Source organism: Pelagimonas sp., assembly GCF_050633425.1.
In the GTDB taxonomy this organism is placed as follows: domain Bacteria; phylum Pseudomonadota; class Alphaproteobacteria; order Rhodobacterales; family Rhodobacteraceae; genus Pelagimonas.
The window spans coordinates 55,287-111,825 of the sequence record NZ_JBOEGM010000026.1 but is presented as its reverse complement, the minus strand read 5'-3'; the positions used below and the strand labels follow the sequence as shown (position 1 = coordinate 111,825).

Here is a 56,539-nt window from a genome sequence, read left to right as displayed (position 1 = left end):
ACGTGAAAACCGCCCAACCACAAACCATGTCAGCATGATCGGCACGGCAATGGCCGGAGCCTCGGCCAAGCTGCGAAACGGCACAAGGCAGATTGAGAACAACACGCCGGACAACATCGCCATAGTGATCGGCGCAGGGATTGCGGCGGCCAAACGGGCCAAGGGCCGCCAGAAGCCAGAGACAACCCCCAAGACGCCTGCAAAGACAAATGCCCCCACCGCCCCGGCAAACCCGGCGGCATCCGGTACAGAGACCGCCAAGAGCGCCGCCCCCGGCGTCGACCATGCGACACTGGCGGGCATTTTGTAGCGCAGGCTTAAGAAGATCGCTGCGATGCCCATGGCCACGGACCCGGCCATAACCGCCGATGAGGCCTGGGCGGGGCTGGCCCCCATGGCTTCGACACCTTGTAGGAAAATCGGGAAAGAGCTGAAAAATCCGACAATCGCGACGACAAGGCCGGTCCAAAAGGTTTGAGCGTTCAGTGGAAGCCCAAACATCAGCGTTTAACCCTTGTCACCGACGGCCGCGCGCCAATGGCGTCGGCATAGGCTAACATAGGTTTCATTGCCGCCGATTTGCACCTGTTCACCATCTACCAACGCCCTGCCCTGATCATCTTGTCGGATGACCATAGTCGCCTTGCGTCCACAATGGCAAATGGTGCGCACCTCGCGCATTTCATCGGCCACGGCCAGCAGAGCAGCCGACCCAGGAAACAGCTCACCGCGAAAATCGACGCGCAAGCCATAGGCCATGACCGGCACGCCCAGATCATCAACAGCACGGGCCAGTTGCCACACTTGATCTTTGGTCAAAAACTGAGCTTCGTCGACGAAAATGCAGGCAACAGGCCCTTTGTCCAGACGGGTTTTGATCTCGGCAAACAGATCGGCCTTGCTGTCAAACAGGTCCGCGTCCCGCGACAACCCGATCCGGGAGCCGATTTTACCAGCCCCGGCACGATCATCAAAGGAAGCGGTCAGCAGATAGGTCTGCATGCCGCGTTCATTGTAATTATGCGCGGCTTGCAACAGCAGGGTCGATTTGCCCGCGTTCATCGTTGAGTATTGGAAATGCAGTTTGGCCATGGCGCAACCATGTGCCGCAACAGTCCAAAATGAGCAAGATGGAACGCTGTAAAAAGCTCATTGGTTCAGGTCCAGATCCCTGGGAAAGCCCCGGGGGTCACGAGACCCGGAACCTGAACCAACAAGTTTTGACGAGAAGGGGCGGATAACCAAAGCACCCCCAGAGACCATTCAAAGCCTTCCCTTCTCTGCACCAAGTCCGGTCTGGGAACCGGAAACTCTTACCCCCCACCACGTGTAGGGCTGTTTTCTACATGACATTTCTGGCAGATAGCGGTAATGGGAATGGAGTTGGAAAGTTCCCCGGAACGTCCCGGGCACGAGGACAATAAATGGCATCTGTCGGTAGCTACCTGAAAAAGCACATCGAAGCATTGGTCAAGGATGTAGGCATCGAAGCCGCCTGCGAATTAACTGGCAAATCCAAAGCAACGCTTGGGCGCTATTATTCTGACTATCCTGAGCATCAAGACAGGTTCATGCCTGTTGACGCGGTTGCCGCGCTCGAAGAGGCCGCCTCATATCCGCATGTCACAGCGGCACTGGCAGAGCTTAAGGGCATTATGCTGCATTTTGATGACAGCCGCCGGAACTCCGAAAAAGAGGGTGGCGTGAATTCGGATGTGATCGCCCTGTCACAGCGCTTTGGCATGTTGATGGCCGAATACCACCAATCCATCGAAGATGGTGTGATTTCGGCCAACGAAGCCAAACGTTTGCTGAAAGAAACCCTGCAGATTCAAAAGGTGCTGATCGACATGAAAATGCACCTCGAAGACGAAACCGTTTGACGGCGGCCCAATTGCTTCTGATGGTTCCGCCCTTTTGTTCAGGTCAGAACTTGGGTTTTCACCACATGTAACAATGCCTCTTGTTGCGCAGGTGTCGCTTGCGCCACGCATAGTTTGGCGACTTGGAGAAATGCCGCGCGTTTGGCATCGCCGCCAGCGGCGTTGCAAGCCTGCTCCATCGCATCAATCCGGCGCATCGAATTGCGGTGCGAATTGAAGGCAGCACGCAGCTTTACATCCTTAAAGCGCTCGGGCGATCTAAAGCGGCTAAAGACCCACCAAAATATCGGGTTATTGATCTCGATCCCATAAGACTCCAAGCTCAGAGCCAACTCAAACCGGGCTTCAAGTTGATCCGGCCGCGACAGGAGGCCAATGCCAATCACCTTGATGATGTTGCTGTTACTATTGAACAAATAGGGGGTCATTTGACGCGGGTTCAAATGATCAAGTTCCGCAAAGGCGGCATCAGCCCAGTCGCCGGCATGTTTTCCGCCACGCAGCAAATCAATGTTCATCGCCACATTGATCCAGGAAAACACCAAATGCGTGCGATCCTTGCGCAGGCCGTATGCGATTGGCATTTTGCGCACATCAGCCCAATCCGCCCACATTTTATCTGCCCAACTGTTGGCAAGATCTACGCGGGTTTGCTCACATATTTTATGCGCGCCTGCGATGGTTGCATAATAGCGGTCAAACTGGGTCAACACGTCATCACGAGACAAATGTTCCAGCAAAACCAATTGCTCGCCCAAATCACTCGGGCGTTGCTTTTTCTTGTAGATCAATCGGCGGGCAGTTTTGCGTCGCTGTCCGTTTGGCAATTTGGCCAACTCGGCCAAAACGGATTGCCCATCCATATTGGTGAACAAAGATAGATCCTTTAGGTTAAACCAATTTACCCCACAGGTCGTATTCCCCGGCTTCATCTACCTCAACGGAAACAATTTGACCCGGCGAAAGATCGCTTGCGCCTTCGTCAATAAACAGGTTGCCGTCAATTTCCGGTGCGTCGGCTTTGGTGCGGCAGGTGGCGATGCCATCTTCGTCGACATCGTCAACAATCACATCCATGACTTTGCCAACTTTGGCTTCGAGCTTGGCTTCGGAAATCGCCTGTGCCTTTTCCATAAACCGATCCCAGCGCTCTTGCTTGACCTCATCGGGTACATGGTCGGGCAGGTCATTTGAACGCGCGCCGTCAACGTTTTCATATTGAAAGCACCCGACGCGGTCCAATTGCGCCTCGTCCATCCAATCCAATAGCGTTTGGAATTCGTCCTCGGTTTCACCCGGATAGCCTACGATGAAGGTACTGCGCAGGGTAATGTCGGGGCAAATGCCGCGCCATTCTGCGATCCGGTCCAAGGTGCGTTCCGCCGCCGCCGGACGCGCCATGCGTTTGAGCGTGTCAGGATGCGCATGTTGGAATGGCACGTCCAGATAGGGCAAGATCAAGCCATCCGCCATCAGCGGGATCAGCTCACGCACATGCGGGTAAGGATAGATATAATGCAGGCGCACCCACGCCCCGAGGCTGCCAAGGTCACGTGCAAGACGGGTAATGTGTTTTTCAGCCCCGCGTTCGCCATCTTTCCAATCAACGCCATAGGCGCTGGTGTCTTGGCTGATCACTAGAAGCTCCTGCACACCAGCCTCGACAAGCTTTTCGGCCTCACGCAGCACCGCCTTGTGGGGCCGCGATTGCAGCTTGCCGCGCATATCCGGGATGATGCAGAATTTGCACTTGTGATTGCAGCCTTCAGAAATCTTCAGATAGCTGAAATGGCGCGGGGTTAGGCTAATGCCACGGGCCGGCAACAGGTCAATAAACGGGTCGGGCGACGGTGGCACAACCCCATGCACCGCATCCAACACCTGTTCGTATTGGTGCGGGCCAGTGACCGCCATAACCTTGGGATGCACGCCGGTGATGTATTCCGGGTCCGCACCAAGACAGCCGGTCACGATGACCTTGCCGTTTTCCTGCAAAGCCTCACCAATCGCCTCAAGGCTTTCGGCCTTGGCGCTATCAAGGAACCCACAGGTGTTCACAATCACCGCATCGGCACCGGAATAGTCGGGCGAAATGCCATAGCCTTCGGCGCGCAGCCGGGTCAGGATGCGTTCGCTATCGACCAAAGCTTTGGGGCAGCCGAGCGAGACCATGCCAACAGTCGGCTGGCCATCGCGGCGCGTGTCACCAAATTGCGCACGTGGCGCAAGGTCGGGGCGGATATTGGGCGGATTCTGAACCATGCGGGCGTATAGCCTGCCCCCGGCGCTGTGGGAAGGGGGTCGTCAGGATTGCGCCCAGCGCCAAAGAAAGATACCCACTAGGAGGAGCAGAACACTGCCCATCACACGGCACATCATTGTCATGTAGGCGGGGTTGCGCAAAAGGCGCTGCATCTGCGCACCAAACACCGCCCAAACTCCAACCCCGATGAAACACAAAACGCTCCACACCGCGATCACCCAGACAAGGTCAAGTGATCCGGGCCGCAGATTGAACAATGAGAGCGCCGCAAGGATCGCGCCCCACGCTTTGGGGTTTAACCATTGCAACAACGCGCCCTGCGCAAAGGTTGGGATCGGTTGTTTCTGGGATGTGCCCAAGGCGTTTGGCCGAAAAAGCGGCATCGCAATATAAACGATCAACCCGGCCCCGGCCCAGGTCATCACATCTAAGATAACCCCACCAGTTTCCGGCATCTCCGCCATTCCGACACCAATGACCGCCAACAACCCTGCAAAACCAAACGTGGCCCCAGTCACAAAGCCTAGCGTCGGCCGGACACCATTTTGCAAGCCAGAGGCAAGGGTGATGATATTCACCGGGCCGGGTAAAAACGACATGGTAAACGCAAAGAGAGCGATGGGTAAAAGCGATGGCATGGAAGGTCCTCGGTTGACCCAACCAATCTATTGCGGTGACCACCTGCACCAAATAGGGTAACAATTGAATGCACTGATCAAAAAATCATATCAATGAGTATTGAACACCTCAAATCTCTCGGGGTCTTTGCTGAGGTCGCGCAACAAGGCTCCTTTCGCGGCGCGGCGCGCGCTTTGGGCATGACACCCTCGGCGGTTACCTACCATGTCCAATTGCTTGAACAGGCCGTTGGCGGGCCGTTGATGTATCGCTCCACCCGCAAACTGACCCTAACCGAAACCGGTGAACGTTTGCGCGACGCCGCAAGTAACATGCGTCACATGGCCGAAACTGGGCTAGAAGAGGCGATCAACGGCGATGGAACATTGCGGGGGCGATTACGCATTGCGCTTACTGTTTCGTTGTTGAGATCCCCGGTCTCAACCGCATTGGCGCAGTTCCAACGTGATCACCCAAACGTGGACTTGGATCTTTGCTACGCCGACACCGCACATGACTTGATTGCGGGCAAAATCGATCTGGCATTGCGGGCAGGGGTCTTGCAAGATTCGACATTGAAATGCACCCACGTCTGGGAAATGCCCCGCATAATAGTGGCCGCCCCGAGATTTCTGGCCGATCATGGCCAGATTGAGACCCTCGACGATCTCGCCCAAGCGCCATGGATCAAGCACAGCCATCTTGGCTCTCGTCGACGGCTCACGCATATCTCAGGCATTTTTCAAGACATTGAACAGGCAGGCAACCTCAGTGTCGACAACATAGAAGCCATGGTCGATTTGGCGACACATGGTATGGCTGTGGCCTCACCGCCCCGCCATTATGTGGCGACCCAGATTTCTGATGGCTCGCTTGTCGAAATCTTGCCCGACTGGTCCCTGCCTGCCATCCCCGTTCACGCTATTTGGCCTGGATCCAAAGTCGAAAAACCAATGACCAAGGCCTTTCTGGCGATACTGTCGCACCATACCAAGGCGCGAAAATGAAAACGCCCCGCCGAGATCGGCAGGGCGCTGTCTATTGAATGTCGACCGCGATTAGCGACGGCGGTCGCGGCGCGAGCTCATCGGCTGGAAGGCGACGCCGACATGGGCTTCGCAATAGGGCTTGCCCTGTTGAACCGGCAGACCGCAGAACCAGAAATCATCGGTCGCAGGGTCACCGACAGGCCATTTGCAGGTCCGTTCGGTCAATTCCATCAAGCTCAGCTTTTTGGCTTTCTTTTCGATCTCAGACACACGGGCCAAGGCCTCGGGTGAGATTTCATTGGCCGATGGCTGAGGCGGCAATGGCTGGCCGGCTGGGATGATTTGTTTGCGCGCTGGCAAAACAGCGGGCGTAGATGCGGCAGGCGCAGCTGCGGCAGGTTTTGGCGCGGCTGGCGCTGGCTTGGGCTTGGGCGCGGCTTCGGCGGCCTTGGGCTTGGGCGCGGCCTTGGGCTTAGGCTCGGCCTTGGCTTTGGGCTTGGTGTCCGCGGATCCGCCGGAACCGGCGCGGTTCGACAGGCCCAAACGGTGCACTTTGCCGATTACGGCGTTGCGGGTCACGCCGCCAAGTTCTTTGGCGATCTGGCTTGCGGATTGGCCTTCGCCCCACATCTTTTTGAGCGTCTCGACGCGTTCATCGGTCCAGGACATCGTGTATTCCCACTGAAAAAGCGGCCCGCAAGGGACCGCCTGTCGTTTCAAAGTTCGCCCTATTCTAATCATTGCGAAACAAGATACAAGGCGGGCAGCGAAACGAGGGGCATCAATGTCACAGACGAATCTAGAAAATCCGAGCTTTCACCCCGGTGATCGGCGTTTTGGCGCGGTCAATTGGCTGGGGCTCAAGACATTGGCCTTGCGAGAGACCTTGCGATTCTTAAACGTCTGGACCCAGACCTTGCTGGCACCATTGGTGACCGCCGGTCTGTTTATGTTGATTTTCACCATCGCCATCGGGGCCAGACGCGGTGACGTGATGGGGGTGGATTTTGCCACCTTTATCGCACCGGGCATTTTAATGATGACCGTGATCCAGAACGCTTTTGCCAACACCTCCAGTTCGTTGGTGATCTCCAAAGTGCAGGGCAACATCGTCGACACATTGATGCCGCCGCTATCGGCCTTTGAATTGGTGGTCGGGTATTTGGCCGGTGGCGTGGCGCGTGGTGTTTTGGTGGCGATTGCAATCGGGCTTGGGCAATGGCTTGTGCTTGGCATCGTTCCCGCGCACCCGTTTGTGGCGCTGGCTTTTGTGATCCTGGGGGCTGCGTTCCTATCTGCACTTGGCATTTTGGCCGGGGTTATTGCCAACAAGTTTGACCAGATGGCCGCGATCACCAATTTCATCGTCACACCTTTGGCGTTCTTATCCGGCACCTTTTATTCGGTCGAAGCCCTGCCGCCGGTTCTCTACCAAATCACCCACTTCAACCCGGTGTTCTACCTGATCGACGGCGCACGCTGGGGGATCATTGGCGTTTCAGACAGCGCCCCGCTCTTTGGGTTTACGGTGGCGCTTGGGGCGACTTTGGCGATTTGCAGTTTGGCTTGGTATTGGTTCAAAATCGGCTACCGGCTCAAGGCATAGGCACCCCAGCGCCTTACAGCCGATCTGCGCAGGCGACGCGCAACCAATCACGAAACGCTGCCAACGCCGGGTAATCCCCGGCGTTTTCCGGCCACACCAGATAATAGGCTCCGATGCTGACGGGGGCTGCCCCCGGCACGGCGACCAGGGATTCCCCATCAATATTCTGCGCAACGAGGTAGTCGGGCATCAAAGCCACCCCCAGACCAGCCTGAGCCGCACGAAGCATGGTCCCGAACTGATCCACCACCATCGCCGGACGCCCCGGTTCCGGCAGGCCCTGAGCTGTGAACCAATCGCCCCACGCCTGTGGGCGGGTTTCGAGTTGAAGCCGTGGAAGTGACGTTACATCCGCGCTTTGCAACAGCTCGGGCGCGGCGACGGCCAGCATCTGCTCGTCCCAAAGTTTCACGGCCTCAACATGCGGCCAGGCCCCCTGCCCGTGCTGGATGGCGGCATGCACATTTTCCTTGCTGAAATCGACGGGCAAAAAGCGAGTCGACATATTCAGCGTGATCCCCGGATGGCTGCGCAAAAAATCTGGCAGCCGCGGTGCCAGCCAATGGGTGCCAAAGCTTGGCAGGCTGGCAAGGTTCAGAACCCCGCCGTCCGGGTTGGTTTGCAACGCAATGGTCGCGTTTTGGATTTGCCGAAGGGCCACGCGGATTTCATGGGCATAGGTTTCCCCCTGCGCCGTCAAATGCAAACGCTTGCGGTCGCGCTCAAACAAGGGGCCACCGACTTGGTTTTCCAGTTTCTGGATTTGACGGCTTACGGCGCTTTGGGTCAGGTCCAACTCCCGCGCCGCATCCGTGACCGAGCCATGCCGGGCCACGGCCTCAAAGGCGGTGAGCGAGGAGAGTGGTGGTGTAAAGCGGCGCGAAGCAGTCACAACATTCCCTTTTGGAATGAACTCATGCCGGAAATTCGCTTTGCGGGCAAGGTTCTTGCGTTTACTTCATGACGAAACGCTCTTTCGAAAGGCAAAACCCCATGTCGTCGCATCTGTCACCCCAATCCCAACCCGGTCTGTCCAGTTTTTCCTGGGACGACCCTTTCTTGATGGAAAGTCAGCTGGCGGAAGACGAACGAATGATCCGTGACAGCGCCCGCGCCTATGCACAGGACAAGCTGATGCCGCGGGTAACGGATGCCTTTGCCAAGGAAGAAACCGACCCGGACATTTTTCGCGAAATGGGTGAAATGGGCCTGTTGGGCACCACGATCCCAGAAGAATACGGCGGGCTGGGTGCAGGATATGTCACCTATGGGTTGGTCGCGCGCGAAGTGGAGCGGGTCGATAGCGGGTATCGGTCTATGATGTCTGTGCAATCCTCTTTGGTGATGTATCCGATCTATGCCTATGGCACCGCTGAGCAGCGTCAGAAATATCTGCCCAAACTGTCCAGCGGCGAATATATCGGCTGTTTTGGTCTGACCGAACCAGATGCAGGCAGCGACCCCGGAAGCATGAAAACCACGGCCAAAAAGGTTGACGGTGGTTATGTTCTGAACGGGTCCAAAATGTGGATTTCTAACGCACCGATTGCGGATGTGTTTGTGGTATGGGCCAAGTCGGACGCCCATGACGGCAAGATCAAGGGCTTTGTTCTCGACAAGGGCACAAAAGGCTTAAGCGCGCCAAAGATTGAGGGCAAACAATCGCTGCGGGCCTCGATCACAGGTGAGATTGTCATGGACAATGTTGAGGTGTCTGAAGACGCGTTGCTGCCGAATGTATCGGGGCTCAAAGGGCCGTTTGGCTGTTTGAACCGGGCGCGCTATGGCATCAGCTGGGGGGCCATGGGCGCCGCTGAGGCCTGTTGGCACGCGGCCCTGCAATACGGGCTGGATCGCAAGCAATTTGGCAAACCCTTGGCCCAAACACAGCTGTTTCAGTTGAAACTGGCCAATATGCAGACCGAGATCACATTGGGCTTGCAAGCGTCGCTGCGGGTCGGACGGTTGATGGATGACGCCCAAGCTGCGCCAGAGATGATTTCAATGATCAAACGCAACAACTGTGGCAAAGCCCTTGAGATCGCGCGCCATGCCCGCGACATGCATGGCGGCAATGGCATCAGTCAGGATTTCCACGTGATCCGCCATATGGTGAACCTTGAGACTGTGAACACCTATGAAGGGACGCATGATGTACATGCGTTGATTTTGGGTCGTGCACAAACGGGATTGCAGGCGTTTTTCTGATCGGATGGCGGGGGGCTTATGCCCCCCAACGGCGCCACGGCAACGCGCCTCCCACGATGTTTTACCCAAAAGGGGCCGACGCCTAACCGGCGTCTGACTGGGCAATAAATTCGATGACCATAGCGGCGGTCCATGTGAAGCGGGTTCCGCCACATGGCTCACCGGTCATCGGGTCGTAATATTCGGCAAAGCCGCTCTTTTCGATCAGCTCAACGCTGCTGTTGGCGATCCGGCGGGCGACGTCGGTTTGGCCTGCGCGTTTGAGGCCATCGCTGATCAGATAGTTGACGATCAACCATGCCGGGCCGCGCCAGTACCGTTTGGCATCATAATCGGCGGCGTCCGGGTCATGGCTTGGCACCAGGTAGGACACTTTATTGGCCATGGCCGTCACACGATCTGCCAAGGCTTTGGCACGATGGGCAGGAATGGGGGCGAAGGCGGCGATCAAACCGCCAACAGACGGGCTGTCGATAAGTGCGTTTTGACGACGATCCTGGCACAGGTATTGGCCGTGTGTATCGCTCCAAAGGCTTTCCATTGCGGCAATCCCTCTGGTCGCCTGGGCGCGGGATTTCTCGGCGATCTCAATCTCGCCCAACGCATCGGCCAAGTCCGCCAGATCCATACAAGACCGCAGGAGAATGCCGTTAAAACCGGGGTCCACCACCTGAAATGGTGACGCATCGTGCAGTTTGGAATTGTCCCAGTTCAGGCTGCGGAACAGCTGAACCAACCAGATGTAACGCTCGTATTGCGCTTGGGTTGGGCGGTGGTCGGGATTGGCATGCTGCGTGTCTCGACGGGTGAAGGGCAGGACGCCGGTCGTGGGCACACGTTCAAACGCATCATCCCAATCAACGGAATTGTCGCGACCCGATTCCCACGGATGGAGGATGGCCACCAAGCCCGTGCCCTGGGGGTCGCGATTGGCGAAAAACCATTCATGCCATGCAAACACTTTGGGAAGCAGCGCGCGCGCCATGTCTGCGGCCAGCTCCTTGTCTTTGGCGCGATCAAACAAACGCTTGATGGCGAAACCGGCAACGGCGGGCTGGGTGATGCCAGAGGTCGGGACATCCCGCCCCGTGGCCCACACTTCGGGACCCGGAAAATAGCCATCATCCTCCTTGTGGAAAATGATGTGCGGAACCATGCCGTCTTCCCATTGGTGGGCCAGCAGGGTCTCAATCTCGCGCCACGCGCGAACTTCGTTGAAATGGGCCTGACCAAGCGCCGTCAGGCAACTGTCCCAATTCCATTGAAAAGGGTAAAGCCCGTGAGTGGGAACAGTGTAGGTTCCCAGATCATTTTCCTTCAGAATCTCTGAAGCGTTTTGCACAAGGGTTTGCATGTGGTGTGAATCCTTAAGCGTCATTGGACGGCATGTTCAGTTTCCGGGTCGAACCAACGGATGCGGTCCGGCGTCGGGGAAAGGGTCAGCGTATCACCGGGTGACACGCGCAGATCACTGTCGAGCACGGCGCGAAACAGCGTGCCATCAACCTCGGCCGTCACCAGCAAATGCGCACCAAGAGGTTCAACCACTTTGGCCTTTGCGGTGAGCCCCACCTCCGCCAACGTCATGTCTTCGGGACGGATGGCAAATTCCAGCGGTTTATCGGCGGTCGGGCCAGTCAGAGTTTGTCCAGCAACCGACCATTGACCACCGCCAAGCGGAGACGCGGGCAGGAAGTTCATCGGCGGGTTGCCAATAAAGCCCGCCACAAAGCGCTCGGCCGGATCGCGATAGACGTCGATGGGCGAAGCGGCCTGAACGATGCGGCCCTGATGCATGACGCTGATACGATCGGCCATGCTCATGGCTTCGACTTGGTCATGGGTCACATAGATTGCGGTGGTTTTGCTTTCGGCCAAAACACCTTTGAGCTCGGCCCGCATTTCCATCCGCAACAATGCATCAAGGTTGGACAATGGTTCGTCCATCAAGATCACATCGGGTTCCATCGCAAGGGCCCGCGCCACGGCAACCCGCTGACGCTGACCACCCGACAACTCACCCGAGTAACGTTTGAGCAATTGTTCGATATGCATCAAGCTTGCGGTCCGCTCAACGCGGCGTGTGACCTCATCATTGGGAAGCTTTTGCATCCGCAACCCAAAGCCAATGTTTTCAAACACCGTCAGGTGTGGAAACACCGCATAGTTCTGAAAGACCATCGCGATGCCGCGATCTTTGGGCGGCAGGTTGTCAATACGACGACCACCAATCCACACCTCGCCTTCTGTTTGTGTCTCAAGCCCGGCAATAATCCGCAGCAATGTGGACTTTCCGCAGCCCGACGCCCCAAGCAGAACCATAAATTCCTGGTCTGCAATGGTCAGGTTGATGTCGTTCAGCGCCTGGTAATCCCCAAACCGCTTGGCGACGTTTTTGATTTCGATAACAGCCATGTTTGTCTCCGAATTGGATGGGGTCAGCGGTTGGCAATGCCCCACATCGCAAAGAGGTATTTGCGAACGGCAAAGATAAAGATCAGCGCAGGCACCACGAGGATAAAGCCCCCCGCGAATTTCAGATGCAGCGGTGACGTGTCGAGATTCTGCAAGAGGAACGCGGTCAGGGTGCGGTTTTCAATCGTGAGAACCGCCGCCGCGAACACTTCGTTCCAAGAGATCACAAAGGCAAAGATCGCAGAGGCCGTGATGCCGGGCAGGATCAGCGGCAAGACGACCTTGTTAAAGGCGGTAAGCCGGGTACAGCCAAGCGTCCAAGCCGCCTCCTCCAGCTCAATCGGAATGCCCGAAAAGAGCGAGAACGTGATCAAAACCGAGAAGGGAATGGCCAATGTGGTATGCACAAGGGCAAGGCCAAACACCGTGTCATCCAGCCCGGTGCGAATGAACATCACAGCCAGCGGCAGAGCCAAGAGCGGCAATGGGAAGGCCCGCGTCAACAAGATCAACAGGCGAAACAGCCCTTTGCCGGGAAAGTCGAACCGCGACAGCGCATAACCCGCCGGGGCCCCGATTGCGATGGACATCACCATGGTCATGGCCGCCACAAGGATCGAGTTTTTCAGCGCCTTCAGCATCCCTTCGAAACCGGCAAAGAAGGACAGGCTTCCGAGGTCGAATTCAGGCAGAAACGGCTTGGGGAAACTGTTCACCGTTTCGGGCGACGACAGCGTGTTGATCAGCAGCAAGTAGAGCGGCACGATCACCCAAGCACATAGCAACACAACGGAGGCCGTATAAAGGAAACGTCCGCTGGAACGGGTTTCGGCGTTCATATCGTTGCTCCTTTCGGGACGCGCAGGGCGCGCATGATAACGAGGGTAAAGCCGATGGAGATGGCGAGAATGATCAAGGCCATCGCCGCCGCCGCTCCGCTGTTGAGCAAATCAAATTGATAGGCATATGTCTCGCCCATCAGGACGGGGAACAAGGTGCCGCCCAGCGCCGCAACCACCGCGAAAATCTCAAACGCGAGGATCACACGCAGCACCAATGCGGTTTGCAAGGACGGGCGCAACATCGGCAGAGTGATGCGGGTAAAGCGTTTCCACGGGCTGGCCCCAAAGACTTCGGCGGCTTCGTAATATTCCTTGGGGATCAGGCCGATGCCCGCCACCAAAATCACCAGCATAATCGCCGTTGCACGCCAGATTTCCGCCAAAGCAATGGCGAGGAAAACGATACCGGGGTGTTGATAGCTCAGGAAGTTCACCGGACGATCAACCACGCCAAGCCCCGTCATCATGGAATTCAGGAAACCGGACTGTTCAAAGATTGCCAGCCAGATAATCCCGGCGGCCAAATCGGAAATCCCCAATGGGATTGTCCAGATATAAAGGATCAGATCACGACCTTTTTGCATCCGTGACACCATGGTGGCCATCAACAGCGCCAGCGCCAATTGGACTGGAACAACCGCTGCCGCCAGCAACATTGTGTTCTTGAACGAGATCGGGAATTTCCAATGACTTGTTATGTCCTGGAAGTTCTTGAGGCTCCAACCGCCATCAACATAGAATGCCTGTTGTGCCACCAAAACAAAGGGATACAGGAAAAAGAGGCACAGAAACAGTGTGACCGGCAGGATCAATAGATAAGGGAGGTACCGCGCGTTCATGGCGCTGCTCCTGTGTCAGTTACATGGATTTTGTGGGGTATAGGGTGTCCGGGCCTGTACGTTAGCCCGGACAGTTTTGGTCTTAGAGTGTCGGTTTATTCAACCGGGCAGGCACCTTCGGAAGGTGCATCCGGGGCCCAGCAAGGCGCGCCGGTTTCATTCATGATCGCCGCCAAGGCACCTTTCTGGTCGTCCAGAACTGTACGGATGTCTTGGTTGGCCAGAACGATACGCTCAAATGTGTCGACAAAGACGCGATTGAACTCGCCGCCCTTGGAACCCAGACCGGCTGGAAGCAGACCAGGGTTGGCATCGGCGGACCCGCTCATCTTGGCAACAGCACCGCCAGCAGCCTGAACCGCCGGAGGCAGATCGCCCGGCAGTTCAACGTCGACCACAGGGAAGAAGTTGGTCGCACGCAAAGTTGCGAGCTGTGTTTCAGGCTTGAGCATGTGGGCAACCAAGGCTTTGGCGGCATCCATGTCAGGCGCGGTTTTCGGGATGCCGACACCGGCGATCACAGGCATAAAACCACGACCGGTTGGGCCAGCTGGCGCGGGGAAGGCAACAAAATCATCGGGACGTTCGTTAAACGCGGCGGCAAGGCGCGACGTGTGATCAAACGCGATCCAAACATCTTCGCTCAACAGCTGCTCCTGAAGGAAGCTGAAGTTGGTCGAAGCTGGGTTGGTGTGGGCCCAAAGCTTGCGGAAATCTTCCCACGCGGTCACCGCAGCGTCCGATGCAAAGCTACGCACAACACCGTTGGTGTAGGAAGGGTACAGGTAGCCTTGGAAGAAACGGTGCTTAAGACCCTTGGGGCCCGCTGGGAAGCCAAACTTGGCCTCGCCTGTTGCTTCATGGACGTTGGCCGCCCATGCAATCAATTGTTCATAGCTCAGGGCGTCGATGTCAGCACCTTCTGGCAAATGCTCAAGCGCCTTTTTGTTGGCCGCCATGATATAGCTGGCCTGCATCCAAGGGATGTATTGCGCGCTATCGGTGCCCAGTTTCGCCAGATCATTAAAGGTTTCCGAGGCGGACATTACGCCCAGATCGCCCAGATCAACCAGATCGTCAGCATTCATCGCCGAGAAATCGCCATGCAGCGCGCCCAAGACACCGATGGTGCCGGAACCGGCCTGCAATTCCGCTTGCAAACGTGTCAGCCATGGGCCGCCATCGTTTGGCTGGTAATCCACTTTGTCCTGGAAATCGCCCAGAACCTGTTCACGCATCGCCTGCGCTTCTTCCACTGGTTTCGCCTGCGTTGACCAGAACAGAACATCCGCCTGCGCGGCACCTGTCGTCAAAGCTACGGCCAAGGCAGTTGCCCCGGCAATCTTATATCCGAATGTCATGTCATCCTCCCGAGATGCATTTCTTCAATGCGGACCCTGTTTTCTGATGATCTGGGCATCAGACCTCCAAAACCGAGTCTCTGCGCCCATTTTGGTATATCGTTATACCACCTGTCAATTCCCTTTTTTCCACCCTCAGAGCCTCAGCGCTAACATTTGAGTTGAATTTCGGCGCAAAAATCGCCATGTCTAAGCGCTACTGATAGAACGCTGCACCGCCCCGAACCGCGCCCTTAACCGCTTGGAGATCCAGCACCGCATGTCGCAAAAACCCAAACTTTCAACCGTCGCCAAAGAGGCCGGGGTATCAACCGCCACGGCAAGTCAGGTGATGCGCGGAGCGGGGCGAATTTCGGATGCGACGCGAAAAAAGGTGCTCGATGCAGCGCATAAACTGCACTACGTCCCCGATGGGCGCGCCGCATCTATGCGCTCGGGGATCAACCGTGAAATCGGGCTGGTCATTCATCAAATCGCCAACCCTTTTAACGCCGAAGTCATCAGCGGCGTGAGCGATCTATTGGAAACCGAAGGTTTTTTGGTCTCTGTTCTCGACAGTCGCGACGATACGGAGCGGCAGCGCCGAAACATTCAGGCTTTTATCCGCAATGCACGTGGCGGCCTGTTGTGGGTGCCCGCGGATGACACCGATGACAGCACCTATGATTTGCTGCGCACCCACGGCATTCCAACCGTGACGTTTCTGCGCCACCTCCCCTCAGAACCCTTTGATCATGTTGGCATTCGCGACGCCGATGCCACAACAACCGCCACCACACATTTGGCGGATTTAGGTCATCGCCACATCGCGTTTTTGGGCGGTAAATCCCGATCTTTTGTTCGAACAGAGCGGATCGCCGGGTACACACGCGTAATGCAGGCTCGCGGTTTGGGCGCGCCAATTATTTGGGATACAGAGGATGACAAACTGGCCGGGATGGAAGCGCTGGTCGCCCTTCGCGCCCAGTATCCAGACGTAACCGCGCTGGTCTGTAACGGCGATATGGTGGCGATTGGAGCATCACTGGCCTTGCAACGTCTCGGGCTTCAGCCGGGCAAAGATATGTCTATTGTTGGCTTTGATGACGTTCAGGATGCAGCCGTAGCAACGCCTCCGCTCTCGACAATGGCCGTGTCGCCTTACCATCTGGGGCGCAAGCTCGCTCAGGTCATGCTGGACCGATTTCAGGCACCCGACACCCCGCCAACTGTGACCCAGGTCGCGGCAACTTTGGTGAAACGTGAAACCACAGGCCGGCCACCATCGGCATAGGATCAGGGCACTAGGGGCGCATTTCGGCCCTGTATTGGTTCGGCGTCAATCCCGTCCAGCCGCGAAAGGCGCGGTGAAAGCTGGCGGGGGACGCAAAGCCTGTATCTTGGGAAATGGCCTCAATGGTTTTCGCCGTGGTCAAATCCCGCAGCGCCATGTCGCGTCGCACCCCGTCTTTGATCGCTTGAAAAGATGTGCCTTCGGTTTTGAGACGCCGGATCAAGGTGCGCGGCGTCACATGCAATTGCCGTGCGGCCTGGCCCAGATCGCACTCAAGCCGCTCAGACATTAACAACAACTCACGGATGCGTAGCGGCAAAGCATGTTCACGCGAATTGGTGAAAATCCAATCCCGCGGGGCGCGTTGCAAAAAGCTTGGCATATCCGCTTCGCTGCGTGAAATCGGCAGATCTCCCAGGGACTTATCAAAACTGATCCAAGAGGTAAGTTGCCCGAAATGAATCGGGCCGGGGAATAAAATCGGGTAATCTTGGGCAAACTCCGGGCGCTCAAACCCAAAACCAACACCGCCTAGGGGAAGCTCTCGATGAGCAAGCCAAGACGCCACCCCATGCGCAAGTTTGAGCATCAACATATGCCCAAATCGGGACGTGTCGGCACCCGGTTCTGGGCGAATATGCAAAACCAGTTCGGTGTCGCTTTCCGATAGCTCCAGTTGATGATCATCCAGTAAAAGGTTCCAAAAGGTGCTAAAACGGTACAACGCAGCCCCAAGCGATGAAGCCCCCAGCACAGAAGAACACAGATGCTTTAATGCTCCTGTCCGAATGGTGCGGCTCCACAACCCCATCATTTCATCGCCTGTTTCCGCAGCAACAATTTGATACAATTGCACAATCTGATCATGAGTCACCCGACCACGACCATCCGCTTGATGGGGGCGCACTCCGCTTCTCTGGAGGAAATCCTCAACTTGATCTGGTTGACACAGCCGATGCAACGCCGCAACCCAGTCGTGAACAAACGCTTGGGAAACCGTTGGTAAAACCGTTGGGGAGGTGGCTGAGATCATGGCCCCAGCATGGCAAATTGTGTCACTTTTTGCAAATCATGTGTCCGCAAGAGAGATAGCGCCAACCGCCTCGCATCGCTAAACCCGCATCAACTTATACCGAATGAAGAGGCCTCTATGACATTCCGCGCGCCGGTTCAGGACATCACCTTTAACATTCAACATCTTAGCGGTTGGTCTGATCTAACCGCCCTGCCCGCCTATTCCGACTTTGAATTGGACGACGTGCAAGCAGTGCTTGAAGAGTTTGGCAAATTTTGCTCGGAGGAGATCGCGCCGCTCAACGCTTCTGGGGATGAAGTCGGGTCAAACTATGCCAATGGTAAAGTGGTGTTGCCCGATGGGTTTGCGGACGCCTATGGCAAATGTGTTGAGATGGGCTGGCCTGGCCTGCCCCACACCGCCGAGCATGGCGGCCAAGGCCTGCCCCGCGTTGTGGGCGCAGCCGCGACAGAAATTTTGAACGCTGCGAACATGAGCTTTGCCTTGTGCCAATTGTTGACGGACGGTGCCGTCGAGGCCCTGCTCACCGCTGGATCCGAGCAACAAAAAGCGGTCTATTTGGAAAAGCTCATCACCGGTGAATGGACCGGCACGATGAACCTGACTGAACCACAAGCCGGCAGTGATTTGGCATTGTTGCGCAGTCGTGCCGACCCAAACGCCGATGGCAGTTATACCATCACTGGCACCAAGATTTTTATCACCTACGGCGAACATGACATGGCCGAAAACACCATTCATCTGGTGCTTGCCCGCCTGCCTGACGCGCCCAAAGGTGTCAAAGGCATCAGCCTGTTTTTGGTGCCAAAATACATGGTCGGCGCAGACGGCGCACCCGAGGACCGCAACGCGGTACGCTGTGTCAGCGTCGAACACAAACTGGGCATCAAAGCCAGCCCCACAGCGGTTTTGGAATTCGAAGGGGCCACCGGGTTCTTGATCGGGCAAGAGCACGCCGGGCTGGAATACATGTTCACCATGATGAATGCCGCGCGTTTCGCCGTTGGCGTGCAGGGCATTGCCATTTCCGAACGCGCCTATCAACAGGCGCTGAGCTATGCCCAAGACCGGGTGCAAAGCCGCCCCGTTGACGGGACATCCCGCGACGCCGTTCCGATCATCAACCACCCAGATGTTCGCCGTTTGCTGATGCGGATGAAGGCGCTGACCGAGGGCAATCGCGCCATGGCCTGTGTCGCCGCGGCTTGGCAGGATCTGGGTCACCACAAGGGTGACAAACACGCCGCTGATTTATCGGAGTTCCTGACGCCATTGGTCAAAGGGTACAGCACCGAAATGGCGGTCGAAGTCGCGTCTTGTGGGGTCCAGGTGCATGGCGGCATGGGATTTATCGAAGAAACCGGCGCGGCCCAGCACTACCGCGACGCCCGTATTCTTCCCATTTACGAGGGCACAACCGCCATTCAGGCCAACGATCTGGTCGGGCGCAAAACTCTGCGGGATGGCGGCGTCACGGCGATGCGCCTTGCGGCGATGATTGCCGAAACGGAAACCAGCCTCGCGGCGGGATCAGAGGCGGCACGCGCCGTTGGCAAACGCCTGCTCGAAGCGCGAACCGATTTCGAAGATGTCGTCGCTTATATGCTCGACACGGCCAAGACCAATCCCAATGCGGCCTTTGGTGCCGGGGTCCCCTATCTGATGCTTGCCGGTAATCTGGTCGCAGCCTGGCAACTTGGCCGTGCTTTGCTGGCTGCTGAAACCGCCAAGGACCAAGGCGGCGATCCCGCCTTCCTCAACGCCAAAATCGCCACTGCCCGTTTTTATGCCGATCACATTCTGGTCGATACCGCCGCACAACGCGCCCGCATCGTAGAAGGGGCCGACGCCCTTCTCTCTGCTGTGTTTTGACCCGAAAGGACACTGAAATGACCCTAACAATCGACAAAGCCCGCTTCAAAAACCTTGACCTAGATGCCCATGATGATGGGGTCTGGGTGATTACAATGAACCGCGCCCACAAACGCAATGCGCTGGATCTTGATACCATTGATGAGCTGGTTGATTTCTTTTCTGTCGCCCCGCGTGCCGGGGTCAAAGCTGTGGTTCTCGCCGGGTCTGGTGATCACTTTTGCGCCGGTCTTGATCTGATCGAACACCATGACGCTGACCGTTCTCCGGCGGATTTCATGCATGTCTGCCTGCGCTGGCACGAGGCGTTTAACAAGATGGAATATGGTGGTGTACCAGTGATTGCCGCCTGTCAGGGGGCCGTGGTTGGCGGCGGGCTTGAGCTTGCCAGTTCGGCTCACATCCGCGTGATGAACGAAACCACCTATTTCGCGCTCCCCGAGGGGCAACGCGGGCTGTTCACAGGAGGTGGCGCAACGATCCGGGTCGCTGATCTGGTTGGCAAAGACCGGATGATCGACATGATGCTGACCGGGCGTGTTTACCACGGTCAAGAGGCGCTCGACCTTCATTTGGCCCAATACCTGGTCGAAGGCTCGGTGATGGACAAAGCGTTGGAGATCGCGCGGCGCACGGCTGAAAACCTGCCGTTGACCAATTTCGCAATTTGTTCGGCCATCAGCCACATGCAAAACATGTCGCCGCTGGATGCGGCCTATGCGGAATCGGTGGTCGCGGGTGTGGTGAACACACAGGCCCCAGCCCGTGAACGTCTCGCTGCGTTTGCCGATAAATCCGCCGCACGGGTGCGCAAGGACGGCTAAGTTCCAGCCCCCCGCAGCACCAATTGGTTTGCCCCCCAATTGGTGCTGCGGGGGGCAGGTCACTCTAGGCCGTCTCTAGCCCGGCAGCCACACGAAACCGATAGGTTTGCGCCACATCGTCTGGTGCCCGCTCTCTTAGAGCAATGAGATCTTGTGTCCGGCCCTGCTCAACATAAAGCGATGCAAGCGCAACCCAGCCATTGGCATCCGTCGGTTGAAGGCGGATTGCGGTCGCAAAATTCTCTTCAGCTTCCCCCAGCAGCCCCTGTTTGATGCACAGCTCACCAAGGATGATGTGCAACCGGTGATGTCGGTTTTCTATCGCCAAACCGGCTTCGGCCAGTGTCTTGGCTTGGGCAATCTCGCCCAGTTCAGCCAAGACACGGCAATGCGCTACGGTGGTGCGTGCGTTAAACGGCCCCTCGGCCAAGGCCGTTTCCAAGTGTGACCGCGCTTCTGTAAACGCGCCACGGTCGAGCAAAGTTTCGCCTAACAACGTCAACAAGAAAACCGAAGCATAGCCACGCTCAATGGCGTTACGAACAAGTTGTTCCGCCTCATCCTTTTGGTCCAGGCTTCGAAGCAGATCATAGAGCCGCTTGTAGGCATCTGTCCTTGTTGGCTCGACCTCGATCGCTTTCTCAAATGCCTTTTGAGCATCTGCATGCTTGTGCCCCCAAAGCATGACCACCCCGAGCGTGATCCAGTCAGAGGCACGTCTGTTATCAAGACGCCAACAAGACGTAACAAAGGCCTCGGTTTGGGCACGATCCCCGATCGCATTCAGACAATTCACCGCAACAACATGTTGAGGCAGGGCCGGTTGCTGAGTGGTCAAACACGGGCGCAATACCTCATGGGCACGGATCGGATCATTCATTTGATAGAGATAAGCGTTAGCAAGATTGATCCGCACCCAATCCGGGGCCTGCGGATTTTGCTCCAGCGCCTGCGTATACAAGGCGATTTCGGCCTCCCGGTCACCGACCTGAGCCATGCGAAACGCCTCAAAAGCTGGAGGCGGCACCGCATCGCAACGCGACGCCACAAACATCGGCTTTTTGCGCTTTGCGTAGAGAAAATGCCCGCCGCAATGCGCCAACTCTTGTCGCAGCAACGGGGCCCAGTCTTGCATCGCTGATGACGACGGGAAATCAAGATGTGCATAATCCAGATTGAAGACGTCGACGCCCCCATCGGCCAAAAACTCCCAATCCAGCGCGGGAGGAGGCGCGCGCCAACCGGACCAAATGCGCGCACGAAAGAGCGTCACTTTTCCATCGAAGTGCAACAACGGATTGGCAAAAATGGCCTGGCGCCCAGCCGCCAAAATTTCCTGCGCGTCCACCATGGCGTTTTTTATATTGAAAATCCGCCGATGCACGTCGGCGTCTTCGTCCAAGATTCCGACAAACGCCACCTTTTGCCCTGCTTGTTGCAACGCGACTGCGGTGGAAAAGGCGACTTGTCCACCAAAAGAATAGCCAAGCAAATGATATGGCCCCGTCGGTTGGAGCGCCATAATCTCCTTGGCGTGCTGTTGCCCCATCCGCGTCAGATCGGTTTCATAGGCGGTGCCATTCATAACACGCTGCATCATGTAGATCGGGCGGGTTCGGCCGAGATGCGCCCTCATGCGGCGGCCAAACTTTTCTTCGCCCATCAATCCCGGAGCGACAAAAAGGGGCTTGCGCCATCCGATACGCCCGACAGATCTCATCACAGTGGCATCCTTATTGCGAACGAGGCGTTCAATGCGAAACCGAAGCCCCTTTTGTCAAGCAGGGGCGGCCTTAATGGTGTCCCACAAAGTTTTCAGAGTGGGCTTTTTGTTTTCCACACTGCGATATAGGCGGACTTCCAGCTCTTCGACAAAGCTGTCGTCGCCGATTTGTTGCAACCGCCCGTCCTCAAGATCACCACGGCAAAGCTCTCGGGGCAACCAGCCCATGCCAAAGCCTTCCAGGATCATCGCTTTGACCGAAATCGCCAGAACATTGCGGTTCATTACCAGAATTTTAGGCCCTTCGATATGTTTTCGCAGCATCGCATCAACAACCGTTCGCAGGGCCGATGCGGTGCCATATGACAACAGGGGCACGGGCTTGTTCTGCCCTTTGCCCATATGAAACAGCGGCCCATCCCCCCCCGACTTCGCAACGGGAATAAAGTCGTCTCGGTTCAGAGTAACGTATTCACATTGGCTCGCCTCTAGCGGGGCCAAGAAATCCATCGTGGGATGCCAATAGGTCAAGATCACATCGCAATAGCCCTGCTGCAGCGCTGAAACGAACTGATCCGCCGCCCAGGATGTGGAATTGAGGTCAATATCGAGCCCACCTTCTTCGACCAGTGGCGCGATATGGGTCTTGTAATGGGTCATATAAAGCGACTGGGATGTCGCAAATCGAATGACATTTTCACCCGCGGCATCAATGATTTGGCAGCGTTCAATCGTTTCCTCATAGGTACGCAGCATGACCCGCGCCTGAGACAAAAACACCTCTCCTGCTGGGGTCAGGGACAGGGGCAAGGTTTGGCGGTTGATCAGTTTGACCCCCACCGTATCCTCAAGCGCGCGAATACGGCGCGAAAACGCTGGCTGAGAGACATTGCGCTCTTCAGCAGCGCGCGAGAAATTCTTCTGCGCAACCAATGCCTCAAAATCTCTGAGCCAGATGATGTCCAATTGCCGGGTATCCGTGTTGCCGAGGCTACGTCATAGGACCTAGCGTGGTGTACCAGGTCCTGTCTTGATCAATGTCAGAAATCACTTAATCCGACAGTCGCCCTTCTTCTACTGCATGACAAGCCACCATCGCGCCATCAGGTTGAGCCAGCGGGCGCGGCTTTTCCGAGAGGCATCGGTTGTCCGCCGAGGCACATCGCGACGCAAACGGGCAGCCGGTGGGCATATTGATCGGGGTCGGAATTTCACCCTTGAGCCGGATATGGTTCGGTTTGTCATCCTTGAGCTGAGGCACGGCCGACAACAACGCCCGCGTATAGGGATGCTTGGGGTTGTTAAACAGCGTCGCCGTATCGGACAATTCGCAAACCGATCCCAGATACAAAACCACAACCCGCGTGCCGAAATGTTGCACAACCGAAAGGTCATGGGTGATGAACAGATAGGTCAGCCCACGCTCTTCTTTGGCCTCTAGCATCAGGTTCAGTACCTGCGCCTGAATGGACACGTCCAGCGCCGAGATGGGTTCATCTGCGATCACAAACTCCGGGTCCACTGTCAGGGCGCGCGCAATAGCGATACGCTGGCGCTGACCACCGGAGAATTCGTGCGGATAGCGGGATGACCATGACGGATCGACACCAACAGATTGCATAACCTCAGCCACTTTGGCGCGCACATCACTGCGTGACAGGCTGGGGCTGTGGTAACGAACCGGCTCCTCCAGCGCTTGTTGAATGGTCATGCGCGGATTCAAAGATGCATAGGGGTTTTGGAAAATCATCTGCATCTTTTTGCGCATACCCATAAGTTCGCGCCACGACTTATTGTCGATCCGGGTGCCATCATAATGGATTTCACCGCCGGATGGATCGAGCAAACCAGCAACCAGCCGCGCCACCGTGGACTTCCCACAGCCTGACTCACCAACCACGCACAAGGCCTCGCCGCGTCTCACATCTAGCGACACGTTGTTGACCGCATGCACAGCGCGCTCTTGGATGGTGAATTTTCCGTTTTTGAAGGTCAGTTTTTCAAGGAAGCCCTTGTCCAGCTCAAACCGTTTCTCAAGGTTCTTTAGCTCAAGGATTGCGTCCTGAGCCGTCTCGTTGGTGAAATCCTTCATGCGCTTTTATCCTCAAGCACGGTGTTGTGCAGCCGGTTCACTTCGTGGCAGGCCACTTCGACATTGGCATAGGACACAATTTCAGGCCGGACACGGCGGCAATTGTCGACGGCATATGGACAACGCGGCGCAAAAGGGCAGCCATCGGGAATGGCCGTCAATCCGGGCATATTGCCGGGGATCTGTTTCAGGCGCTGACCGGGCAATGTTTGCTGCGGCAACGCGTTGATCAAGCCTTGAGTATAAGGGTGCTGCGGGTCGTTGATGATCTCGCGGGTTTTGCCCGCTTCGATGATGCGACCGGCATACATGACCAGCGTGCGTTCGGTCATTTGACTCACGACACCCAGATCGTGGGTGATCAGGATCAGGCCGACCATATTCGACGTACACAGCTCAAGCAGAAGCTCCATAATGTCGGCCTGAATGGTCACATCCAGCGCGGTGGTTGGTTCGTCCGCGATGATCAGTTCCGGCTCAAGCAACAGTGCCATGGCGATAACGATCCGCTGGCGCATCCCACCAGAAAGCTCATGCGGATATTGCCCGAGACGGTCTTCTGGCGAGGGAATGTACACTTCGCGCAGCTTCATGATCGAAATCTGCTCGGCGTCGGCTTTGGACAGCTTGCGATGCGCCTGAAGCGTCTCAACCATCTGTTGGCCAATGGTCAAAACCGGGTTGAGCGTGACCATCGGATCCTGAAAGATCATCGCCATGCGGTTACCACGAATGGGGCGCATCTCTTTGTCGGACAGGCCGGCAATCTCGCGGCCTTCAAAATTGATCGACCCACTGTCGATAAAGCCAGGGCGGCTCAGTAGGTTCATCAACGAAAACCCGGTGATGGATTTACCCGCACCAGATTCCCCAACGATGCCAAGGCGTTCGCCTTTGCCTAGGTCAAAGCTGATCTGATCAAGGGCGGTAACCGTTTGATCGCGCATTGCGAATTTAACGGTCAGGTCACGTACGGAAAGCAAAGACATGCCGCTTATCCTTTGTACAGTTTCGGGTTCAGGACGTCGCGCATCCAATCGCCCAAAAGGTTGATCACCAGCACCAGAACCACCAGCACCACACCGGGAATGGCGGTGATCCACCAGCTCCCGGAAAAGATATAATCGAAGCCCGATGAAATCAGCGAGCCAAGCGAGGGTTGGCTTGGCGGCATGCCAAGACCAAGGAAACTAAGCGAGGCCTCGGAAATGATCGCGTTGGCGACCTGGACGGTCGAGATCACAAAGATTGGCGAAAGCGAGTTGGGCAGGATGTGCCGCACCATGATGCGCAGCGGGCCAAAGCCAAGCACGCGGGCGCTATCGACATATTCTTTCTTTTTCTCGGCCAGCACAGTGGCGCGCACGGTCCGCGCATATTGCGGCCATTCGGCGACACCGATCACCGCGATCAGAAAGAAAACCGCATATTGGTTGAAGGTCTCAGAGCCAAACATCGCCTGCGTCACCGCAAGGAAAATGATTGCCACCATCAGGGTGGAAAACGACAGCTGAATATCCGCCAGACGCATCAACAGACTGTCGAGACGCCCGCCGATGTAACCAGCGATCAGGCCAATAGAGATGCCGAGAAAGGCTTGCAGACCCACCGCACACAACCCGATCAACAACGACAAACGCGTGCCATATAGGATTGTCGACCACAGATCACGGCCCTGATCATCAGTTCCCAGAATAAACTGCGGATCTGCTCCATCCACCCAAACCGGGGGGTATTCGCTGTTCATGATGTCCATGGATGCCGGATCATAGGGATCAAACGGCGCGACAATCGGGGCCAGCAAAGACAAAACCGCAATGACAAGGAAAATCGCCAGAGAGACCACCGCCACCGGATTGCGTCGGAAGCTATAGGCCATGTTGGAATTCCAGATCCGGTCCAAGCGGCTTGGGTCGGCGTTGGTTGTAACAGTGCTCATGCGCCCATCCTCGCCAAGTTTACGGTTGGATTCACAAGCCCATAGATCAAATCGACGATGGTGTTGGTGACCACAAAGATAAAGCCGACAACAATCAGATAGGCCACGATCAGCGGGGTATCGACGCGGTTCACCGCCTCAAGGAACATGAAGCCCATGCCGGGCCATTGAAACACGGTTTCGGTCAGTATGGTGTAGGCCACCATCGTCCCGATCTGGACACCCCCAACGGTGATCACCGGCAATAGCGTGTTTTTCAAAGCATGAACGAAGTAGATACGACCGGGATGAATGCCCTTGGCCTTGGCGTATTTGACATATTCGGATTGCAAAACTTCCATCATCTCGGCCCGGATCAGACGCACAAACAGCGGCAACATGATCGAGGCCAGCGCAATCGAAGGCAGCAAGATATGCGCCCAGCCATCCAGATTGGCAAAGTTGGTGTGCCACGAGCCAAACACATGAACAACATCGCCGCGCCCATAGCTCGGCAGCCATTGCAGTTCGACCGAAAACAAAAAGATCATCAAGATCGCCGTCAGGAAAACCGGGATTGAAATACCGATGATCGACGCCCCCATGATGATCTTGGACGCCACGCTGTTGGGCTTGATCGCGGTGTACACGCCCAGCGGCACCGACAGCCCGACAATAATGATCGTCGCGCCCAGCACCAATTCCAACGTGGCAGGCAGCTTCTTGAGAATGACATCAAGAGCCGGTTCCTTGAAGAAGTAGGATGTGCCCAGATCGCCTTGAATCGCGTTGCCTAAGAACCGGGTGTATTGCTTGAGAAAGCTGTCATTTAACCCAAGCTCATCGCGCAATTCTTGGCGCGTTTCTTCGGACACCGATTGGCCAACCAATTCACGCAGCGGATCGCCGAGATTGTCTTGAATGGCAAAGCCGATCAACGAGATGGCGAGCATCACCGCAATGGCTTGGAAAAGTCGTTTGACGAGGTAGGCGAGCATACCACCACCTTTGCTATGGTTCACTGTTAGCTGGGTACGCGCGGTCCATAGCGCAAAACAAGCGCGGCGTATTCAGGTAATAATGAACGAGGTTTCGGTCAGGGTCAGTGAGCTGCGACCCGCCGGGAAAAGCCAGACGAAAACGCCGGGGCTAAAACGTGGGGTCAAAAGTCGGAGCCAAAACGTCGGGGCGGATATAGGCCCGCCCCGACAAAGGAGCCTTACTCGACCACGAGGTCACCAAAGTAAGGGAAGTTCAGAGCGTTCACAATTTTGCCCGCCTGAACACCAGAGCGTGCGCCCCATGCAAGGTTCTGCCAATGCAGCGGGATAAACGCCGCGTCTTCGTACAGAATGCCTTCGAGCTCTTGCAGCATTGCGGCGCGCTTGGCGGCGTCGGTCTCAGAGTTTGAGTCCATCATCAGCTTGTCCGCGGCGGCGTTGCAATATGCGCCCGAATTGTACTGACCATTGCCGCTATCCGCATCGGGGCAAGCCGACAGGAACTGGTGGAAATTGGCCGAGTCTTCGGTATCTGCGTGCCAACCGATCATCATCATGTCCGCAGCGCGTTCGTCAAACTTGGGCCAGTACTGGGCCTTTGGCATCGTCTGAAGGTCAACTTTGATGTTGATCTTGGAGAGCATGGACGCAACCGCCTGAGCGATCTTGTCGTCGTTCACATAGCGGTTGTTCGGCGCCATCATTGTGATCGAAAACCCATCGGCATAACCGGCTTCGGCCATCAAAGCCTTGGCTTTTTCAACGTCGAAACGCGGTGTCAGGGCTTCGTTATATCCAAGGTAGCCGGCTGGCGACGCCTGCGCACCAACGGTGCCAAAGCCACGCATGATACGATCAACGATCCCGGCGTTGTTCACAGCATAGTCGATCGCCTGACGCACACGGGCATCTTTGAACGCTTCGACACGATCCTGGTTCATCTGGAAAGTGATGATGCGGGTTCCGGCCATGGTGATCAGATCAACGCCATCAGCGTCTTGAACACGCTTAAGATCGGTTGGAGGCACGGGCGCGATGAAATCAACATCGCCAGACAAAAGGGCCGCCACGCGGGTTGGGTCTTCCTTGATCGGGGTCAAAACGATCTTATCCACGTTGCCGGGGCTTGCCGCATCCCAATAACCGTCAAAACGGTCAAACACGACTTTGACGCCCTGCTCACGCTCACTCACAACAAAGGGACCAGTGCCAGACACGTTGCGCGACGCAAAGCTATCGCCGTGCTTGACCAGCTCGGCCTTGTCTTTGCCGTCCTCGGTTTGGCCAGTGTAAAACGCGCTGTCCATTGGGAAGATGTAGGTCGCGGTGTGCAGAACCAGTGGGTAAGGCTCGGATGTTTTGAGGTCAAAGGTCATGTCATCGACCACTTCAACATCTGTAAACAGCGCGAAGATACCCTTGAAATCGGGGCTTTCTTTGAGGCGATCAAACGTCCAATCGACATCATTTGCTGTCAGCGCGTTGCCCGAATGGAACGTCACGCCCGGACGCAGTTTAAAGCGCGTTGTCGTTGCGTCGATCTGTTCCCAGCTTTCGGCCAGACGTGCTTCGAACTGTAGATCCTGTGTCCAGCGCACCAGCGGGTCAAACACCATGTGCGACAGCTGCAATGTGCCGCCGGACAGTTGCTCATGCGGGTCCAGCGATACTGGGTCCGCGTCATAAGCCACCTTAACGGTTGTTTCTGCATGGGCTGCCATGCCGCTCAGCGCGGTCATCGCACCAACCGCAGCAATGCGGATGAATTGATTCATTAGTTTCTCCCTCCGTATCAGAAGCCGCAATTGGCCCCCAAGAACGATGGCAGGAGTCGTAGTGTATGCACGGGGCAATTAACCAATGCTTATTTTGAATTGCCTATGCGCGAGGCGAATGCGCGCGCCATAAACCACTCATGAAAAACAACTTTCTCCCGAGACAGAAGACCATTTTGAGTGAACAGCAGCGCGAGTTTCTTATGGTGCCCCCCTGCCTACGACCGGTCTGTAAGCCAAAAACCAATCACATCCCAGCTCCGCTCTTTTGGAATTTTCCGGCTTTTCCGTCCACGGCGTAGGCGAATTGACATAGAGTTTGGGCGACTTGCCCCTATGTCACTTGCAATGGCCCTAATCGAAATCTACTGTATCACTGGCAGAGCGGGCCAATGATAGCGCCTGAAATTGCTGAAACGACTTGGCACCAATCCAGTAAACTGGCGCATTCATAAGAGCAATATTGATGCTTTCAAAGAGCCGTAACTTCCTTTTCATCCACGTCCCGAAGACAGGTGGAAACTCAATTCAAAGAGTCCTGCTTCCGTTCAGCGATGATCGTATGGTATTGACGGGTCCGCATCACGATGGTGTTGAGCGGTTTGAAATCCGGTCTCCCCGGCTCGACATCCACAAACATTCGACCCTGCAAGATTATCAACAACAACTCACAGTTGACGAATTTGCGAAGCTGTCCAAAGTGACCTGCGTGCGCAATCCGTGGGATCGCTGTGTCTCTTTCTTTTTCTCTCCCCACCGGGGGGAGGTTGAGTGGACACCAAAGCGCTTCGAGACCTTTATCCGCGAAACAGTTCAACCCCACGCTTATTTCCTGTCATTGCCCGGACAATCGGATGACCCGTTTGATAACCTCGATTTCGTCCTGCGGTTTGAGCATTTGGACGACGATTTTGCGGCCCTCTGTGCCCAGCTTGGCATCGGCGATCTAGATTTACCCCAAATCAACGTCTCCCGTCGGTCAGACTATCGTGCATACTATACTGATCAAAGCCTTGTTGACCTCGTTGCCGAGAAGTTTGCCCCTGAAATTGAGCGCTTCGACTATAGGTTCCAACACCCAGAATTCGGACCGACATGCGCCCAAACATTGTCGTCATAAACCCTGATCAAATGCGATGGGACTATGCCTCATGCTATGGGCACCCGTTCATCAACACGCGCAATATTGATCGGCTGGCGGCAATGGGGACGCGGTTCGAATACGCCTTCGCCTCAAGCCCGATGTGCGGCCCGAGCAGAACCAGTTTTTTGACCGGTAAATACCCCAATGAGCACGGCGTGCGTCAATACGGCGGCACCTATAATCAGGCCCGACCAAATGCGCTGCGGATTCTTGGAAATGCAGGATATCTGCGCGGTATTTGGGGCAAGGATCATTGCTTCAAAGGCAATGTGATCGGAAGCCTCTATGACGAAGGCGAAGACATTTGCATCGGCATCATGGGCGGGCATCCGAAATACATCAACGCCTGGGACAGCACCAGTCTTGAGATCGATTCAAAATGGAACCTCACCAAACGGTTGACCGACGCCGGGTTGGACTTCATCCAGCGAAACGCCAAGAAGAAAAAACCGTTCTTTGTTACGTTGAATTACCAAGACCCGCACCCGTTCTTTGCTTGCCCCGAGCCTTACTCCTCGTTGTTTGACCCAGAGCAATTTGACCTGCCGCCGAATTATCGGCAGGCGGCGGTCGACGGCGAAATCAAACGGCTGACAAATTGGCGGATTCACAGCAACGAAATCAACATGCCTCAAGATGAGCTGAAGCGCGCCATGGCGATCTATGCTGGTCAGATCCGCTATGTCGATGATCAGGTCGGGCGGGTGTTGGATCGGTTGCAAGCGCTTGATCTGTTGGACAATACAATCGTCTTGTTTTGGAGTGATCACGGCGAATTCATCGGTGATTTTGGTGTGACACACAAAATTCCGGCCTTTTACGACTGCTTGATGCGGGTGCCACTCATTCTTTGGGATCCGACCGGACGCCTGCCACGTGGGGTGCATCACGACAAAGTTGAGTTAATGGACGGTATGGCAACGGTGCTTGACCTATGTGGGCTGCGTCAGCCACCCGGATCACATGCCCGTTCCGTAGTTGGGGCGTCACCTGGACGGCACGACATCTATGCCGATGCTGGTATGTTGGCCCGACAACCACAGGAGCCGATTCCGGGACTAACACTCAAAGGTGCGATGCCGCCAACCGCTTTTGGGCCCGGCACGATGTTGCGCAACGATGATTGGAAACTCTGTCTCTATGCCGAAGATCAAGGCGAGCTTTTCGACTTGAAGTCAGACCCATATGAGACTGCAAACCGATTTGACGACCCCAGTGTCTCGGCCATCAAGGCAGAGATGATGCAGCGGCTCATGCAACGTATGATGTGTCAGGGGCAAATGCCCGAGGCACTCCCTGAATTGGACATCTGACAGGCGCGTTTTTTTGGGGGGCCATAAGTTGTTCAGCCTCAGCGGCGCGCAAAGTTGCGCCCAGCGCAGGTTTGCCACCACCGAATGGTCTTTACCCGTAAACGCCCCGCAAGCCCATGCGATCAGCTCTCAAACGACACAGTGGGAAGGCGCCGCGAAACGCCTTCACCTTGTTGTCTGGGTATTTACCCGCCGTGCTTCTTGATCAAGCCCTTGGCTCTTTCAATCAGCGCACGGCCGTCGATACCCTTTCCATCCATTTCAGCCACCCATCGGTCGATAACCGGCTGTGCCTTCTCTTTGAATCGCCCGACCTCCTCCGGCGTGAGCTGAATGATATCGTTGCCGGCTTTCTCGGCAATCACGCGACCCGGAGCATCGTTGTCCCACATCACCTGAGCCGCCAGTTCTGACAATTTCTGACCAGATTCAGCATCAATCGCGGCGCGAATGTCGTCTGGAAGGCTATCATATTTGGCTTGGTTCATCACCAAGACAATCGTGGCCGTATATAGCGCTTCATCTCCAACAAATTCGGTATGATGGGTTACCAACTCCGAGAGTTTGATCGCCGGTGTGACCTCCCAAGGGATCACTGTCCCGGACACAACGCCTTTTGACAGGGCCTCAGGAATGGCGGGCAATGGCAATCCGACCGGTGTGGCCCCCAGCTCCTTGAGCATATCATTGATCACTCGGGTGGGACCGCGCAGCTTGAGCCCTTCCATGTCTTCAAGCTTGGTCACACCTGCGGCGGTATGAATAACACCTGGCCCATGAACCCACGCGCCCAGAACTTTGACGCCTTTGTATTCGCTGGCTTGCAGATCGGATTCGACCAGGTCTTGGAAGGCTTTTGACGTGGCGACCGGATTGGTCATCATGAACGGCAATTCGAACACTTCGGTTTGGGGGAACCGGCCGGGCGTATATCCGACCACAGTCATGGTAATGTCTGCGACCCCATCAATGGCCTGATCCATCAGACCCGGAGGTTTGCCGCCAAGGGCCATGGCATCATAATGCTCAATCTTGAGCTTGCCACCGGCGCGCTCCTCAACTGCGGCGGCCCAGGGTTTAAGGATATGCTTTGGCACGGTTGCGGGTGGTGGCAGAAATTGGTGCAAGCGTAATGTGACATCCTGCGCGTGCGCGGTGCTTGGCATGAGGCCAATCGCCACTACAGCGGTTGCCATCGCTGTGGCAGCGGATTTGAGGATAGTACGACGTTTCATAAGGTTCCTCCCTGTTATGCGCGTCTTTAGCTTATTTTCTTTTGTTATCAGTTGATTGTCACCGGCAGACTGAGAGGACCTCGAAAACCAAATCCCCAGAACTTGACCGCTTTGGGGTCTGGCAAACTGATATCGGGGAACCGGTCGAACAGCATCGGAAGCACGATCTGCGCCACCATCCGTCGGGCAATATGGGTGCCCTGACAGAAATGCGGGCCGATCCCAAACGCCTGATGCGGTGCCTTGGGTCGAAAGATATCGAACACCTCAGGCGTGTCATACAGATCTTCGTCGTGACAGGCCGAGGCCTGAGCCGTCATCACCACTTCCCCTTTGGCAATGGCGTGACCACGGATTTCGGTATCTTCCATCACAAGCCGTGAACTGGCTTGAATGGGGGCCACCCAGCGCACGCCCTCTTCAAACGCTGCGGTCCATAGACTTTCGGACTTGCAGGCTTCAAGCTGATCTGGGTTGGTCAGCAATCCATAGAGAATGGTCAACAAAGCATCGCGCGGCTCGTTGATGCCACCGCCAATCGCGATTTTGATGTTCGAATAGATTTGGCTTTTCTCAATTGGGTTTTCAGCGTTGATCATTGCCGACAGCGCAGATTGGTCTGGCTCGGCTTTGACCCGCTCAACGCAAGTGTCGAACAGCGCGTCCATTTCGATGTTGGCTTTGTCGGAAATCTCGTAAAGCTTGGGTGCGTTGCCGAAATTTCCAGCCCCGTCAATCAGCGCCTGCGACCACTGGATCATCTCTTTGTCTGACGCTTCTGGAATGCCTAGAAGATGCGTCAAACACCGCGCTGCAAAGGGGGCTGCCAGCGCAGCAAACAAATCAACCGTCTCGCCGCGCGGAAGCCGCCCAACATAGTCTTCTGCAACTTTTGTATAAATCTCTTGCCAGCAGCCATTGATGTTGCGCGGCGCAAATGCAGGGGCCATGGCATTGCGTTCCCGTTTGTGCTCATCACCGTCTTTGCGCATCAAGGTATGGGCCTGAAACGCACGCGCCATTGGGGTGCGCGGATCATCCGAACTGAACAGTTCCCACTTCTCTTTGACGTGTTTCGTGTCTTCAGCCTTGGTCAGCAGAATTCTGTTAATGCTGGGAACGCGCAAAACCGGTGCTTCTGCCCGCAAGCGTTTGTAGATCACATATGGGTTTTCTGTCAGCTGCGCGATCGTGATCTGATCGTCCACTGGAAGAGCCGGAAAAGTAGTTGAAGTCATGGGTGATCCTAAAAAAGAGGCAGTTTGTAAACGTTAGTTATGGAATGAGTATTGGGCAATCCGATGGATTTGATATACACAATCGAATAATTCGATAGGAGGTGACAGATGCCACTCGATCCACTTGCGTTGGATTTCGCTGCGCTGCGTACTTTGCGTTTGGTGTATGCGCATGGCAGTTTTTCGCGCGCGGCGGAAACGCTTGGTGTGACCCAATCGACGATAAGCTACACGATGACACGGCTGCGCGACGTGTTCCGCGACCCGCTTTTTGTGCGTCAGGGGGCAAGTATGGTTCCGACCGAGCGGTGCAGTGAGATCGCGGCCCAAGCCGGTGAGCTGATTGATCGGTTTGAGGCCTTGACCGCGCAACAAGAGTTTGACCCGGCGGAGGCCGCTGTCGAAATCGGTCTCAGCTGCAACTACTATGAGCGGGTAACAATCCTTCCGCAGGTGACACGTATTTTACGGCGTGAGGCCCCCGGCATTAAGCTCAAAGTCATCTCGTCTTCGGCCCAGGGGAAGCAACAGCTGGTGCGCTCCGAAAGCGACATTTTGATCGGCCCGATCAAGATCGAGGACACAGGGTATTACAAGCGGTCATTGCTGCGCGAAGAATACGCCTGCGTTATGGATCCATCCAACCCGCTTGCGGCGTCCCCCCTCAGTGTCGAGAGCTTCGTCAACGCACCGCAAGTCGTGGTGAATTATGGCGGGACGTTTAGGTCACGATTTTTGGTGGTGATGGAGGCTGCGGGACACGTCCCAAACACTGTTATGGAAGTGCCAAGCCCGGCAAACCTCCCCGATCTGTTAGTGCAAACCGATATGATTGCGACGGTCCCGACACGTATCAGCAAGATGTTCGGGGATGCCGTGGCAACAGTTCCCTGTCCCTTTCCCGCGCAATTCCAAATTGATCTCTATTGGACCGCAAGAACTCACGTGTCGGCCCCGCATATGTGGTTGCGATCAAAAATTGCCGAAGCCGTCAGGGAAATGTGACTGCGACGATGCTGATCTGAATGTGCTGTCAAATTTTGCTGGTTGGCACATGATGCGTTCACAGGGCTGAACACGCCCGGCGGCACCATGATCTGCCAACCAGCGAAGTCTTACTCCACCGCTTCGACACTTAGGTTTGACTGGGCATACCATTGGGCAAAAGCGCGGATTTCCGCGTCATCCAGATCTGCGGCAACATCGGACATGATTTCATGATGCCGCTTGCCAAGGCGAAACGCCTTGAGCTGGGTGTCGATATACATCGCCGTCTCTCCCGCCAGATTTGGCGCATCCTCGATTTCGGCAATGCCCGTGCTGCCATGGCACCCGACACAAGCCTCTGGCGCGTCAGCGGCATTAACCCCCGGTTTCAAAGACGCACTGGCAATGTGTCCGGCATACCATGCCGCGACATCGGCAATGGATTGATCATCCAACCCTGATGCAACAACAGACATCATTTCATGATGTCGTTCGCCGTCGCGAAATGCCGTCAGTTGGCGGATCAAATACTCCGCCGGCTCCCCTCCGATATGCGGTGCAATCGGGAGTTTCGCGAGCCCATCGCTGCCGTGGCATGTCTTGCATTGGCGCGCAACTTTGCGCCCATTTTCCCGGTCACCAACGATGTCTGCCGTGGCGACCTGGGCGAAGAAAACTCCGCCCAAGATCAAGAGTATAGTGGTCTTCATTCCGACCCCTCATAGGAAATCCGATACAACGCCCCGGCCAGATCGTCTGACACCAGCAAAGACCCATCGCGCAGCATCGCAACATCGACAGGACGGCCAAGGTATTCGCCGTTTTCGTCGATCCAACCTTCTGCAAACGGTTCGGTGCTGGCGTTGCCTTCGTCATCAATCATCGTGACCATAACGCGGGCACCAACAGGCGTCGTGCGGTTCCATGATCCATGCTGGGCCGAGAATATCGCGTTCTTATACTTCGCAGGGAACATTTTGCCCGTGTAGAACGACATGCCCAAATCGGCCGCATGCGCCACAGTGTTCACGGCAGGATGCACAACATCTACAGGAACCTCTTCGCCCGCATATTCATTGGTGCGCGTGTCGCCGCCACCAAACCACGGGTGACCAAAGTGCTGACCCGCTTCGGTCTGGTGGTTGATTTCGCCGGGCGGGATATCGTCGCCCATTCCGTCGACCTGATTGTCAGTAAACCACAAATCACCGGTTTCAGGGTGGAAATCATGCCCAACCGAATTGCGCACACCGTATGTATAGACTTCGCGTTCGCTTCCATCGAGGTTCATACGGATGATCCCGCCGATCCCCCATTTGGTGTTGATGTCCAGCTTTTCTTTTGGAGCCACATTGAAGGGTTGGCCGAGCGAAATGTAAATCTTGTTGTCGGGGCCAATTTTGCACACACGCGCGGTGTGGTTGTAGCTTTCCTCAGAGGCAGGGATCAAATCGCCTTTGGCCACAAGGTTGAACGCCGCGACATCGGGGCTTTCATAAAAATATTCCGCTGCGGGGAACAACAAAACCCGGTTCTGTTCAGCGATATACAAGAACCCATCCTTTGAGAAGCACGGGCCATTGGGGATCGAAAAGGTCAGGGATGGCGCAAAGTCTTTGACCTCATCTGCGATGCGATCTTTGTTGCGGTCTGTGACCGACCACACCTTGTCTTTACGGGTGCCAACAAAGGTAACGATACCTTGTGACCCAACCGCAATATGCCGGGCATCGGGAACAACCGCATAGAGTTCGATCTTGAATCCATCCGGCAATGTGACCTGCTCTAGGCTTTTCTTGATCCCATCTGCAAAGACACCCGTTTGTTCGATATAGGTGAAATCTGTGGTGCCGGTGCTTTGAAAATTCGACAGCTTTTCAAGATTATCCGGAACGTCTGCCCCCTGAGCATAGGCAGCCCCAGCGAGCAAGGCTGATACAGCCAGTGTGTTGAAGAGTGTTTTCACGATTTTTCCTCCTGTTACGTGAAATACGTGTTTGGTACGGCCCCGCAAAGCGCAGCCGCATTCCTCCCCCCAAAGGCCATCAGCCCCGAGTGGTTATCTGTCTTGGATCGTTGGAAACAATGGCCGCGCCTAAATCACATCGGGCGGTCCGGTACAGTAAAGGGCTGGTAAAAATATGGGAACAAGACCGGTCATTTGCCCGGACCTGAATGCTTGTAAACCGTGTTGCGTGACATCCCGAGCCTGCGCGCCGCCAAACTGACATTGCCATCGCATTCGCGGACGGTTCGTCGGATGCGGCGGCAATTGGCTTCGCGGATGGTATGCCCGTGGCAGGCCGGACACACATCCGCATATGCGCGCAAATGGGGAAGTAAATCCAACACCTTACCCGCATCTATAACGCCGGATTTATCATGCCGAGCCAGTTGGAAAATCAGGCGACGTAACGAATAAAACGTCAAATGCTCTCCGACCTGACGCATCAGTTGAACAGCGTCATCCGTCAGCCGCGCGTCCCCGGAAAAGTCGCTCAGAATGCGATCTGCGACCGCGTGCAAATCCATCCGGTTGGCCAGGGCTGGCACACAAAAGGAATGCCCCCAAAAGTCATCGAATACAGGTGTCTCAGCGCCCGGATGACATGGGGTATCTGCCTTGCTGCGCTCTGTTACGATTAGCGCCCAACGCCCCCGCGCCGCATCATCGCGTGCCCGTCTATCCAGTTGTGCCATCAAACGTTTGACCACGGGAAGCGCGCGATCGCCCAACCCCTCTATGCCATCAAGGATCAAAGACACATTGCCGGGCATGTCGAGCATCGGGCTGGGCCCGAGATCAAACGCCTGATTGCCACCGTCAATCATTTGCCCATGCAATAGAAAATCAATCGGGTTGTTTTGGGAACTGGAACAATCAATTTCAACATAGCGGTCCTGACCCGCGATTTGCCCATGCACCGCCCGCGCGGTTTCGCTCAGCCCGCTCCCCGAACGCCCGCAAACCCGAACCGGCAAGCGCGCCGCAGCTGTTTCGGCGCTTATTTCGATTTGTTGCTTGAGAAAATCATCAGACGTGACTGGCGGTGCGGTTGCTGCATCGGGCCGCGTCTGCCCCAAGTGCACCGCAGGTAGGCCGACAGTTTGCCGCCGGTTCGGGGCACGGACCCCTGTCAATCGTCCACGGGTCAGGCGGATGCGTACAAACACGCTTGTTCCTTGCCGGTCACGCAGCAACGTGGTTGCACCAGATAGAATGCTATCGAGCTCTCGGTCATATCCGTTTTGAAAGACATCACTGAAACAGGGCGCAGTAAGCGTGGCGATATCTGGTAAAATTTCGCGCGCCATCGCAGTTGCGCCTGTCATTCTCCCGTTTTGGTCAAATGCCAACAATCCGGCGCTTTGGGTTGCCAGATATTCTTCGCGGGGATGGCACAACATAATAAGATCATGCCTGTGGTCTTCGATAAACAGCCGGTTCGAAATATTCTGAGCAGCAAGCCCAACCAGTGTTGCCGTGTGGCGCTCACGGTCGGACACGGGAGATGTCACATCGAGCACCCCGGCCAGGTTGCCATCGCTGCGAAAAATCGGGGCGGCAATGCAAGAGATCAAGCCATTGGCCGAGAAAAAATGTTCAGACCCTGAAACTGTGAACCGCTTGCCATGCTTTGCCACGAGGCCAAGCGCATTTGTGCCACGCAAATCTTCGTCCCAGACCGATCCGGGCACAATGGCCCGCGCTATTTCAGACGTTTCAGCTTCGGCATCCGTAAAAACATCCAGCACAACACCTTCGGAATCCCCAAAAGCGATCAGGTAATTAGGCCCCGCAATTTGGTTCGACAGCAGTTCCATTTCCGGGCGCGCCAGGGTCAAATACCGTTCTTCGCGTTGTTTACGCTGGTAAAATTTTTCAAAGCTCAGGACACAGTCTTGCGGGGTGGTATTTGGGTCAAGCCCCTGGTCCAGGCATCGCTGCCAGCTTTGAGCGATATCCGAATTCAAGACGGACTCCAGAACCATGCCCTGCTCGTTTAATAACGGCCTTGCTAGGTGCATTCCGGTTTCCATACGATCCTCCCCATCGTTAACTCAAGTTAAGACCAAGGCAGGCGGGTCACGCAACTCTTGCGCAACAATTGTTCATTTTTGAGCACCGTCACCAAAGACGATGCGCGGTTTTTTCGCCAGGGCGGTCTCAGGTCTGAATGCGCCCAGCAAGAGTCGGGTCCGCACATCGCTAAGCCTTGGGCTTTTGTGAAACAGGCCGGGCAAAGGGCAATCGTGTCGGCATGCGTATTGCGACATCGCTGCGTGGTGCCCGGAAAGCCCCGCGAAGGCAACATGCAAGAAGCACCCACGCCTGTTAGTCGGGCTTGGGTGCGGATGGCGTGCAATGTCCTAAGCTTGGGCGCAAAGTTCCTGCCGATGCCCGCCTCGAACGCGCCTAAAGCACTCTGAGGGCGGAGCAGCCGCTGGCCCATCAGAGTGACGGCGCCGAGTTGCGGCTCCTTTATCCAATCACAACGGATTGGTCCGAATAACGCATGGAAAAGGTCATCCCGCCTTCGTTGAGCATCCAGCGGGTCAGGGTGTATTGCCGCAAACCCGCGACATGAAACGGGTCTAAATCGGCATGTGCGCGGGCCTCGGCTTCGTCCTTGGCGCGAACAATGATCATCCCTCCATAAGGGGTGGTCTCGCCTTCTTTGAACAGCGGTCCTGCGCCAAACAGAATCCCGTCTCGCTCCATTTTGATTTGATATTCCAGATGCGCTGGCAAAAGCTCTTGCATACCGGGGCCGCGGGCCGGTGTTGTGGTGATCACAAACAGGGTCTGCCGCAGCATTTTGGCATAGAGATCTTCGGGTTTCGGCTCGGTCATTCTGGGATCTCCGCCTTGTTATGAATTTGGCCCGCCAACACCTTGCCAGCGGGCCGAAAGGTTTAGCGCTTTTCAATGCCAGCAGTGTCGATGACATCAGTCCAAACAGCGATTTGACCGGTGATAAGAGTGTTCATCTCGTCACCTGACGACGGCGCAGGCTTGGCACCCAGCGAGGTGATTTTCTCACTTACAGCAGGTATCGCGAGCGCAGCATGAACTTCGCTGCGAATACGCTCGGCAATCGCATCAGGCACTCCAGCGGGCATACCGATTCCTGTCCAGGACACCACATCAAAATCAGCGGCAACGGTCTCCGAAACAGTCGGAACATCTGGTGCATCAGGCCAACGTTCGCCTGAGGTCACAGCAAGGATGTCGTAAACACCCGCTTCTGCCTGAGGCCGGATCACGGTTCCGGTATCAATGACAACGTCAACTTCGCCACCCATCAACGCAGTCGATGCCGCTGCCCCTCCTTTGTACGGGATGTGCAGGAAGTCCACGCCAGTGCGCAGCCCCAACAATTCGCCCGTCAGGTGTTGGGTAGAGCCGATCCCAGAATGTCCAATTTTGATGCTGCCCGGTGCGGCTTTGGCAGCCTCGACCAAGGCTTGTATGGACTCATATTCGCCGGAACGCGCCGCGACCATGAACGGGAACTGCCCCAATGTTGAGATAAAGGTGAAGCCATCAACGGACTCGTAAGGCAGGCTGTTATAAAGAGCAGCGGCGACCGCATGCCCCCCGACCATCAATTGCATTGTATACCCATCGGGGTCTTGGCCCGACACATAACCGGAGGCGACCGTGCCGCCTGCTCCGGGGCGTGATTCCACCACCACAGGCTGGCCCAGCCCTTTTGACATTTCCTCGGCCAAAATCCGCGACACTGTATCGGCGTTCCCGCCTGCGCCAAACCCATGCACGATCCGCAAGGAACGGTCAGGGAAGTCCTCAGCCGCAACAGGTAGAGCAAGCGCGATTGCAAGTGGAACCGCCGTCAAAAGTTTCTTTATCATTTTCTTCCTCCCAATTGAAAAGCCGTGTTGTTTGGGTGCCTCCGGCTTGGAAAGGCAGTCTGCAAAGCCATCCTTTTACGTGTCGACCACCGGCCCCTTTTTGAGGCCCGACCAGATGGAAAAAACGATCAAGCCTATCGTAAAAAACACCAAAGTCGCGCTGATCGGACGGGTCAGAAAGACACTAAAATCACCACCATAGAGCAACATCGTGCGGCGAAAATTGTCTTCGAGAAGTGGGCCAAGCACGAACCCCAACAGAACTGGGGCCGGCTCAAAGCGGTAGTTTTTCATCACGTACCCAAGGACACCAAAGGCAAGCGTCAACATCACATCTGTTACGCTTGTGCGATGTGAATACACCCCGACACAAATCATGAGGATGATCATCGGATATAGCTTCTGATAGGGAATACGCAGCAACAAAACCCAAAGTTTGATCAAGGGAATGTTGATCAGAAGCAAGATGATATTGCCGACGAAAAAGCTTGCGATCACCCCCCAGAACAGCTCGGGCTGGTCGACCATCAGACGTGGACCTGGAATGATCCCGTTCAAGAGAAGCGCCCCAATGATCAGCGCCATCACGGCGTCACCGGGCACCCCCAACGAAAGCGTCGGAATAAAGCCCGTCTGAGAGGCTGCATTATTTGCGGATTCAGGGGCCGCCAGTCCGGGGAGATGGCCCTTGCCGAACTCTTGCGGCGATTTGGAAAAGCGCTTCTCCATCGCATAGGCAATGAAGGATGCAATGGCCGCACCTGTTCCTGGCAACGCCCCAAAAAAGCTACCGATACTAGACCCACGAATAATGGGAAAAACCAGCGATTTTGCTTCGGACCCTTTGGGAATGACATCGCGCATTCTGACCGACAATTTGGTCTCGCCCGGTGGGGGTCTGCGGGCCGCATTGCGGATCACTTCGCTCACTCCAAAGAGCCCCATGGCCAGGGACACCAAGCTTATGCCATCGGCAAGTTCCGGCATCGCGACAAAACGATAATACCCCGTCGTTGCATCCGCCCCGACCAGCCCAAGCCCCACGCCCAACGTGACCATCGCAAAGGCCCTGATCTGTGAGCCGGTGCCAATCATAGAGGCTGTTATCAGGCCAAACATGACCAGCATCGCGTATTCAGGTGCCCCGAACTTCAGGGCGATCACCGTCATTGGGATCGCGGCCAGCACGAGGATTGATACACCAACCATGCCGCCCAAAAACGAAGAAAAGGCCGCGACGAATAAGGCAAGACCAGCGCGATTGCTCTGAGCAAGCGGATAGCCCTCGAGACAGGTCACAACCGAGGATGGGGTGCCGGGTAAGTTCAGGAGAATGGACGCGATTGAGCCCCCATATTGTGACCCGTAGTAGATACCTGCCAGCAGGATCATCGACGTCGTGGCATCGAGATAAAATGTGACGGGCAAAAGCAACGAGATTGCCGTGATGGCACCAACACCCGGAAGCACTCCGATGAGTTGTCCAAGAAACACCCCAAAGAAGGCATACATCAAGACGTTCGGTTGAAGGACGACTGACAGGCCAAGGAGGAACTGATCTATCATAGCTACCTCCAGAACGCTGGGATTGGCAATTCAAGGGCAACGAGAAACAACACCCACCCCACGGCCGTCGCCAAAGTGGCGTAGATCAAAACCGGCACAGGGCGGGCGCGGTCGTCTGCAAACATTGAAACAGCGGCTGCGAGGAACATCGAAGGAACAAGCCCCGCAACATCCACGAGGAACGCAAACAGGGTGATCGCTGCGGAAATGAAGATCAGCCCCCGCCAATGCATCCCGCCCGGCGGATCGTCGTTGGGGGCTTTGAGATCACTTACCAAGATCGCAAGGGCCAGACATGAAATCAGAACACCAATGACACGCGGAATATAACCCGGCCCCATCTGCTTGAGTGTTCCCACGGGATAGCCCCAGGCCACCAAGAGCATGCCAAGGCCAACTGCCAACAGCACAACGCCGCTGACAGCGCGCTGCGCGATACTTGATGGTACTTGATCCTTAAATTGCACTAACGTTCCCTCCCAAGAATACTGGATGTAAGCCCAGATTTAGCTATCCGCTCCGTCTTTCTTGTCTGTTGAGATTGCCGCCGGTTGAGGAACATCAAAGTGTTCTGCAAGCGTCGCCAACCGGTCAAGCGTGCCATCTGCAACAGGAATTCCAGTTTCCATTCGGGCTTTTGACATGCGAAACCCGCGCTCTCCCGGTAATAGAATATCCTCAGTGTCCGGGGCTTTGGGCAGTTTTTTCAAGCTCTGCCCCAATTCGGCAACATGGCTCGCAAAAGTCTGGGGGCTGCCAAAGGCATCGACTTTGATCGCTATCGCGACCCCATTCATCGCCCCTTTTCCTCCACCTAAAACCGTTGAAATCACGGGATTGGAGACAAGAACGCTGGACATGACTTCGATCATCAACGACAGGCCTGACCCTTTGGGGCCACCCAGAGGAGACAGTGTCGCAACTTGGTTTGGGTCAGAAGTTGGCGCGCCGTTCTGATCCAACGCCCAACTGGCCGGGATCGCGGTGCCCGCATCCTTTGCATATAAGACCTTGCCAAGCGCCGCAGTCGAGGTGGACATATCAAGCAACAAGGGATCACCATCCGCAGGTGCCGAAATCGAAATGGGATTGGTAGAGACCCCGGATACTTTTGCCCCGTGATAGGCCATCAATGGGCCGGATGCCGTCATAACGATGCCAATGTACCCGCGCCTCGCGGCCCGAAGGGCAAAGTAGCCGACAGCACCAGCATGGGTGATATTGCGCGCCGAACACCAACCGATATTTAGGCGACTGGCGATATCGAGCGCGGTGTCCATTGCGCTCACCATGGCCGAGGGACCGGGTGCGCGGCCAGCTTCAAGGACACCAACGGCCCCCTGTGTCGACACAACCTGCGGCTCGGCTTTTGGGGCAATCAAACCCTGCGTGACCATTTCCAAGTAGCGGGGAATGCGAAGCACACCGTGAGAGTTCGCACCGCGGGCATTGGCCCAAACAAGGATATCAGCACAGCGCTCCGCATGGGGCGCACTATAGCCCCCGCTCTCCAAAAGCGCGCGCGCGTATGACTTAAGATCATCTGGGCGAAACGACTTCATCCCTGAGCGCTCAGCGGTGTGGGGAAGAATTTCTTGAGCCAAGCATCAATAAGAGCACGCGTATGTGGTGCATCTTCGTCAGAAAGAGGGAAATGCGACACGCCTGTGGGGATCATCAATTCGGCATTCGCACCCGCTTTTTCAAACAAACGAATGGATTGCTCCATCGGAGTAATCACATCACCCGCTGTGTGGAAAAGCAGCAAAGGACGCGGTGCGATATCCGCGACAACATCCTCGGCCCGGAAATTATACATCGAAATGGCCGTTTCAACGGGCACCTCAAATTGCGCATGTGGCGAGAGGTTAGCGCGCAGGGCTTCGGGGATAGGCACCACATCAAACCGCGACACCCACATGCTTTTGCCGGTCTCTGCTTTCTGTTTGCGGCCCTCTTCCAAAATGCCGGTAAACCTGTCCCAAGCCTCAGGGGTCGGGTGCTGGCCGCGAAATTTGCGTTCGCCATCTCCCCAGCCGCATAGCGACAACACACAGGCGACACGCTCATCGACACCGCCAGTGAATATCGCCACAGCCGCACCAAAACTATGCCCGGTCAGGCCGATGCGCTCCGGGTCCACTTCTTCGCGTTGTGAAATAAAGGACAGCGCATTGCGGGTATCCGCCACTTGGTCAAAACAGCGGACCTCGCCCCGTGCGCCTTCACTTTCACCGCACCCCCGAAAATCAATGCGAAAGACGCAATATCCCATCTCTTCGATCATACGGGCGACAAGTTCGACATGGGACTTGTCTTTGGTTCCGACAAACCCGTGCAACACAATAAATGTCGGAAGCCGCTGCCCCGGCTCGCGATCCTCTGGCACGTGCAAAACGCCGGAAAGCTTGAGGCCGTCTGACATGAAGTTAAGCTGATGTTCCATTTAACCTGGCCTCTTTAGTGACAGAACGCGGCGAACTTAGAGAGATGATCCTGCAGAAACGCTTCTGTATCCGCATTGGTGATCTGGCCGGTTTCCACGTCAATTTTCGCCTTGGCGGTCGCGATTTGAACCTCTGGTGTGGCCATGACCAACATGGACTGAGACAGAAGGGTATGCCGTAGCCCTTCGTGAACGCGCGCGCCCCCCAACAAACCCGGCGAGACGCTCCAAATTGTGGCAGGCTTGCCCGACAAAGGGTTTGGTTTCCTGCGCGACAGCCAGTCAATCGCGTTTTTAAGCCCGCCTGGAATGGACCAGTTGTATTCTGGGGTGACAATCAGCAGCGCATCCACGCCGTCGACCGCGTCCATAAACGCCGCAACGCTGTCGGGCATGCCTTCGTCCAAAACATCCTGATTGAAGAGCGGCAAACTACCGGGATTTGGCAGAGCAACAGCGGTCATGCCGTCGGGCACAAGGCCCGCCGCCGCGCGACCGGCTGCTCGTGACAAAGACGCGTTGCGCAATGACCCCTCAAGGATTCCGAGTTTTGTCATGGTGATCGTCCTTATTTTGTCGTTATTTTGCAGGCGCGGCCCAAGGGAATTTATGTGCAAGCCACGGGGCCGGCGCGGGCTCGCCCCAGACGTTCATGACGCGCACATTGTCAGGGCGCTTAAGTGCTGTGATGACGTTCGGCTCATATCGATCATCGTCATTGATCAAAGCCATGCCGCCGGCGCATTCGACCATTGCGCCACATGAATCGACATAATAGGCAAAGGTATTATCGCCGGGCCGATGCCGGCCGGGGCCCCAAACGAAGTTCTTTTCGATGGTGTCCAGACGGTCGCCCAATTTGCAGTAATCGGAAAACTCAGCCACTTCCCAAGAATAGTGGTGCAGCCCCGTATCTCCACGCACAATGCCCAGAATATGATGCAAGCGGTTTGCACCACGCATCCAGCTCAGGCCATCATCGACCATGCGCTCAGACAGTCGCATCCCCATGATCCGCTCCATCTGCGCACGGGTTTCTACCGGTTCGGGTGAGGTGATATTAACGTGATCAATCCGCAACGGCGACATGCCGGTCGTGGCGTGACGAACATTGTAAATCTCGGTGGCGACAGGCGAGTGAAGTTCAAATGTGTGGCCTTGGGGCGTGACAAAACGCATGCCCGCCACGCAGCAATCCAAGCTTGGGTCGGTCGCCGCCAGCCTACAGCCCGCATCCGCAACCCGGCTGGCAGCTTCTGCAACAGCCGCTTCGGAAACGGCTTCAAACCCAAGAGAGCGGATCGAGTTTTCATCTGCCTCATGCAAGACCAGTTCGGCCATGCGTCCGTTCGACGACAACCAGACAGACCCGGCCTCTTCGCGTGTCACCCGAAGCCCCAGTATATCACGGGACTCACGCACCAAGGCGTCGACATCTACAACATTCAGTTGGATGTGCCCCAATGAATTTACCAAATAGCTCATACCCGCATCCCCTTTTGGCGTCTCTTGCTGATCATTAGCATGCATTTTCCACAATGCAAATTATTTTCGAAAATTTTAGCATAGCGGAAAATTTCCCCAGAGCATGACTGGCACCTCCGATCACGACTCTGCCTCCACCGGGTTCGAAAGCACCCCGATCCCCTCTATCTCCACGTCAACGACATCTCCGGGGCTCAAGAATTCCTGAGGGCTGCGCGTTATGCCAAAGCCCGTGCAGGTTCCCGTCACAATGACGTCCCCCGGCTCGAGCGGCGCAAAGGTTGACAGGTAGGAAATCAGATAGGGAATATCGAAGATCATTTTCGACGTATTGGTCCGCTGCTTTTCCACGCCGTTCACACGCGTTACCAAGGATACGCCGCGGCTTGGAATCGGAAGGTCTTCGGCCTCAACCATCCATGGGCCAAAGGCACCTGTCCCCACAAAATTCTTGCCGGGCGTGAACTGATGTGAGTGCTTTTGCCAATCGCGCACGCTGGCGTCGTTGTAGATCGAATACCCGGCGACATGATCCATGGCCTGCTCTAGGGGAATATGCCGCCCACCGGCCCCGATGATGACAGCCAGCTCGCCTTCAAAGTCCAGTTTTTGGGAGGAACGCGGCTGAATCAGCGGCGCTCCGGCGCCGATCTGAGATGACGCCAACCGCAAAAAGAGCACGGGGTAATTAGGGGCCTTGGCCGGGTCCGCCGCATCCTCCCAATAATTGAGCGCGGCCAGAATAATTTTGTCGGGATTTGGAATCACAGGTGCCAGATCGACGTCATTCAATCCAAAGTCCGGCGCTTCAAGGTTGTCCAAAATCGAAGACGGGCGCCCAGCGGCAATAAAGGACCGCAGGTCCGGGAATGGGTTGGTTTCGCGCGCGCCGAGATCAACAAGACCCCGCTCGACAACCACCCCCCAAGACGAACGTCCCTTGTGCGTGAACGACAAAAACCTCATTCTTTCTTCCCTGTATTTTCGAAAATATTTCTATTACAGAAAATACGTCATGCGAAGACATTTTATCTTTTTTGATGTTCTTTCTCACTTGGATAAGATATTCGGAAATCTACAAATGAGGGGTGTCGAGACCTAAAACCCCGATGAAGACATTGAAACTATTGGAGAATACCCGTGGCGCGTGGTCATTTGAAATCGACTGATAGCTCCCGTTCAAAGACGGATGCCAAAGATGACCGAGACGTCTTAACCCGTCTGCGCACCGATATTGTAAGCTCTGTCTTTGCGCCTGAAACCCGCTTGAAGTTCGCCGACATGACCAAAAGGTATGACGTTGGTATTGGCACCTTGCGCGAAGCTTTGTCTCAGCTTTCGTCCGAAGGCTTCGTGACGGTCGAAGCAGGAAAAGGCTTCAAGGTTTCGCCGGTTTCCGCAGAAGAGCTTATTGAAATCACCGACCATTTCATCAGTTTCGAAACAGAGGCGGTAAGATCAGCGATCAAGCACGGTGATGAAGATTGGGAAACCAACATCGTTGCCACCCATCACCGTCTAAGCCTGATTGAAGGGCTTCCTTGGGACCGACGAATGCAACGGCATTCGGAATGGGTCGAACGTCATCGTGAATTTCACGAGGCAATCGTGGCAGCATGTGAGGGCCGATGGCTGTTTCGTCTGCGCTCGATCATGTTCGATCAGCTTGACAGATACCGGTTTGTAACCAAACGCGCACCAGAAGGGCTTGGTGTTAAGAAACATGATGAACATCGCGACATCATGAATGCAACACTTGCCCGCGACGCTGATCTGGCATCAACGCTCATTGAGCACCATTTTCGAGATACCTCCCAAAGCGCGATCAAACTCCTTTAATCGCGCTCGAGAATGTTAGTCTGTCGTTAGTGCGTCCAAGGAACCCGCCGATCAACAGCAAAGTTTTCGGCATACCCACGGGCGCGAATATTTGCTTTGCGTTTATTTGGCTCAACAACCTGTGCTTCTATGCCCCGGTCTTTGGCATAGGCAACGGCCGCCTCTTTGCTTTCAAAACGCATTTTGACTTGGCTCTGAGTATCGCTCGACGACGTCCATCCCATCAGCGGATCAACTTCCCGGCGTGAAGCCGGCGCAAATTCCAACACCCAAACCTTGGTTTTGCCCTGACCAGAGGACATTGCGGTTTTGGCGGGCTGATAAATGCGTGCAAGCATAATGAGTCTCCTTCGTCAAAGGCGGTTATCTGAGATTCCCGGCCATAGGGCAAGCGCCCAGTCAGGCCCATTTGTCACATATTGCATACGGGTGACAAGCAGCGGTTTGATCAGCGAGGCTCCGCGGGGAGCGAGGGGTGGGTAGGTGCAGCGCCAAATGCCGATCAAACCATCTGCTTAAGAAAAAGGTACATTTTGCCTAAACTTTCTCGCAATAGTCTTTTTGGGTCAAAACCGGCAGGACTTGGCCTGCTCACGCCTAACAACATGAAAATAGGTGACTTTGGGTCAACTGCGACATTTTGTATTGTTTTCACATACTTGCCGCAAAGCAGCATTCAAACCGCTTTGAGGGGTTGAAAACCAACGCAATGAAGACAATTCTACTTTTGTTCTACTGCGGGAATCGCCATGCCTTACGCCCATTCCGACAAAACCGAAGCTTTTTTGCACTCACCGGCACCCGACGTGAAAGAACGGGAAAAGTTGGAAGGTGGCAAGCAATTCATTTTGCACACTGAATTCAGCCCCGCTGGGGATCAGCCGACGGCGATTGTCGAATTGTCCGAAGGGATTCGAGACGGCGACCGGGCCCAAGTTTTGCTTGGGGCCACCGGCACGGGTAAAACATTCACGATGGCCAAGGTGATTGAGGAAACTCAGCGCCCCGCCATTATTTTGGCACCCAACAAGACATTGGCGGCTCAGCTTTACGGCGAATTCAAAGGGTTCTTTCCAGATAACGCTGTCGAGTATTTTGTGTCTTTCTACGACTATTATCAGCCCGAGGCCTATGTCGCCCGGTCGGACACCTATATCGAAAAAGAAAGCCAGATTAACGACCAAATTGACCGGATGCGCCACTCGGCCACGCGGGCTCTCTTGGAGCGTGACGACGTGATTATCGTCGCCTCTGTGTCATGCATTTATGGTATCGGATCGGTGGAAACCTACGGTGCGATGACGCAGGATCTGCACGCTGGCAAAGAATACGACCAGCGCAAGGTCATCGCCGATCTGGTCGCCCAGCAATACAAACGCAATGATCAGGCGTTTCAACGTGGCACCTTCCGGGTGCGCGGCGACAGTTTGGAAATTTGGCCCGCTCACCTTGAGGACCGCGCTTGGAAACTGTCGTTTTTTGGAGAAGAACTAGAAGCAATTACAGAATTTGACCCGCTCACCGGGGTAAAGACCGATACGTTTGAGCAAATCCGCCTCTATGCGAATTCTCACTATGTGACGCCGAAACCGACGATGCAGCAGGCCATCATTGGCATCAAAAAAGAGCTGCGCCAGCGGCTCGACCAGCTGGTGAACGACGGCAAATTGCTCGAAGCGCAGCGGCTTGAACAGCGCTGCAATTTTGATCTCGAAATGCTGGAAGCGACCGGGGTCTGCAACGGGATTGAGAACTATTCACGTTACTTAACTGGGCGCGCACCGGGCGAGCCGCCCCCGACACTTTTCGAATTCATCCCCGATCATGCTATTGTTTTTGCGGATGAATCCCACGTGTCTGTTCCGCAAATTGGCGGGATGTACAAAGGTGACTACCGCCGCAAATTCACACTGTCGGAACACGGGTTCCGGTTACCATCTTGCATGGATAACCGTCCGCTCAAATTCGAAGAGTGGGACGCGATGCGCCCGCAATCTATCTTTGTGTCTGCGACCCCTGCATCCTGGGAGCTCGAACAATCGGGCGGTGTGTTTACCGAACAGGTGATCCGCCCAACCGGGTTGCTTGACCCACCAGTGGAAATTCGCCCGGTAGAGATGCAAGTTGATGATGTCCTTGATGAAATCCGCAAGGTAACAGCCGAAGGCATGCGGACGTTGGTCACCACGCTGACCAAACGCATGGCTGAGGATTTGACCGAATACTTGCACGAACAAGGCATCAAAGTGCGCTACATGCACTCTGATATCGACACGATTGAACGGATCGAAATCCTGCGTGATTTGCGGCTTGGGGCCTTCGACGTCCTGATCGGCATCAACCTGTTGCGAGAGGGTTTGGACATTCCAGAATGCGGGTTGGTAGCGATTCTGGATGCGGACAAGGAGGGGTTCTTGCGCTCGGAAACATCTCTGGTGCAAACCATTGGCCGCGCCGCGCGGAACGCCGATGGCCGGGTGATTATGTATGCAGATCGTATAACCGGTTCGATGGAACGCGCGATCGGCGAAACCAACCGCCGCCGCGCCAAGCAAGAAGCCTATAATCTCGAACACGGCATCACGCCTGCAACGGTGAAAAAGAATGTCGAAGATATTCTGGCCGGACTTTACCAAGGGGATACCGATCAGTCGCGTGTCACCGCCAAGATCGACAAGGGCCACGCTGGCGGCAACTTGCAAACCGTCTTGGAGGGGCTTCGCAATGATATGCGCAAGGCCGCCGAAAACCTTGAGTTTGAAGAGGCGGCGCGGTTGCGTGATGAGGTCAAGCGGCTTGAGGCCGTCGATCTCGCAGTCGCAGATGACCCTTTGGCACGCCAATCGGCCGTCGAGGCTGCGTCTGATGCGGCGGTCAAGTCACGTGGTCGATCCACCGCAGGCCGTCCGGGACAACGTGGCGGGGTCAAGAGACGGTCGCGCTAAACCCTTGGTGCGACCCAGGTCCAAAATCTCCGGTGCTGCATTTGGGGGCCGGGCGCATGCGCAGTATCGCCCCCCTGCCTGCGCGCCGAAATGATGTTGGTTGACCGCCCCCCTAAGCGCAGTTGTGCCGGGAGGTCTGCGGTAGGGGTTTGCCGCCAAGTTTGGCGTCCCGCTCGCTTTGACGACAGGCTCATGTTCCGTGATCCAATCCCCGGAATTTGGAGAACAGGCAGCGCAAAATACAACGACAAAATCTAGGTGGGTTCACGACCCGCATAGCCGGATTCGACGTGGGTTTATGGCCCTAAATTTCGATTTCAAAACGCGACTTAGCTCATCTAAACCAAGCCAGAGTAATCGCCGCGAGAACCAAGTACCGGCCCGCCTTGGCCACGGTGACCAGCAGGACAAATGACCCCAGAGGCTCACGCAAAACACCTGCCACAACCGTGAGCGGATCGCCCACAATTGGCACCCAACTCGCGAGCAAAGACCAGCGCCCATACCGACGATACCAGGTTTCTGCGCGCTCAAGTTGCCGGTCAGAGGCCGGGAACCAACGTCGGTCTTTGAACTTTAGCGCAAAGCGCCCGACATACCAATTGATCACCGACCCCAAGACATTGCCCAGCGTCGCCACGATGAGCAGACCGACAATCGCATGGTCAGAGGTTATCAGCAGGCCAACCAAAACCGCTTCGGATTGCATTGGTAAAACCGTTGCCGCCAACAGCGCCGATGCGAACAGGCCAAGATAAGCGATCATTGAGTGGTGCTCTGGTAAAATAACATGCCGATTGCCCCCCATTCACACCCCGGTTGCCTTGAATCTTGGGCAGATTTTCAACCGATCACATATCTGCCCCCGATCCGATCTGCAAATGCAGCAACAGGGTCTGATGGGGCAATGTTCCGCCGCAAGGCGACATTTCGCGCAACAATCAGGTGTCTGATTCGGAGATTTTGGCAATTTGTGGTATTATCATCGTGTATTTTTGAAAGGTTTTTAAAATGTGCGATTTATCAAACTGTTCTCATAATCCAATTAACTGCATTGTTCCTCCTCATATGCTCCGCGTTTTGGCCATGCGCGGCGATTCATCGATCCAGAAAATGGCCCAGTCCATGCTCAAGCAAAACGAAGACGTCCGAGAGGAACGCGCAGCGCGTAGCTCTGGGGCCATGGTCGCCGAAACCGGGCATCATGGGACATTTGTGACCAGCGCTATGGCACAGCCCACCGCTGCCCCGCATGTCTGCGAACGTCGCATTTACGATGGGAATCGCAAGGCATCCCTGCCCGGGACACCCGCCCGATCCGAAGGCGAGCCACCGACAAATGACGCCGAAGTCGACAGGGCCTATGATGGCGCGGGCGTTGTGTTTGAGCTGTATTCCGAGGAATTTGGCCGCAACTCTTTGGACGGGAACGGCCTTCCCCTCAGCGCCACAGTCCATCATCGCCGCAACTACAACAACGCGTTTTGGAACGGCCAACAGATGGCTTATGGCGATGGCGACGGAGAGATCTTCACGACATTTACCGAACTGTCGATCATCGGCCATGAAATGTCCCATGGTGTCGTCCAGTTTTCCGGCGGTCTGATATATCAAGGCCAATCGGGGGCGTTGAACGAAAGCATTTCCGACGTTTTCGGCACTATGACCGCCCAGCGCCAGATGCAGCAAGACGTCTATGAGGCCGACTGGCTGATGGGGAAAGGCATTTTGGGGCCGGATATCAACGGCATCGCGCTTCGTAGCATCAAGGCACCGGGAACGGCGTATTCCGATGCGCTATTGGGCCAAGACCCGCAGCCCTATCATATGGATTTCTTTGTAAACACCACGGATGACAACGGAGGCGTTCACATCAATTCCGGCATCCCCAATCACGCGTTTTACCTATATTGCATGTATTTAGGTGGCCACGCTTGGGAAAAGCCGGGGCACATCTGGTACAGGGCTTTGCAAAAGCTCAACAATCCAATGGCCACATTTGGCGATTGGGCGGCTCAGACTTTGGATGCGGCGATCGAACTCCACGGATCGGGAAGCTATGAGATGTTGATGTTGCGCCGTGCGTGGCGCCTTGTCGGCATCGCAATCTGATCTCATAGTGATGTCATGGGATGTTTTATTTCAACAACGGCGGGATGTTTGGCAATGATGATCGAAATATCATCCAGCGGTGGCTTTGCCGGAATTGCCGCAACCCGTCAGGACAAGGTGTTGGATCTGTCCTCGGTCTCGGAACCCAAACGTGAAGCCTATTGCGCAGCGTTTGACCCACGAGAACTTGCGTCGCTTGTTAACGAGGACAAGCATTCCGGGGCGGCGGATTTAATGACTTACCGCATCACGGTAACCGATGAGAAAAACGCACAGCACCAATTTGAGCTGCGCGAAGATCAATTGCCGCCAGACGTCTTGGATTTGATCGACGAGATGTAAAATTTAGCTGCTGCGCAGGGCCACGTCCTTCCGCCCGGCCCTTATTTGCGCCAGCACCAAAACCACCTGTTTCCAAGGGAACAGGACTTATTGACCGACAGCAAGTGACTTTTGACGACCTAAATTTTGATTTTTTAACGGAGTATTAGTTATGGCCGGAACGAGACAAGACATTGCATCCTTAGACGGGCCTTGGTCCGACACGATGATCTGGTATGCCAGAGCCGTAGGCGCAGCCCGCTCGCTCGACCTCAATGTGACGACCAGTTGGACTTACCTTGCCGCCATTCACGGAATGAACCCGCAGGGTTGGATCGACCAAAACATCATTCCAGCCAGCACAGCAGTGCCTAGCCAACAGGAAATGCGCTTGATGTTCAATCAGTGCCAGCATGCCGGCTGGTTCTTTTTGCCGTGGCACCGAGGGTATCTTGCGGCGTTTGAGGAAATTCTGGGGGCGTGGATCGCGGCGCAGGGTGGGCCTGCCGATTGGGCCTTGCCCTATTGGAACTATCTTAACGCATCTGATCCAAACGCGCGCAACATTCCGCAAGAGTTCCTGGACGCCACCATTCCCGGTGACAACGTGCCAAACCCGCTGGCCCAAGCGACCCGAGGGCCGCTGACCACCCTGGGACCGGTGCCCTGGACCAATGGCACCGACATCTCCTTGGTCTCGCAAAGCACCAACAGCGTTTATACAGCCATTCCCGGAACCCTTGGATATGGTGGTCCAATCAGTGGCTTCAATCAATCCGGCAACGCCTATGGAGCCATCGAAAACAATCCGCACAACTTTGTGCATGTCATGATTGGTGGAGATAATTCGCCTCAACCGGCGGGTTGGATGTATGACCCTGACTTTGCCGCGCTTGATCCGATCTTTTGGGTCCATCACTGCAACATTGACCGGCTTTGGGCCGCTTGGATGACCGACGCGAATAACGGTCAGGAAGCAAGCATTCATTGGCGAAACGGCCCGTTTCCCCGGCAATTCACCATGCCAAGCTCAACCGCAAACTTGGTGACATTTACCCCCGAAGACACCCTGCCCGGTGCCCGGCTGGCACCAACTTACGACAATCTCTCAAGCGGCACAGGCATTGCCCCGACCGTTGGCGTCGCCATGGCCACAGCCTCGCAGCCGTCCGGTCGCGCCTCTTCTCTGATCGGAGCCAACGCAGCCCCCTTGTCGATCACGGACACCGAGGCTGTTGCCAGCCTGTCCTTCTCGCCCACACCCCCGCCTGTGGCCTTGGCGCTTGCAGCGGCCCCCAAGGAGAGGCTTTACCTAAATGTCGAAGGTGTGCGCGGAATCGGTGCCAGCGGTGTTGTTACCGTACGTGTTTCGGCCCCCGCAAGCGACGATGCTTTCTCCGAAACCATCGCCTTTTTCGGGCTGGGCAAAGCCACGTCCACCGAAGGCCCGCATGCTGGCAACGGGCTGTCTGCGACGATCGAAATCACCGACAAAGTCAGGGACATGCAAGGTCAGGATGGCGCGACAATAACCGAGCTTGAAGTGCGGCTGGCCCAATCCGGGGGCAGCAGTTCGGAGATAACGGTCGACCGGCTCAGCCTCTTTAGCTTGCGATAATTCCGATGCGCTGGATATCCGCCTTTCTCGGGCAAGCTCGAACTGGCCCTACACCTTGGCTTTTGGCGATTGCTGCGCTTGCCTATGTCGCGATTGCGCTGCAACCCGCCTCACGCACCCTTGGCGCGATTTGTGGACGCCTAAGAGTGACCGATTTGGGGGCCTTGGCCGAGTTGTGGCCCTTGCTTTGGTCACCACAAGAGTTGGCCCGTGACTGGGCATTGATGAGCGTTGCGATGATGTTGCCGCTTGTCGGGTCGCAAATCTCATTTGTCAGGCACGCGGTCCACCGCTCCATGCGCTGGATTTCTCTTATCGTTTTGGTTGCGGGCTATCTATTGTGCTGGCTGCTCGCCGGAGCGGCGTTGCTCCCAATCGCAATTGGCCTAGGCATGTTTTTGCCCGCTGGTATCCACATGCTAGTAGCCATAACACTTGCGGCGGTTTGGTGCGCCTCGCCTTGGGCGCAATACGCGAGAAACCAATGCCATATGACCAACCGATTGGGGGCCTTTGGGTTAGATGCTGTCATGGGGGCAACCCGGCTGGGGCTTCGAACAGGCTTAAACTGCGTTCTGGCCTGTTGGCCAATTATGCTTTTGCCGTTGTTGGTCGATACCGGTCATTTGGCCGCCATGATGGGCGCGGGTGTTTATGTGTTCGCCGATCGGGTCGCAGCGGCGTCCCTTGTTCAATGGCGCATTCCACCGGCCATCGAGACGGCGTTTGGCGGCTCCATGATCAGGCTTGAACGGCGCTTAACCCGATAAAGAGGTGCGGTGTCGCCTATTGCACACCCAGCAGCCCCCATAACAAAAAGGCCACCCAAATCGGGTGGCCTTTTCCAAATCTCAAAACGCAAACAGCTTATGCTGGCAGCGCGCCTTTGGCTTGATCCACGATCGCAGCAAATGCTTCGGGCTCGTGAACGGCAAGATCGGCGAGAACCTTACGGTCAACTTCGATACCGGCCAGGTTCAGACCATTGATGAACTTGGAATATGTCAGCGCTTCGTCATGCGAACGAACAGCCGCGTTGATACGCTGGATCCACAGCGCGCGGAAGCTGCGCTTGCGGTTATGACGGTCGCGTGTGGCGTATTGGTTCGCCTTGTCGACTGCCTGTGCTGCTACCTTAAAGGTATTCTTGCGGCGACCGTAATAGCCTTTCGCCTGCTTGATGACCTTCTTGTGACGCGCGTGCGTGACGGTTCCGCCTTTTACTCGGGACATGTTCTAATCTCCTCTTAGCGGTCGTACGGCATGAACTGCTTGATGCTCTTGGCATCAGGTGCAGACAGTGTCGTTGTGCCGCGAGCGTCGCGGATGAATTTCTTGGTGCGTTTGATCATGCCGTGCTGTTTACCAGCCTGGCTTGCCATAACTTTGCCGGTCGCAGTGACCTTAAAGCGCTTTTTGGCGCTCGACTTCGTCTTCATCTTGGGCATTTCGGTCTCCGTCTTTTTAGCGCGACTCGGCATGCCACTTGAGCCGGACGCGCGGTTGAGAGGGGCCGTATAGGCGCGGACCTGCAACTTGGCAAGCCTTGAATCGCCCAAAGGAGACTGAAACCAAGGTCAGTTGGTGAATTTTGCCACCACTTGGAAAAACACATGCGGGATTTCTTGCATTGTGTACCCGCCCTGCTTGCTGGTCAGCGCAAAGACAACCAGACCACCAGCAACCATCAAGACAATGGCCGCAACCCGCGGGGTGCGACCATCGGAAAAAGCAGAAATAACTGAAGGCAGCGAAAAAACCGCCAAAACCAGCCCTGCAATCAAAGATGTATCCGGATCCATAACTCCAGACCTTCCCAAGAATAACCTGCGAACAGGTTATTCTGGATCGGTGCTATAAATCAAACGTTCATCA

The 56,539-nt window shown here is 55.7% G+C and carries 56 protein-coding genes (2 of these 56 only partly in view); 16 read left to right on the top strand and 40 right to left on the bottom strand.

Annotation, left to right across the window (positions count from 1 at the left end; translation table 11 throughout):
- Positions 1 to 501: the 5' portion of a benzoate/H(+) symporter BenE family transporter gene (locus ACRBB0_RS21575; RefSeq protein ID WP_431376539.1), read on the bottom strand. It extends 669 nt beyond the left edge of the window; the window shows 501 of its 1,170 coding nt (coding positions 1–501); its start codon is at positions 499 to 501; the stop codon falls past the left edge of the window.
- Positions 502 to 507: 6 nt separating this feature from the next.
- Positions 508 to 1,092, bottom strand: coding sequence for a thymidine kinase (locus tag ACRBB0_RS21570; protein ID WP_431376538.1), 585 nt, complete (start codon positions 1,090 to 1,092; stop codon positions 508 to 510).
- A 332-nt stretch (positions 1,093 to 1,424) separates the two neighbouring features.
- Between ACRBB0_RS21570 and ACRBB0_RS21565 the strand changes: the two genes are divergently transcribed.
- A complete protein-coding gene (locus ACRBB0_RS21565; RefSeq protein WP_431376537.1) occupies positions 1,425 to 1,883 on the top strand; it encodes a hypothetical protein in 459 nt (152 codons plus the stop codon).
- A 38-nt stretch (positions 1,884 to 1,921) separates the two neighbouring features.
- On the opposite strand, the gene ACRBB0_RS21560 is transcribed toward ACRBB0_RS21565, so the two are convergent.
- The 3 genes from ACRBB0_RS21560 to ACRBB0_RS21550 are packed head-to-tail and all read right to left on the bottom strand — an operon-like array spanning position 1,922 to position 4,784.
- On the bottom strand, positions 1,922 to 2,758 hold the full coding sequence (locus tag ACRBB0_RS21560) for a hypothetical protein (RefSeq protein WP_431376536.1): 837 nt from the start codon (positions 2,756 to 2,758) through the stop codon (positions 1,922 to 1,924).
- Between the two features lie 16 nt (positions 2,759 to 2,774).
- Positions 2,775 to 4,145 (bottom strand): 30S ribosomal protein S12 methylthiotransferase RimO, encoded by a 1,371-nt coding sequence (rimO, locus tag ACRBB0_RS21555; protein ID WP_431376535.1) that lies wholly within the window; start codon positions 4,143 to 4,145, stop codon positions 2,775 to 2,777.
- Positions 4,146 to 4,187: 42 nt separating this feature from the next.
- Positions 4,188 to 4,784: a LysE family translocator gene (locus ACRBB0_RS21550; protein ID WP_431376534.1), complete on the bottom strand. Its 597-nt coding sequence runs from the start codon at positions 4,782 to 4,784 to the stop codon at positions 4,188 to 4,190.
- Between the two features lie 93 nt (positions 4,785 to 4,877).
- On the opposite strand from ACRBB0_RS21550, the gene ACRBB0_RS21545 reads away from it, so the two are divergent.
- Positions 4,878 to 5,771 carry a LysR family transcriptional regulator gene (locus ACRBB0_RS21545; RefSeq protein WP_431376533.1) on the top strand — a complete coding sequence of 298 codons (894 nt, stop codon included), beginning with the start codon at positions 4,878 to 4,880 and terminating at the stop codon, positions 5,769 to 5,771.
- 51 nt (positions 5,772 to 5,822) lie between these two features.
- Here ACRBB0_RS21545 and ACRBB0_RS21540 read toward each other — a convergent pair whose 3' ends face one another.
- The gene (locus ACRBB0_RS21540) at positions 5,823 to 6,422 is read right to left on the bottom strand and encodes a GcrA family cell cycle regulator (protein ID WP_431376532.1); all 600 of its coding nucleotides are present in this window, start codon (positions 6,420 to 6,422) and stop codon (positions 5,823 to 5,825) included.
- A gap of 115 nt (positions 6,423 to 6,537) precedes the next feature.
- Here ACRBB0_RS21540 and ACRBB0_RS21535 point away from each other — a divergent pair, with 115 nt between their 5' ends.
- The gene (locus ACRBB0_RS21535) at positions 6,538 to 7,359 is read left to right on the top strand and encodes an ABC transporter permease (RefSeq protein WP_431376531.1); all 822 of its coding nucleotides are present in this window, start codon (positions 6,538 to 6,540) and stop codon (positions 7,357 to 7,359) included.
- A gap of 13 nt (positions 7,360 to 7,372) precedes the next feature.
- Here ACRBB0_RS21535 and ACRBB0_RS21530 read toward each other — a convergent pair whose 3' ends face one another.
- Entirely contained in the window at positions 7,373 to 8,251 is an 879-nt protein-coding gene (locus ACRBB0_RS21530) for a LysR substrate-binding domain-containing protein (protein WP_431376530.1), read from the bottom strand.
- A 101-nt stretch (positions 8,252 to 8,352) separates the two neighbouring features.
- Here ACRBB0_RS21530 and ACRBB0_RS21525 point away from each other — a divergent pair, with 101 nt between their 5' ends.
- Positions 8,353 to 9,567, top strand: coding sequence for an acyl-CoA dehydrogenase (locus tag ACRBB0_RS21525; RefSeq protein ID WP_431376529.1), 1,215 nt, complete (start codon positions 8,353 to 8,355; stop codon positions 9,565 to 9,567).
- Positions 9,568 to 9,649: 82 nt separating this feature from the next.
- On the opposite strand, the gene ACRBB0_RS21520 is transcribed toward ACRBB0_RS21525, so the two are convergent.
- From ACRBB0_RS21520 to ACRBB0_RS21500, 5 genes are all read right to left on the bottom strand, one after another.
- Positions 9,650 to 10,921 carry an amylo-alpha-1,6-glucosidase gene (locus tag ACRBB0_RS21520; protein WP_431376528.1) on the bottom strand — a complete coding sequence of 424 codons (1,272 nt, stop codon included), beginning with the start codon at positions 10,919 to 10,921 and terminating at the stop codon, positions 9,650 to 9,652.
- 20 nt (positions 10,922 to 10,941) lie between these two features.
- Positions 10,942 to 11,982 (bottom strand): ABC transporter ATP-binding protein, encoded by a 1,041-nt coding sequence (locus ACRBB0_RS21515; RefSeq protein WP_431376527.1) that lies wholly within the window; start codon positions 11,980 to 11,982, stop codon positions 10,942 to 10,944.
- Positions 11,983 to 12,005: 23 nt separating this feature from the next.
- Entirely contained in the window at positions 12,006 to 12,821 is an 816-nt protein-coding gene (locus ACRBB0_RS21510) for a carbohydrate ABC transporter permease (RefSeq protein ID WP_431376526.1), read from the bottom strand.
- Positions 12,818 to 13,663, bottom strand: coding sequence for a carbohydrate ABC transporter permease (locus ACRBB0_RS21505; protein WP_431376525.1), 846 nt, complete (start codon positions 13,661 to 13,663; stop codon positions 12,818 to 12,820). Before ACRBB0_RS21505 ends, ACRBB0_RS21510 begins: the two co-directional genes overlap by 4 nt.
- A gap of 95 nt (positions 13,664 to 13,758) precedes the next feature.
- Positions 13,759 to 15,024 carry an ABC transporter substrate-binding protein gene (locus ACRBB0_RS21500; protein WP_431376524.1) on the bottom strand — a complete coding sequence of 422 codons (1,266 nt, stop codon included), beginning with the start codon at positions 15,022 to 15,024 and terminating at the stop codon, positions 13,759 to 13,761.
- 259 nt (positions 15,025 to 15,283) lie between these two features.
- On the opposite strand from ACRBB0_RS21500, the gene ACRBB0_RS21495 reads away from it, so the two are divergent.
- Complete coding sequence (locus ACRBB0_RS21495; protein WP_431376523.1) at positions 15,284 to 16,297, top strand: LacI family DNA-binding transcriptional regulator; 1,014 nt, start codon at positions 15,284 to 15,286, stop codon at positions 16,295 to 16,297.
- A 10-nt stretch (positions 16,298 to 16,307) separates the two neighbouring features.
- On the opposite strand, the gene ACRBB0_RS21490 is transcribed toward ACRBB0_RS21495, so the two are convergent.
- Positions 16,308 to 17,330, bottom strand: a complete 1,023-nt coding sequence (locus ACRBB0_RS21490) for an AraC family transcriptional regulator ligand-binding domain-containing protein (protein WP_431376522.1) — start codon at positions 17,328 to 17,330, stop codon at positions 16,308 to 16,310.
- A 117-nt stretch (positions 17,331 to 17,447) separates the two neighbouring features.
- Here ACRBB0_RS21490 and ACRBB0_RS21485 point away from each other — a divergent pair, with 117 nt between their 5' ends.
- Positions 17,448 to 19,205, top strand: coding sequence for an acyl-CoA dehydrogenase (locus ACRBB0_RS21485; protein WP_431376521.1), 1,758 nt, complete (start codon positions 17,448 to 17,450; stop codon positions 19,203 to 19,205).
- Between the two features lie 17 nt (positions 19,206 to 19,222).
- A complete protein-coding gene (locus ACRBB0_RS21480; RefSeq protein WP_431376520.1) occupies positions 19,223 to 20,029 on the top strand; it encodes a crotonase/enoyl-CoA hydratase family protein in 807 nt (268 codons plus the stop codon).
- A 64-nt stretch (positions 20,030 to 20,093) separates the two neighbouring features.
- Here ACRBB0_RS21480 and ACRBB0_RS21475 read toward each other — a convergent pair whose 3' ends face one another.
- From ACRBB0_RS21475 to ACRBB0_RS21445, 7 genes are all read right to left on the bottom strand, one after another.
- A complete protein-coding gene (locus ACRBB0_RS21475; protein ID WP_431376569.1) occupies positions 20,094 to 21,749 on the bottom strand; it encodes a tetratricopeptide repeat protein in 1,656 nt (551 codons plus the stop codon).
- 57 nt (positions 21,750 to 21,806) lie between these two features.
- Positions 21,807 to 22,718, bottom strand: coding sequence for a LysR family transcriptional regulator (locus ACRBB0_RS21470; protein ID WP_431376519.1), 912 nt, complete (start codon positions 22,716 to 22,718; stop codon positions 21,807 to 21,809).
- 85 nt (positions 22,719 to 22,803) lie between these two features.
- Entirely contained in the window at positions 22,804 to 23,844 is a 1,041-nt protein-coding gene (locus ACRBB0_RS21465) for an ABC transporter ATP-binding protein (RefSeq protein WP_431376518.1), read from the bottom strand.
- A complete protein-coding gene (locus ACRBB0_RS21460; RefSeq protein WP_431376517.1) occupies positions 23,841 to 24,833 on the bottom strand; it encodes an ABC transporter ATP-binding protein in 993 nt (330 codons plus the stop codon). Before ACRBB0_RS21460 ends, ACRBB0_RS21465 begins: the two co-directional genes overlap by 4 nt.
- Before the next feature lie 5 nt (positions 24,834 to 24,838).
- Complete coding sequence (locus tag ACRBB0_RS21455; protein ID WP_431376516.1) at positions 24,839 to 25,783, bottom strand: ABC transporter permease; 945 nt, start codon at positions 25,781 to 25,783, stop codon at positions 24,839 to 24,841.
- Positions 25,780 to 26,760, bottom strand: coding sequence for an ABC transporter permease (locus ACRBB0_RS21450; RefSeq protein WP_431376515.1), 981 nt, complete (start codon positions 26,758 to 26,760; stop codon positions 25,780 to 25,782). Before ACRBB0_RS21450 ends, ACRBB0_RS21455 begins: the two co-directional genes overlap by 4 nt.
- Before the next feature lie 221 nt (positions 26,761 to 26,981).
- Positions 26,982 to 28,538 carry an ABC transporter substrate-binding protein gene (locus ACRBB0_RS21445; protein WP_431376514.1) on the bottom strand — a complete coding sequence of 519 codons (1,557 nt, stop codon included), beginning with the start codon at positions 28,536 to 28,538 and terminating at the stop codon, positions 26,982 to 26,984.
- A 466-nt stretch (positions 28,539 to 29,004) separates the two neighbouring features.
- Here ACRBB0_RS21445 and ACRBB0_RS21440 point away from each other — a divergent pair, with 466 nt between their 5' ends.
- Together ACRBB0_RS21440 and ACRBB0_RS21435 are read left to right on the top strand one after the other, a co-directional pair.
- On the top strand, positions 29,005 to 29,658 hold the full coding sequence (locus ACRBB0_RS21440; RefSeq protein WP_431376513.1) for a sulfotransferase family 2 domain-containing protein: 654 nt from the start codon (positions 29,005 to 29,007) through the stop codon (positions 29,656 to 29,658).
- Complete coding sequence (locus ACRBB0_RS21435; RefSeq protein ID WP_431376512.1) at positions 29,634 to 30,995, top strand: sulfatase family protein; 1,362 nt, start codon at positions 29,634 to 29,636, stop codon at positions 30,993 to 30,995. The genes ACRBB0_RS21440 and ACRBB0_RS21435 overlap by 25 nt, the downstream gene beginning before the upstream one ends.
- 185 nt (positions 30,996 to 31,180) lie before the next feature.
- Here the strand turns inward: ACRBB0_RS21435 and ACRBB0_RS21430 are convergent, their stop codons facing one another.
- Both ACRBB0_RS21430 and ACRBB0_RS21425 read right to left on the bottom strand, forming a co-directional pair.
- Complete coding sequence (locus ACRBB0_RS21430) at positions 31,181 to 32,230, bottom strand: TRAP transporter substrate-binding protein (protein ID WP_431376511.1); 1,050 nt, start codon at positions 32,228 to 32,230, stop codon at positions 31,181 to 31,183.
- A 47-nt stretch (positions 32,231 to 32,277) separates the two neighbouring features.
- Positions 32,278 to 33,468, bottom strand: coding sequence for a cytochrome P450 (locus ACRBB0_RS21425; RefSeq protein ID WP_431376510.1), 1,191 nt, complete (start codon positions 33,466 to 33,468; stop codon positions 32,278 to 32,280).
- A 108-nt stretch (positions 33,469 to 33,576) separates the two neighbouring features.
- Here ACRBB0_RS21425 and ACRBB0_RS21420 point away from each other — a divergent pair, with 108 nt between their 5' ends.
- A complete protein-coding gene (locus ACRBB0_RS21420) occupies positions 33,577 to 34,473 on the top strand; it encodes a LysR family transcriptional regulator (protein ID WP_431376509.1) in 897 nt (298 codons plus the stop codon).
- Between the two features lie 110 nt (positions 34,474 to 34,583).
- On the opposite strand, the gene ACRBB0_RS21415 is transcribed toward ACRBB0_RS21420, so the two are convergent.
- From ACRBB0_RS21415 to ACRBB0_RS21360, 12 genes are all read right to left on the bottom strand, one after another.
- Positions 34,584 to 35,165 (bottom strand): c-type cytochrome, encoded by a 582-nt coding sequence (locus ACRBB0_RS21415; protein ID WP_431376508.1) that lies wholly within the window; start codon positions 35,163 to 35,165, stop codon positions 34,584 to 34,586.
- Complete coding sequence (locus tag ACRBB0_RS21410) at positions 35,162 to 36,421, bottom strand: PQQ-dependent sugar dehydrogenase (RefSeq protein WP_431376507.1); 1,260 nt, start codon at positions 36,419 to 36,421, stop codon at positions 35,162 to 35,164. Before ACRBB0_RS21410 ends, ACRBB0_RS21415 begins: the two co-directional genes overlap by 4 nt.
- A 191-nt stretch (positions 36,422 to 36,612) precedes the next feature.
- Positions 36,613 to 38,496 carry a sigma-54-dependent Fis family transcriptional regulator gene (locus ACRBB0_RS21405; protein WP_431376506.1) on the bottom strand — a complete coding sequence of 628 codons (1,884 nt, stop codon included), beginning with the start codon at positions 38,494 to 38,496 and terminating at the stop codon, positions 36,613 to 36,615.
- 442 nt (positions 38,497 to 38,938) lie between these two features.
- Positions 38,939 to 39,310, bottom strand: coding sequence for a YciI family protein (locus ACRBB0_RS21400; RefSeq protein WP_431376505.1), 372 nt, complete (start codon positions 39,308 to 39,310; stop codon positions 38,939 to 38,941).
- A gap of 62 nt (positions 39,311 to 39,372) precedes the next feature.
- Positions 39,373 to 40,332: a Bug family tripartite tricarboxylate transporter substrate binding protein gene (locus tag ACRBB0_RS21395; protein ID WP_431376504.1), complete on the bottom strand. Its 960-nt coding sequence runs from the start codon at positions 40,330 to 40,332 to the stop codon at positions 39,373 to 39,375.
- 75 nt (positions 40,333 to 40,407) lie between these two features.
- Positions 40,408 to 41,898, bottom strand: a complete 1,491-nt coding sequence (locus ACRBB0_RS21390; protein ID WP_431376503.1) for a tripartite tricarboxylate transporter permease — start codon at positions 41,896 to 41,898, stop codon at positions 40,408 to 40,410.
- A gap of 2 nt (positions 41,899 to 41,900) precedes the next feature.
- A complete protein-coding gene (locus ACRBB0_RS21385; protein WP_431376502.1) occupies positions 41,901 to 42,365 on the bottom strand; it encodes a tripartite tricarboxylate transporter TctB family protein in 465 nt (154 codons plus the stop codon).
- A 39-nt stretch (positions 42,366 to 42,404) separates the two neighbouring features.
- Positions 42,405 to 43,460, bottom strand: coding sequence for an Ldh family oxidoreductase (locus ACRBB0_RS21380; RefSeq protein ID WP_431376501.1), 1,056 nt, complete (start codon positions 43,458 to 43,460; stop codon positions 42,405 to 42,407).
- Entirely contained in the window at positions 43,457 to 44,344 is an 888-nt protein-coding gene (locus ACRBB0_RS21375; protein ID WP_431376500.1) for an alpha/beta hydrolase, read from the bottom strand. The genes ACRBB0_RS21380 and ACRBB0_RS21375 overlap by 4 nt, the downstream gene beginning before the upstream one ends.
- Positions 44,345 to 44,358: 14 nt before the next feature.
- Positions 44,359 to 44,901: an NADPH-dependent FMN reductase gene (locus ACRBB0_RS21370; protein ID WP_431376499.1), complete on the bottom strand. Its 543-nt coding sequence runs from the start codon at positions 44,899 to 44,901 to the stop codon at positions 44,359 to 44,361.
- Positions 44,902 to 44,923: 22 nt separating this feature from the next.
- Positions 44,924 to 45,829, bottom strand: coding sequence for a VOC family protein (locus tag ACRBB0_RS21365; RefSeq protein ID WP_431376498.1), 906 nt, complete (start codon positions 45,827 to 45,829; stop codon positions 44,924 to 44,926).
- A 120-nt stretch (positions 45,830 to 45,949) separates the two neighbouring features.
- Positions 45,950 to 46,795, bottom strand: a complete 846-nt coding sequence (locus tag ACRBB0_RS21360) for a fumarylacetoacetate hydrolase family protein (RefSeq protein WP_431376497.1) — start codon at positions 46,793 to 46,795, stop codon at positions 45,950 to 45,952.
- A gap of 174 nt (positions 46,796 to 46,969) precedes the next feature.
- On the opposite strand from ACRBB0_RS21360, the gene ACRBB0_RS21355 reads away from it, so the two are divergent.
- Positions 46,970 to 47,668 (top strand): FCD domain-containing protein, encoded by a 699-nt coding sequence (locus ACRBB0_RS21355; RefSeq protein ID WP_431376496.1) that lies wholly within the window; start codon positions 46,970 to 46,972, stop codon positions 47,666 to 47,668.
- Positions 47,669 to 47,694: 26 nt separating this feature from the next.
- Here the strand turns inward: ACRBB0_RS21355 and ACRBB0_RS21350 are convergent, their stop codons facing one another.
- Positions 47,695 to 48,006: an ETC complex I subunit gene (locus tag ACRBB0_RS21350; RefSeq protein WP_431376495.1), complete on the bottom strand. Its 312-nt coding sequence runs from the start codon at positions 48,004 to 48,006 to the stop codon at positions 47,695 to 47,697.
- Positions 48,007 to 48,417: 411 nt separating this feature from the next.
- Here ACRBB0_RS21350 and uvrB point away from each other — a divergent pair, with 411 nt between their 5' ends.
- A complete protein-coding gene (gene uvrB / locus ACRBB0_RS21345) occupies positions 48,418 to 50,613 on the top strand; it encodes an excinuclease ABC subunit UvrB (protein ID WP_431376494.1) in 2,196 nt (731 codons plus the stop codon).
- A 334-nt stretch (positions 50,614 to 50,947) separates the two neighbouring features.
- Here uvrB and ACRBB0_RS21340 read toward each other — a convergent pair whose 3' ends face one another.
- Positions 50,948 to 51,379 carry a YqaA family protein gene (locus ACRBB0_RS21340; RefSeq protein ID WP_431376493.1) on the bottom strand — a complete coding sequence of 144 codons (432 nt, stop codon included), beginning with the start codon at positions 51,377 to 51,379 and terminating at the stop codon, positions 50,948 to 50,950.
- A 320-nt stretch (positions 51,380 to 51,699) separates the two neighbouring features.
- On the opposite strand from ACRBB0_RS21340, the gene ACRBB0_RS21335 reads away from it, so the two are divergent.
- The 4 genes from ACRBB0_RS21335 to ACRBB0_RS21320 all read left to right on the top strand — a co-directional run bounded on the left by ACRBB0_RS21335 (position 51,700) and on the right by ACRBB0_RS21320 (position 55,434).
- Complete coding sequence (locus ACRBB0_RS21335; protein ID WP_431376492.1) at positions 51,700 to 52,725, top strand: M4 family metallopeptidase; 1,026 nt, start codon at positions 51,700 to 51,702, stop codon at positions 52,723 to 52,725.
- A gap of 54 nt (positions 52,726 to 52,779) precedes the next feature.
- Positions 52,780 to 53,067 (top strand): protealysin inhibitor emfourin, encoded by a 288-nt coding sequence (locus ACRBB0_RS21330; protein ID WP_431376491.1) that lies wholly within the window; start codon positions 52,780 to 52,782, stop codon positions 53,065 to 53,067.
- A 151-nt stretch (positions 53,068 to 53,218) separates the two neighbouring features.
- Positions 53,219 to 54,664, top strand: a complete 1,446-nt coding sequence (locus ACRBB0_RS21325) for a tyrosinase family protein (RefSeq protein WP_431376490.1) — start codon at positions 53,219 to 53,221, stop codon at positions 54,662 to 54,664.
- Positions 54,665 to 54,669: 5 nt separating this feature from the next.
- Positions 54,670 to 55,434: a DUF2182 domain-containing protein gene (locus ACRBB0_RS21320; RefSeq protein ID WP_431376489.1), complete on the top strand. Its 765-nt coding sequence runs from the start codon at positions 54,670 to 54,672 to the stop codon at positions 55,432 to 55,434.
- A gap of 97 nt (positions 55,435 to 55,531) precedes the next feature.
- Here the strand turns inward: ACRBB0_RS21320 and rplT are convergent, their stop codons facing one another.
- The 4 genes from rplT to pyk all read right to left on the bottom strand — a co-directional run.
- Positions 55,532 to 55,897 (bottom strand): 50S ribosomal protein L20, encoded by a 366-nt coding sequence (gene rplT / locus ACRBB0_RS21315; protein ID WP_431376488.1) that lies wholly within the window; start codon positions 55,895 to 55,897, stop codon positions 55,532 to 55,534.
- Between the two features lie 14 nt (positions 55,898 to 55,911).
- A complete protein-coding gene (gene rpmI / locus ACRBB0_RS21310) occupies positions 55,912 to 56,112 on the bottom strand; it encodes a 50S ribosomal protein L35 (RefSeq protein ID WP_299922571.1) in 201 nt (66 codons plus the stop codon).
- A 129-nt stretch (positions 56,113 to 56,241) separates the two neighbouring features.
- Positions 56,242 to 56,466, bottom strand: coding sequence for a hypothetical protein (locus tag ACRBB0_RS21305; protein ID WP_431376487.1), 225 nt, complete (start codon positions 56,464 to 56,466; stop codon positions 56,242 to 56,244).
- 36 nt (positions 56,467 to 56,502) lie between these two features.
- Positions 56,503 to 56,539, bottom strand: partial view of a pyruvate kinase gene (gene pyk / locus ACRBB0_RS21300; protein ID WP_431376486.1) — the 3' portion only. The gene runs 1,409 nt beyond the window's last position; 37 of the gene's 1,446 nt are visible here — the last part of the coding sequence; its start codon lies beyond the right edge, outside the window; its stop codon occupies positions 56,503 to 56,505.

Excerpts from the sequence above, each read along its gene's own strand:
- ACRBB0_RS21545 (WP_431376533.1), top strand. The coding sequence starts at position 4,878 with ATGAGTATTGAACACCTCAAATCTCTCGGGGTCTTTGCTGAGGTCGCG.
- ACRBB0_RS21415 (WP_431376508.1), bottom strand. The coding sequence starts at position 35,165 with ATGAAGACCACTATACTCTTGATCTTGGGCGGAGTTTTCTTCGCCCAG.
- uvrB (WP_431376494.1), top strand. The coding sequence starts at position 48,418 with ATGCCTTACGCCCATTCCGACAAAACCGAAGCTTTTTTGCACTCACCG.
- ACRBB0_RS21550 (WP_431376534.1), bottom strand. The coding sequence starts at position 4,784 with ATGCCATCGCTTTTACCCATCGCTCTCTTTGCGTTTACCATGTCGTTT.
- ACRBB0_RS21425 (WP_431376510.1), bottom strand. The coding sequence starts at position 33,468 with ATGACTTCAACTACTTTTCCGGCTCTTCCAGTGGACGATCAGATCACG.
- ACRBB0_RS21395 (WP_431376504.1), bottom strand. The coding sequence starts at position 40,332 with ATGATAAAGAAACTTTTGACGGCGGTTCCACTTGCAATCGCGCTTGCT.
- rimO (WP_431376535.1), bottom strand. The coding sequence starts at position 4,145 with ATGGTTCAGAATCCGCCCAATATCCGCCCCGACCTTGCGCCACGTGCG.
- ACRBB0_RS21475 (WP_431376569.1), bottom strand. The coding sequence starts at position 21,749 with ATGAGATCTGTCGGGCGTATCGGATGGCGCAAGCCCCTTTTTGTCGCT.
- ACRBB0_RS21540 (WP_431376532.1), bottom strand. The coding sequence starts at position 6,422 with ATGTCCTGGACCGATGAACGCGTCGAGACGCTCAAAAAGATGTGGGGC.
- ACRBB0_RS21460 (WP_431376517.1), bottom strand. The coding sequence starts at position 24,833 with ATGTCTTTGCTTTCCGTACGTGACCTGACCGTTAAATTCGCAATGCGC.
- ACRBB0_RS21505 (WP_431376525.1), bottom strand. The coding sequence starts at position 13,663 with ATGAACGCGCGGTACCTCCCTTATCTATTGATCCTGCCGGTCACACTG.
- ACRBB0_RS21340 (WP_431376493.1), bottom strand. The coding sequence starts at position 51,379 with ATGATCGCTTATCTTGGCCTGTTCGCATCGGCGCTGTTGGCGGCAACG.
- ACRBB0_RS21320 (WP_431376489.1), top strand. The coding sequence starts at position 54,670 with ATGCGCTGGATATCCGCCTTTCTCGGGCAAGCTCGAACTGGCCCTACA.
- rplT (WP_431376488.1), bottom strand. The coding sequence starts at position 55,897 with ATGTCCCGAGTAAAAGGCGGAACCGTCACGCACGCGCGTCACAAGAAG.
- ACRBB0_RS21305 (WP_431376487.1), bottom strand. The coding sequence starts at position 56,466 with ATGGATCCGGATACATCTTTGATTGCAGGGCTGGTTTTGGCGGTTTTT.
- ACRBB0_RS21440 (WP_431376513.1), top strand. The coding sequence starts at position 29,005 with ATGCTTTCAAAGAGCCGTAACTTCCTTTTCATCCACGTCCCGAAGACA.
- ACRBB0_RS21390 (WP_431376503.1), bottom strand. The coding sequence starts at position 41,898 with ATGATAGATCAGTTCCTCCTTGGCCTGTCAGTCGTCCTTCAACCGAAC.
- ACRBB0_RS21480 (WP_431376520.1), top strand. The coding sequence starts at position 19,223 with ATGACCCTAACAATCGACAAAGCCCGCTTCAAAAACCTTGACCTAGAT.
- ACRBB0_RS21380 (WP_431376501.1), bottom strand. The coding sequence starts at position 43,460 with ATGAAGTCGTTTCGCCCAGATGATCTTAAGTCATACGCGCGCGCGCTT.
- ACRBB0_RS21350 (WP_431376495.1), bottom strand. The coding sequence starts at position 48,006 with ATGCTTGCACGCATTTATCAGCCCGCCAAAACCGCAATGTCCTCTGGT.
- ACRBB0_RS21375 (WP_431376500.1), bottom strand. The coding sequence starts at position 44,344 with ATGGAACATCAGCTTAACTTCATGTCAGACGGCCTCAAGCTTTCCGGC.
- ACRBB0_RS21435 (WP_431376512.1), top strand. The coding sequence starts at position 29,634 with ATGCGCCCAAACATTGTCGTCATAAACCCTGATCAAATGCGATGGGAC.
- ACRBB0_RS21330 (WP_431376491.1), top strand. The coding sequence starts at position 52,780 with ATGATGATCGAAATATCATCCAGCGGTGGCTTTGCCGGAATTGCCGCA.
- ACRBB0_RS21420 (WP_431376509.1), top strand. The coding sequence starts at position 33,577 with ATGCCACTCGATCCACTTGCGTTGGATTTCGCTGCGCTGCGTACTTTG.
- ACRBB0_RS21360 (WP_431376497.1), bottom strand. The coding sequence starts at position 46,795 with ATGAGGTTTTTGTCGTTCACGCACAAGGGACGTTCGTCTTGGGGGGTG.
- ACRBB0_RS21510 (WP_431376526.1), bottom strand. The coding sequence starts at position 12,821 with ATGAACGCCGAAACCCGTTCCAGCGGACGTTTCCTTTATACGGCCTCC.
- ACRBB0_RS21445 (WP_431376514.1), bottom strand. The coding sequence starts at position 28,538 with ATGAATCAATTCATCCGCATTGCTGCGGTTGGTGCGATGACCGCGCTG.
- ACRBB0_RS21515 (WP_431376527.1), bottom strand. The coding sequence starts at position 11,982 with ATGGCTGTTATCGAAATCAAAAACGTCGCCAAGCGGTTTGGGGATTAC.
- ACRBB0_RS21455 (WP_431376516.1), bottom strand. The coding sequence starts at position 25,783 with ATGAGCACTGTTACAACCAACGCCGACCCAAGCCGCTTGGACCGGATC.
- ACRBB0_RS21325 (WP_431376490.1), top strand. The coding sequence starts at position 53,219 with ATGGCCGGAACGAGACAAGACATTGCATCCTTAGACGGGCCTTGGTCC.
- ACRBB0_RS21520 (WP_431376528.1), bottom strand. The coding sequence starts at position 10,921 with ATGCAAACCCTTGTGCAAAACGCTTCAGAGATTCTGAAGGAAAATGAT.
- ACRBB0_RS21405 (WP_431376506.1), bottom strand. The coding sequence starts at position 38,496 with ATGGAAACCGGAATGCACCTAGCAAGGCCGTTATTAAACGAGCAGGGC.
- ACRBB0_RS21525 (WP_431376529.1), top strand. The coding sequence starts at position 8,353 with ATGTCGTCGCATCTGTCACCCCAATCCCAACCCGGTCTGTCCAGTTTT.
- ACRBB0_RS21335 (WP_431376492.1), top strand. The coding sequence starts at position 51,700 with ATGCGCGGCGATTCATCGATCCAGAAAATGGCCCAGTCCATGCTCAAG.
- ACRBB0_RS21365 (WP_431376498.1), bottom strand. The coding sequence starts at position 45,829 with ATGAGCTATTTGGTAAATTCATTGGGGCACATCCAACTGAATGTTGTA.
- ACRBB0_RS21535 (WP_431376531.1), top strand. The coding sequence starts at position 6,538 with ATGTCACAGACGAATCTAGAAAATCCGAGCTTTCACCCCGGTGATCGG.
- rpmI (WP_299922571.1), bottom strand. The coding sequence starts at position 56,112 with ATGCCCAAGATGAAGACGAAGTCGAGCGCCAAAAAGCGCTTTAAGGTC.
- ACRBB0_RS21500 (WP_431376524.1), bottom strand. The coding sequence starts at position 15,024 with ATGACATTCGGATATAAGATTGCCGGGGCAACTGCCTTGGCCGTAGCT.
- ACRBB0_RS21485 (WP_431376521.1), top strand. The coding sequence starts at position 17,448 with ATGACATTCCGCGCGCCGGTTCAGGACATCACCTTTAACATTCAACAT.
- ACRBB0_RS21495 (WP_431376523.1), top strand. The coding sequence starts at position 15,284 with ATGTCGCAAAAACCCAAACTTTCAACCGTCGCCAAAGAGGCCGGGGTA.
- ACRBB0_RS21565 (WP_431376537.1), top strand. The coding sequence starts at position 1,425 with ATGGCATCTGTCGGTAGCTACCTGAAAAAGCACATCGAAGCATTGGTC.
- ACRBB0_RS21570 (WP_431376538.1), bottom strand. The coding sequence starts at position 1,092 with ATGGCCAAACTGCATTTCCAATACTCAACGATGAACGCGGGCAAATCG.
- ACRBB0_RS21450 (WP_431376515.1), bottom strand. The coding sequence starts at position 26,760 with ATGCTCGCCTACCTCGTCAAACGACTTTTCCAAGCCATTGCGGTGATG.
- ACRBB0_RS21490 (WP_431376522.1), bottom strand. The coding sequence starts at position 17,330 with ATGATCTCAGCCACCTCCCCAACGGTTTTACCAACGGTTTCCCAAGCG.
- ACRBB0_RS21400 (WP_431376505.1), bottom strand. The coding sequence starts at position 39,310 with ATGACCGAGCCGAAACCCGAAGATCTCTATGCCAAAATGCTGCGGCAG.
- ACRBB0_RS21430 (WP_431376511.1), bottom strand. The coding sequence starts at position 32,230 with ATGAAACGTCGTACTATCCTCAAATCCGCTGCCACAGCGATGGCAACC.
- ACRBB0_RS21370 (WP_431376499.1), bottom strand. The coding sequence starts at position 44,901 with ATGACAAAACTCGGAATCCTTGAGGGGTCATTGCGCAACGCGTCTTTG.
- ACRBB0_RS21465 (WP_431376518.1), bottom strand. The coding sequence starts at position 23,844 with ATGAAGGATTTCACCAACGAGACGGCTCAGGACGCAATCCTTGAGCTA.